This window comes from Kitasatospora sp. NPDC024654, from assembly GCF_055559155.1.
Map to the genome: position 1 here is coordinate 1 of NZ_JBVHLF010000030.1, position 53,399 is coordinate 53,399.

The 53,399-nt window shown below is 73.8% G+C and carries 39 protein-coding genes and 2 pseudogenes; 13 read left to right on the forward strand and 28 right to left on the reverse strand.

From position 1 onward, the window contains the following. Positions 1 to 123: 123 nt before the first annotated feature. Positions 124 to 297: a CsbD family protein gene (locus ACZ38L_RS19185; RefSeq protein WP_465694452.1), complete on the reverse strand. Its 174-nt coding sequence runs from the start codon at positions 295 to 297 to the stop codon at positions 124 to 126. A 292-nt stretch (positions 298 to 589) separates the two neighbouring features. Here ACZ38L_RS19185 and ACZ38L_RS19190 point away from each other — a divergent pair, with 292 nt between their 5' ends. Continuing rightward, positions 590 to 904 carry a hypothetical protein gene (locus ACZ38L_RS19190; protein WP_465694456.1) on the forward strand — a complete coding sequence of 105 codons (315 nt, stop codon included), beginning with the start codon at positions 590 to 592 and terminating at the stop codon, positions 902 to 904. Between the two features lie 107 nt (positions 905 to 1,011). Here the strand turns inward: ACZ38L_RS19190 and ACZ38L_RS19195 are convergent, their stop codons facing one another. Continuing rightward, positions 1,012 to 1,335, reverse strand: coding sequence for a plasmid stabilization protein (locus ACZ38L_RS19195; RefSeq protein WP_465694459.1), 324 nt, complete (start codon positions 1,333 to 1,335; stop codon positions 1,012 to 1,014). Positions 1,336 to 1,547: 212 nt separating this feature from the next. On the opposite strand from ACZ38L_RS19195, the gene ACZ38L_RS19200 reads away from it, so the two are divergent. From ACZ38L_RS19200 to ACZ38L_RS19210, 3 genes are all read left to right on the forward strand, one after another. Then, positions 1,548 to 1,973, forward strand: coding sequence for a VOC family protein (locus ACZ38L_RS19200; protein WP_465694463.1), 426 nt, complete (start codon positions 1,548 to 1,550; stop codon positions 1,971 to 1,973). 121 nt (positions 1,974 to 2,094) lie between these two features. Continuing rightward, positions 2,095 to 3,489, forward strand: a complete 1,395-nt coding sequence (locus tag ACZ38L_RS19205) for a class II fumarate hydratase (RefSeq protein WP_465694466.1) — start codon at positions 2,095 to 2,097, stop codon at positions 3,487 to 3,489. A 136-nt stretch (positions 3,490 to 3,625) separates the two neighbouring features. Continuing rightward, positions 3,626 to 4,414 (forward strand): VOC family protein, encoded by a 789-nt coding sequence (locus ACZ38L_RS19210; protein ID WP_465694469.1) that lies wholly within the window; start codon positions 3,626 to 3,628, stop codon positions 4,412 to 4,414. A gap of 116 nt (positions 4,415 to 4,530) precedes the next feature. Here ACZ38L_RS19210 and ACZ38L_RS19215 read toward each other — a convergent pair whose 3' ends face one another. After that, positions 4,531 to 5,031, reverse strand: a complete 501-nt coding sequence (locus tag ACZ38L_RS19215) for a hypothetical protein (protein ID WP_465694474.1) — start codon at positions 5,029 to 5,031, stop codon at positions 4,531 to 4,533. A gap of 793 nt (positions 5,032 to 5,824) precedes the next feature. Between ACZ38L_RS19215 and ACZ38L_RS19220 the strand changes: the two are divergent. Further along, positions 5,825 to 5,980: pseudogene (locus ACZ38L_RS19220) on the forward strand (amidohydrolase family protein); the annotation flags it as partial. 135 nt (positions 5,981 to 6,115) lie between these two features. Here ACZ38L_RS19220 and ACZ38L_RS19225 read toward each other — a convergent pair. From ACZ38L_RS19225 to ACZ38L_RS19290, 14 genes are all read right to left on the reverse strand, one after another. Then, positions 6,116 to 6,538 (reverse strand): cold-shock protein, encoded by a 423-nt coding sequence (locus ACZ38L_RS19225; RefSeq protein ID WP_465694478.1) that lies wholly within the window; start codon positions 6,536 to 6,538, stop codon positions 6,116 to 6,118. A gap of 91 nt (positions 6,539 to 6,629) precedes the next feature. Further along, positions 6,630 to 7,451, reverse strand: a complete 822-nt coding sequence (locus ACZ38L_RS19230) for an SAM-dependent methyltransferase (protein ID WP_465694482.1) — start codon at positions 7,449 to 7,451, stop codon at positions 6,630 to 6,632. A 117-nt stretch (positions 7,452 to 7,568) separates the two neighbouring features. Continuing rightward, positions 7,569 to 9,401, reverse strand: coding sequence for a glycoside hydrolase family 15 protein (locus ACZ38L_RS19235; RefSeq protein ID WP_465694486.1), 1,833 nt, complete (start codon positions 9,399 to 9,401; stop codon positions 7,569 to 7,571). A gap of 120 nt (positions 9,402 to 9,521) precedes the next feature. Further along, on the reverse strand, positions 9,522 to 11,093 hold the full coding sequence (locus tag ACZ38L_RS19240) for an AMP-binding protein (protein ID WP_465694490.1): 1,572 nt from the start codon (positions 11,091 to 11,093) through the stop codon (positions 9,522 to 9,524). A 21-nt stretch (positions 11,094 to 11,114) separates the two neighbouring features. Next, the gene (locus ACZ38L_RS19245) at positions 11,115 to 12,323 is read right to left on the reverse strand and encodes an acyl-CoA dehydrogenase family protein (protein WP_465694494.1); all 1,209 of its coding nucleotides are present in this window, start codon (positions 12,321 to 12,323) and stop codon (positions 11,115 to 11,117) included. A 60-nt stretch (positions 12,324 to 12,383) separates the two neighbouring features. Beyond that, positions 12,384 to 13,205 carry a 2,3,4,5-tetrahydropyridine-2,6-dicarboxylate N-succinyltransferase gene (locus ACZ38L_RS19250; RefSeq protein WP_465694498.1) on the reverse strand — a complete coding sequence of 274 codons (822 nt, stop codon included), beginning with the start codon at positions 13,203 to 13,205 and terminating at the stop codon, positions 12,384 to 12,386. A gap of 419 nt (positions 13,206 to 13,624) precedes the next feature. Further along, the gene (locus tag ACZ38L_RS19255; protein WP_465694500.1) at positions 13,625 to 14,731 is read right to left on the reverse strand and encodes a class I SAM-dependent methyltransferase; all 1,107 of its coding nucleotides are present in this window, start codon (positions 14,729 to 14,731) and stop codon (positions 13,625 to 13,627) included. Beyond that, complete coding sequence (locus ACZ38L_RS19260; protein WP_465694502.1) at positions 14,728 to 15,909, reverse strand: glycosyltransferase; 1,182 nt, start codon at positions 15,907 to 15,909, stop codon at positions 14,728 to 14,730. The genes ACZ38L_RS19255 and ACZ38L_RS19260 overlap by 4 nt, the downstream gene beginning before the upstream one ends. After that, positions 15,906 to 16,748, reverse strand: coding sequence for an alpha/beta fold hydrolase (locus tag ACZ38L_RS19265; protein ID WP_465694505.1), 843 nt, complete (start codon positions 16,746 to 16,748; stop codon positions 15,906 to 15,908). The genes ACZ38L_RS19260 and ACZ38L_RS19265 overlap by 4 nt, the downstream gene beginning before the upstream one ends. 2 nt (positions 16,749 to 16,750) lie before the next feature. Beyond that, positions 16,751 to 17,005 carry an acyl carrier protein gene (locus ACZ38L_RS19270; protein WP_465694717.1) on the reverse strand — a complete coding sequence of 85 codons (255 nt, stop codon included), beginning with the start codon at positions 17,003 to 17,005 and terminating at the stop codon, positions 16,751 to 16,753. Between the two features lie 68 nt (positions 17,006 to 17,073). Next, positions 17,074 to 21,585 carry a beta-ketoacyl synthase N-terminal-like domain-containing protein gene (locus ACZ38L_RS19275; protein WP_465694721.1) on the reverse strand — a complete coding sequence of 1,504 codons (4,512 nt, stop codon included), beginning with the start codon at positions 21,583 to 21,585 and terminating at the stop codon, positions 17,074 to 17,076. 5 nt (positions 21,586 to 21,590) lie between these two features. Continuing rightward, positions 21,591 to 28,403 carry an SDR family NAD(P)-dependent oxidoreductase gene (locus ACZ38L_RS19280; RefSeq protein WP_465694509.1) on the reverse strand — a complete coding sequence of 2,271 codons (6,813 nt, stop codon included), beginning with the start codon at positions 28,401 to 28,403 and terminating at the stop codon, positions 21,591 to 21,593. 379 nt (positions 28,404 to 28,782) lie between these two features. Continuing rightward, entirely contained in the window at positions 28,783 to 31,620 is a 2,838-nt protein-coding gene (locus ACZ38L_RS19285) for a poly(A) polymerase (RefSeq protein ID WP_465694512.1), read from the reverse strand. After that, on the reverse strand, positions 31,620 to 33,374 hold the full coding sequence (locus tag ACZ38L_RS19290; protein WP_465694515.1) for an RNA ligase family protein: 1,755 nt from the start codon (positions 33,372 to 33,374) through the stop codon (positions 31,620 to 31,622). The genes ACZ38L_RS19285 and ACZ38L_RS19290 overlap by 1 nt, the downstream gene beginning before the upstream one ends. A 234-nt stretch (positions 33,375 to 33,608) precedes the next feature. Here ACZ38L_RS19290 and ACZ38L_RS19295 point away from each other — a divergent pair, with 234 nt between their 5' ends. Beyond that, positions 33,609 to 35,687, forward strand: a complete 2,079-nt coding sequence (locus ACZ38L_RS19295) for a UvrD-helicase domain-containing protein (RefSeq protein WP_465694517.1) — start codon at positions 33,609 to 33,611, stop codon at positions 35,685 to 35,687. 23 nt (positions 35,688 to 35,710) lie between these two features. On the opposite strand, the gene ACZ38L_RS19300 is transcribed toward ACZ38L_RS19295, so the two are convergent. Genes ACZ38L_RS19300 through ACZ38L_RS19310 form a run of 3 tightly spaced genes read right to left on the reverse strand, consistent with a single transcriptional unit; the run spans position 35,711 to position 37,803 of the window. Further along, positions 35,711 to 36,313: a TetR/AcrR family transcriptional regulator gene (locus ACZ38L_RS19300; RefSeq protein WP_465694519.1), complete on the reverse strand. Its 603-nt coding sequence runs from the start codon at positions 36,311 to 36,313 to the stop codon at positions 35,711 to 35,713. An 18-nt stretch (positions 36,314 to 36,331) separates the two neighbouring features. Continuing rightward, positions 36,332 to 37,060: a helix-turn-helix transcriptional regulator gene (locus tag ACZ38L_RS19305; protein ID WP_465694523.1), complete on the reverse strand. Its 729-nt coding sequence runs from the start codon at positions 37,058 to 37,060 to the stop codon at positions 36,332 to 36,334. A gap of 11 nt (positions 37,061 to 37,071) precedes the next feature. Then, a complete protein-coding gene (locus ACZ38L_RS19310; protein WP_465694526.1) occupies positions 37,072 to 37,803 on the reverse strand; it encodes a 4'-phosphopantetheinyl transferase family protein in 732 nt (243 codons plus the stop codon). A 440-nt stretch (positions 37,804 to 38,243) separates the two neighbouring features. On the opposite strand from ACZ38L_RS19310, the gene ACZ38L_RS19315 reads away from it, so the two are divergent. After that, entirely contained in the window at positions 38,244 to 39,470 is a 1,227-nt protein-coding gene (locus ACZ38L_RS19315) for an FAD-dependent oxidoreductase (protein WP_465694530.1), read from the forward strand. Between the two features lie 84 nt (positions 39,471 to 39,554). Here ACZ38L_RS19315 and ACZ38L_RS19320 read toward each other — a convergent pair whose 3' ends face one another. The 4 genes and pseudogenes from ACZ38L_RS19320 to ACZ38L_RS19335 form a co-directional block, all read right to left on the reverse strand. Next, positions 39,555 to 39,809 (reverse strand): acyl carrier protein, encoded by a 255-nt coding sequence (locus ACZ38L_RS19320; protein ID WP_465694534.1) that lies wholly within the window; start codon positions 39,807 to 39,809, stop codon positions 39,555 to 39,557. A 71-nt stretch (positions 39,810 to 39,880) separates the two neighbouring features. After that, positions 39,881 to 40,891: pseudogene (locus ACZ38L_RS19325) on the reverse strand (beta-ketoacyl-ACP synthase III); the annotation flags it as partial. After that, on the reverse strand, positions 40,888 to 41,940 hold the full coding sequence (locus ACZ38L_RS19330; protein WP_396558733.1) for a 3-oxoacyl-ACP synthase III family protein: 1,053 nt from the start codon (positions 41,938 to 41,940) through the stop codon (positions 40,888 to 40,890). The pseudogene ACZ38L_RS19325 and the gene ACZ38L_RS19330, both read right to left, overlap by 4 nt. Positions 41,941 to 41,973: 33 nt before the next feature. After that, a complete protein-coding gene (locus ACZ38L_RS19335; RefSeq protein WP_465694540.1) occupies positions 41,974 to 42,882 on the reverse strand; it encodes an arylamine N-acetyltransferase family protein in 909 nt (302 codons plus the stop codon). A gap of 244 nt (positions 42,883 to 43,126) precedes the next feature. Between ACZ38L_RS19335 and ACZ38L_RS19340 the strand changes: the two genes are divergently transcribed. The 3 genes from ACZ38L_RS19340 to fabG all read left to right on the forward strand — a co-directional run bounded on the left by ACZ38L_RS19340 (position 43,127) and on the right by fabG (position 44,941). Then, positions 43,127 to 43,582: a PaaI family thioesterase gene (locus ACZ38L_RS19340; protein WP_465694543.1), complete on the forward strand. Its 456-nt coding sequence runs from the start codon at positions 43,127 to 43,129 to the stop codon at positions 43,580 to 43,582. Positions 43,583 to 43,598: 16 nt separating this feature from the next. Beyond that, on the forward strand, positions 43,599 to 44,156 hold the full coding sequence (locus ACZ38L_RS19345; protein WP_465694547.1) for a flavin reductase family protein: 558 nt from the start codon (positions 43,599 to 43,601) through the stop codon (positions 44,154 to 44,156). A gap of 80 nt (positions 44,157 to 44,236) precedes the next feature. Further along, positions 44,237 to 44,941, forward strand: a complete 705-nt coding sequence (gene fabG / locus ACZ38L_RS19350; protein WP_465694551.1) for a 3-oxoacyl-ACP reductase FabG — start codon at positions 44,237 to 44,239, stop codon at positions 44,939 to 44,941. Positions 44,942 to 45,022: 81 nt separating this feature from the next. Here the strand turns inward: fabG and ACZ38L_RS19355 are convergent, their stop codons facing one another. From ACZ38L_RS19355 to ACZ38L_RS19370, 4 genes are read right to left on the reverse strand one after another with little or no spacing between them, the layout of a single operon-like run. Further along, the gene (locus ACZ38L_RS19355) at positions 45,023 to 45,451 is read right to left on the reverse strand and encodes a MaoC/PaaZ C-terminal domain-containing protein (RefSeq protein ID WP_465694554.1); all 429 of its coding nucleotides are present in this window, start codon (positions 45,449 to 45,451) and stop codon (positions 45,023 to 45,025) included. Then, positions 45,448 to 45,903: a MaoC family dehydratase N-terminal domain-containing protein gene (locus tag ACZ38L_RS19360; RefSeq protein ID WP_465694558.1), complete on the reverse strand. Its 456-nt coding sequence runs from the start codon at positions 45,901 to 45,903 to the stop codon at positions 45,448 to 45,450. Before ACZ38L_RS19360 ends, ACZ38L_RS19355 begins: the two co-directional genes overlap by 4 nt. Further along, entirely contained in the window at positions 45,900 to 47,312 is a 1,413-nt protein-coding gene (locus ACZ38L_RS19365) for a class I adenylate-forming enzyme family protein (protein ID WP_465694561.1), read from the reverse strand. Before ACZ38L_RS19365 ends, ACZ38L_RS19360 begins: the two co-directional genes overlap by 4 nt. An 18-nt stretch (positions 47,313 to 47,330) precedes the next feature. Further along, entirely contained in the window at positions 47,331 to 48,440 is a 1,110-nt protein-coding gene (locus tag ACZ38L_RS19370) for a 3-dehydroquinate synthase II family protein (RefSeq protein ID WP_465694564.1), read from the reverse strand. 356 nt (positions 48,441 to 48,796) lie between these two features. Between ACZ38L_RS19370 and ACZ38L_RS19375 the strand changes: the two genes are divergently transcribed. From ACZ38L_RS19375 to ACZ38L_RS19385, 3 genes are all read left to right on the forward strand, one after another. Beyond that, entirely contained in the window at positions 48,797 to 50,398 is a 1,602-nt protein-coding gene (locus tag ACZ38L_RS19375) for a class I adenylate-forming enzyme family protein (RefSeq protein WP_465694567.1), read from the forward strand. Then, a complete protein-coding gene (hemA, locus tag ACZ38L_RS19380) occupies positions 50,395 to 51,624 on the forward strand; it encodes a 5-aminolevulinate synthase (RefSeq protein WP_465694570.1) in 1,230 nt (409 codons plus the stop codon). Before ACZ38L_RS19375 ends, hemA begins: the two co-directional genes overlap by 4 nt. A 132-nt stretch (positions 51,625 to 51,756) precedes the next feature. Beyond that, complete coding sequence (locus tag ACZ38L_RS19385; protein ID WP_465694572.1) at positions 51,757 to 53,301, forward strand: long-chain-fatty-acid--CoA ligase; 1,545 nt, start codon at positions 51,757 to 51,759, stop codon at positions 53,299 to 53,301. Positions 53,302 to 53,399: the final 98 nt, after the last annotated feature.

The window sequence follows — 53,399 nt, forward strand, 5'->3', positions numbered from 1 at the left end:
GTTGGGTCTGTTCCTTTCCATCTTTTTGCGGGGGGGGGGGGTGCCTAAACCCCTTGGACCCCGGCCCCGCACCGCCCCGTCCCCCCCCCCCCCCCCCCCCCCCCCCCCCCCCCCGCGGTGACGTCACCGCTTGAACGCGTCCTTGACCTTCTCGCCGGCCTGCTTCACGTTGCCGCTGATCTGCTCGGCCTTGCCCTCCGCGGCCAGGGCGGGATCGCCGATGGCCTCACCGGTCTTCTTCTTCATCTTGCCCTTGGCGTGTTCCGCCACGTTCCGGACCTTGTCCCCGCCGCTCATGGTGTCCTCCTCGTTCCGTCCTGGGGCTCCTTCTCGGGTACGCCCGGCGTCTGCCCAGGATCCGGCGGCGGACACCCGGATCGGTCGTCCCGAAAAGGCGCCGGCGGACTGCGGAGGGGGCAGCCGCCGGACTGGACCGGAGAGGAGCGGCAGAGGTCGTCCTCCCGGCACCCGCCGGGTGGACGAGCGGTTCCGATGCCACCCGGCTCCGATCGGCTACCCCGCCGTAGGGATCGAACGGCTGTACGCGGGAATACGCCAGAGTGACAGCCGTTCCGGAAGGAGAGAAGCGATGCTGCTGCTCGGACTGCTTCTGCTCGCGGCGGCCGGCGCCTTCACGGGCCTGCTCATCGCGGAGAACCTCAACGCCGGCCCCGACTACAGCGTCACGCTGTTCGGGAACCACCTCGCCACCATGAGCAGCTTCGCGATCTTCCTCGCCGGGCTCGCCCTCGCGCTGATCTTCGCCCTCGGCTACCTGCTGGCCACCGGATCGGTCCGCCGCCACGCGCGCCGCCAAGTGGCTGCCGATGCGACCCGAGGCGGTCCCCCCGTCGGACGCGAGCCACGACCGCGGCACCGGCTGATCCACCGTCCCGGCCACTGAGGAGCCCGCTCGCTCCCTGGCCGGGGGCGCGGTGGCTCCGGAATCGGGCCGGCCGGCGGGATCGGCCCGATCGGGACCGGAACGTGGCTGTGGTGCTGCTCCTCCCGCTACCTGCCGAGTGCGCCGGCGAGCTGCCTCTTGTTCATCTTCGAGCGGCCCTTGATGTTGCGCTGCCGTGCCTCGTTGTACAGCTGGTCGTACGTGGGCCCCTGCGCGCCCTGGTGCGAACGCAGGCCACCGCGCCGGCCGGACGAGATGTCGTCCACGGAGGTGCGGCTGGCGGTCCTGGACTCGCCGTGCCGGGCGCGTTCCTTGTTGACCGTGCGGGCGGCGATCTCCTCGGCCCGGTCCTCCTTCGTGCCGCGTTCCAGCAGGCTCTCCTTGATGTGCTCGTACTGGCGTTCCCGCTTGGGGCTGGCCCCTCGTGGCATGGTGGCCACTCCTTCCGAATCGGTCGGTCGGGTGTTCGCGACAGCGCGCCTACCCCGCCGGCCGCCGGGAAACCCCGGCGCCGACCGGGGTCGTGCCCGCGACACCGGGTCCGGCAGGTCGGGCAGGTCCGGGGTGGCGGCCGGTCCGTACGGGACGCTGGAGAGGTCCCGGGCGGACCGGGGCGAGGACTACCCGAGGAGGTCCGGTCGAGATGGCCGATCCCACTGATGCCGTGCCGCTGCCGCAGGTCTGGCCGACCGTGCGGGCCCGTGACGCGCAGGCGCTGATCCGGTTCCTGGTGGACGCGTTCGGGTTCGAACAGACCGTCGTGTACGTGGACGACGGCGTGGTCGTCCACGCGGAGCTGAGCTGGCCGCCCGGAGGCGGCATCATGCTCGGCGCGGCCCGGGGGAGCGACCCCGGACACGGCTGGCCGGTCGCCCCGGGCACCGCCGGGATGTACGCGGTGACCGACCAGCCGGACGCGCTGTGCGCCCGGGCCCGGGCCGCCGGTGCCGAGATCGTCAGCGAGCCGCACGACACCGACTACGGCTCGCGCGACTTCACCGCCCGCGACCTCGAGGGCAACCACTGGTCCTTCGGCAGCTACCGCGGCGCGCCGCGCAAGATCCACTGAGCGCTCCGACCGTTCCGCCCGGTCCGCCGATCACCGTCAACCCGCTGCCGCGGAGATCACCCGGCCCGGTGGAAATACCGCGAGGGCCGGGTGAGCTGTGCTGGGTGGGAGGTGTGGTGCCATGGGCGACGAGCAGGCGTACCGGACGGAACACGACTCGATGGGGGAGGTGCGGGTCCCCGCCACGGCCAAGTGGCAGGCGCAGACGCAGCGCGCGGTGGAGAACTTCCCGGTCTCCGGGCAGCGGCTGAGCCGGGCGCACATCGCCGCGCTGGCCCGGATCAAGGCCGCGGCGGCCAAGGTCAACGCCGAGCTGGGGATCCTGGACGGCCGGGTCGCCGAGGCGGTCGTCGGTGCCGCCGAGGAGGTCGCCGAGGGCCGCTGGGACGACCACTTCCCGTTGGACGTCTTCCAGACCGGATCCGGCACGTCCTCGAACATGAACGCCAACGAGGTGATCGCGACCCTGGCCGGCGAGCGGCTGGGCCGTCCGGTCCATCCGAACGACCAGGTCAACGCCAGCCAGTCGTCCAACGACGTGTTTCCGTCCTCGATCCACATCGCGGCCACCGCGGCGGTCACCGCGGACCTGTTGCCCGCCCTGGAGCATCTCGCGGCGGCGCTGGAGGCCAAGTCGGCGGAGTTCGCGCAGGTGGTCAAGGCCGGCCGGACACACCTGATGGACGCCACGCCGGTCACCCTCGGCCAGGAGTTCGGCGGCTACGCGGCCCAGGTCCGCTACGGCGAGGAACGGCTGCGGGCCACCCTGCCCCGGGTCGCCGAGCTGCCGCTGGGCGGCACGGCGGTCGGCACCGGCATCAACACCCCGCCCGGCTTCTCGGCCGCGGTGATCGCCGAGCTGGCCCGGAGCACCGGCCTGCCGCTGCGCGAGGCCCGCAACCACTTCGAGGCCCAGGGCGCCCGGGACGCGCTGGTCGAGCTCAGCGGTCAGCTGCGGACCGTCGCGGTCGGGCTGACCAAGATCGTCAATGATCTGCGCTGGATGGCCTCCGGCCCGCGCACCGGGCTGGGCGAGATCAACCTGCCCGACCTGCAACCCGGCTCCTCGATCATGCCGGGCAAGGTCAACCCGGTGATACCCGAGGTGGTGGCGATGGTCGCCGCCCAGGTGGTCGGCAACGACGCGACGGTGGCGATGGCCGGGGCGAGCGGCAACTTCGAGCTCAACGTGATGCTGCCGGTGATCGCCCGCAACCTGCTGGAGTCGGTCCAGTTGCTCGGCAACGCCGCCCGGCTGCTGGCCGACCGCACGGTGAGCGGCGTCACCGCCAACGCCGAGCGGGCCCGGGAGTACGCCGAGTCCTCGCCGTCCGTGGTCACCCCGCTCAACCGCTACATCGGCTACGAGGAGGCCGCCAAGGTCGCCAAGCAGTCGCTCGCGGACGGCCGGACGATCCGTCAGGTGGTCCTGGACCGCGGCTACGTGGAGCGCGGCCTGTTGACCGAGGCCCAGCTGGACGAGGCGCTGGACGTGCTGCGGATGACCCGGCCGTAGCGACGCCGCCTCGCCAGCCCGCTCCGGCCCCGCCGCCGCGGCGCCTCCGTCGCTGGTCCGTGCGGTGCGGACGCGGTGCGGGTACGGTCGAGTCGACGGGCACGGCCGGGGCAGGGCAGGCACAGGAGGCGCAGCGATGACCGAGGTAGCACCGGCGGCCGGCGCGGCGGTGCGCTGCGTGCCGGCGGTTCCCAGCTGGGTGAGCCTGATGGCCGGTGACCTCGAAGGCGCCCAGGCCTTCTACGGGCCGCTGCTCGGCTGGTCCTTCGAACGCGGGCCGGACCGCTGGGGCCCGTACGTCCGCGCGGTGGTGGACGGCGTCGCGGTCGCCGGCCTGAGCACCTCCACCGGCCTGCAGCTCCCGGTGGCCTGGACCACCTACTTCGGTACCGAGGACGCCGACGAGGTCGCCGAACGGGTCCGGGCCCGTGGCGGCACGATGGCCATCGGCCCACTCGGCTTCGACGCCGGCCGGCTGGCCATCGCGGCCGATCCGGCCGGTGCGCCGTTCGGCGTCTGGGAGGGCGGGCGCGACCACGGGCACTCCTGGCTGAGCTCGCCGGGCGCGCCGGTCTGGATCGAGCTGCGCACCCGGGACGCCTTCGAGGCGGCCCTCTTCTACGGTGAGGTGTTCGCCTGGGACACCCGGGACCCGAAGGACCTGGAGGTGCGCTGGGAACACGACCGGGTGGTCCTGCGCACCCACGGCCGCAGCGTCGCCGCGCTCGCCACGGCGACCGACCCGGCCGTCCGCCCCAACTGGCAGGTGTTCTTCGCGGTCGCCGACACCGACGCCTCGGTCGACCAGGCCCGGCGGCTCGGCGCCGCGGAGACCGGTCCGATCCTGGACACCCCCTACGGCCGGGTGGCCCACCTCGCCGACCCGCACGGCGGCCGCTTCGCCGTGATCAGTGTCCGCCCGTAGCAGCGGGAGGTCCGGCGAGTGAGGAGCGGACCGGATTCCGTCCGGGCCCCTCTGGGCCGGGCTGTTGGCGTTCCGTCAGGCCCGGGTGCCGGCGAGGCCGGCGGCGCGGATGGGCTTCAGCGGGAGGGGGCGACGACGATGGTGACCGTGAGGTTCGTCGGTTCGGGGATGCATGCCGGGGCCTCGCCGCAACTGGCGCGGGTGGTGGTGAGCCGGCAGGTGCCGGGGACGAGGGCGAGGAAGTCGGCGGTGACCGTGCCGCAGCCCGTGCCGGGGTGGCAGCCGGTGCCGGCCGAGGACGTGGTGCCGGGCGTCCCGAGCGGTCGCAGGTGCGCGGGGTCGGAACTCCGTGGTGGCGTCCAGTAGGTGCTGTGCAGGACGACCTGGACGGTGTCGCCGGTCGGGACGGTGACCGCGGTGCCGGCGTCCTGTTCGGTCACCTGGACCACCGCTCCGCCCGGTCGTGCCGTCAGCGTCACCGCGGCGGCCGGGGCGGGGCCGGAGGAGCAAGCGGCCAGCGCCAGCGCCCCCGTGAAGCCCAGGACGGCGACGGGGGCGAGCAGCCGCGACAGCCGGCGCCGGCGCGGTGGGTCGATGGTGAACCGCTGCGAGGTCATGGCATCTCCTTCGCGGGCCGGCCGACGGGCGTCGGCCGCCGGGTCCGGATGGGACGCGGTGGAGCGTGTGCGGGTTCCGGAACGTCGGTGGAGGCGCGAAGGGCCTCGGGGGCGGCCCACGGTCCGCCCCCGAGGAGTCCCAGCGGAAGTGACGACGGATCGGCTCGCGTTGGGCGCGGTGTCGTCGAGCGGCTGCGTCGACGGCCTCCGGGCCGGGCAGTCTGCGGCTGTTGTGCGGTCGATTCCTGCCGCGCGATCGGCTCGGCCACCGCATCGACCTGTCGCGGGCAGCGGAAAGGCAACGCACGGTGCGTCGGGGAGACCTTCCGAGGCTGCACGGCGGAACGATCCGCAGCTGGTCATCCGGTCCGACGGTCGGTCGGCCAGGTCAACTGTGGGAGCACACAGGCAAGTTGTCGGGAATTCATGGCATGTGGTGCGGTGTGCCGGTTGTCGTGCTGAAGCAGAGCGAGTTGGTGAACACCGGTCAACGGCTCGCGCACCGGAACGACGCTGGTGGCATCCAGAGGGTTCTCGGAAGCACGGAATTTTCGGGGTCGAAGCGGGTGGGATGTGCTGGGAGTCGGGGCCGGGCGCCGGGGTCGGCGGACGGCCCTGTGATCGGCCGGGATGCGGGGGCGCGGCGGTGGAGCCCTCGGTCGGCGCGAGACGGTGGTCCACGCGCCGGGGGCGGGGGCGCCGGAGGAGTGGACTCAGAGGGAGTTCAGAGCCTGCCACTGTTCCGCCCGTCAGGCGGTGGCCGCTGGAGTGGGGGCCAACTTCCCTTCGGGCAATGGGAGTCGGGGGAGATTTGGGCTTCTCCCGGGACCGCGTCATCGACATGGCCACCGTCGAGGCCGCCCGCGCCCTCGGAATCGACGCCGACACCGGCCGGCTCGCCCCCGGCCACCGCGCCGACCTGCTCGTCGTCGACGGGGACCCGCTCCGTGACCTGAGCGCGCTGCGCGCGGTGCGCCTGGTGGTGCGGGAGGACGTCCGTACGGCAACGGCTGGTGAGCCGGGCGGCCGTTCTGCCGGGCGGTGCCGGACGGTCGGCAGAACGGCCGGTGCCGGACGGCCGGTGTCAGCCCTCGGTCCAGCCGTGGTCCGCGCCGAACCGCACCAGCCCGGTCCGGATCCGCAGGATCTGCTCCCCGGTCAGCGACGGCGCCGCCGCCAGCAGGAGCTCGGTGACCTCCCGGGTGAACTCCGCCACGCTGAGCACGTCGCACAGCGCGTCGTCGCCCTCCAGATGGCGGGACTCCGGGTGTCGGGACGATGCCACCGCCGGTTTGCCGTCCGCTCCCTTGGCCAGCCGGACCGCGGACGCCTTCAGCCCGCGATCGCCGTCCTCGACCTCGAACTCGACCGCCAGTCCCGAGCGCAGCTGCACCTCGGGGATCAGCAGGTCGTTCACGTGCAGAAAGACGTCCTCACCACCGTGGTCGGGCGCGATGAAGCCGTAACCCCGCGAACTGTCGAATCGCACCACACGACCAGCAACCATGACAACCCCCAACAGAATCGGGCCCCTTGCCCGAAGAACCTGGCCCGATGGTAGCGGCCCCGGCGGTGGTCGGGGGGCGTGAGGCAGCCGGTCAGGGCTTGCGCGCCACGCCGACCGCGGCCAGGCGCAGCACGGGACTGGCGCTCAGCGGCGGGGTGTCGGCGTCGGGGCGCCACTCGGAGACGGTGACCACACCGGGGTCGACCAGCGCCAGGCCGTCGAGGAACGCGGCGACCTGGCCCATGGTGCGGAACCGGGCCCGGCCGACCCCCTGCCGCAGCACGGCCTCCGCCGCCGCGGCGTCGGCGTCCCCGGCGGCCAGCAGGTGGTGGACGAAGACGTGGCTGCCGGACGGCAGCGCGTCGACCAGCTCGCGGACGATCCGGGCCGGCTCCTCCTCGTCCAGCACGTAGTGCAGGATCCCGCAGAGCAGCAGCCCGACCGGCTGGCCGAAGTCGATGTGGTCACGCAGTCCCTGGTCCGCGAGCAGTGCGGCGGGTTCCCGCAGGTCGCCGGCGACCACCACGGTCTCCCGGTTGTCGGCGAGCAGCGCGCGGGCGTGCGCCAGTACCACCGGGTCGTTGTCGACGTAGACCACCCGGGTGGCCGGGTCGATGGCGTGCGCGATCTGGTGCACGTTGTCCGCGGTGGGCAGGCCCGAGCCGATGTCGACCAGCTGCCGCAGCCCCGCCTCGCCGACCAGGTGGCGCACCACGCGCCGCAGCACGGCCCGCTGCTCCCGCACGCCGAGGTGCACCTCGGGCAGCGTCTGCTCGATCCGCCGGCCGATCTCGCGGTCGGAGGCGTAGTTGTCCTTGCCGTTCAGCAGGTAGTCGTAGACGCGGGCGACGTTCGGCGGCGGGTCCTCGAAAGCCGTGGGCTGCCAGTCGGCGGGCGGCTGCTGCTCGGGCACTGCGCTCTCCCCTCGTCGCGGCTGCCGCGACGGGACGCGTGCCGCCGATCGTCCGCTCCGCGGAATGATGGCCGATCATGATGCGGCACGCAACGCCCGGCCGAGCCCTGGGAGGCCTCAGCCGAGCGCGCGGTCGAGGTTGAACGCGGCGCTGATCAGCGAGAGGTGGGTGAAGGCCTGGGGGAAGTTGCCCAGTTGTTCGCCGGTCGGGCCGATCTCCTCGGCGTAGAGGCCGAGGTGGTTGGCGTAGGTGAGCATCTTCTCGAAGGCCAGCCGGGCCTCCTCGAGGCGTCCGGCCCGGGCGAGCGCCTCGACGTACCAGAAGGAGCAGATCGAGAAGGTGCCCTCGGTGCCGCGGAGGCCGTCCGGGCTGGACGCCGGGTCGTAGCGGTAGACCAGGGAGTCGGAGACCAGGTCCGTGGTGAGCGCGTCCAGGGTGGTGAGCCACTTGGGATCGGTGGGCGAGACGAACTTGGCCATCGGCATCATCAGCACCGAGGCGTCCAGCACGTCGCCGTCCAGACTCTGCACGAACGTCTGCCGCTCGGCCGACCAGCCGCGTCGCATGATCTGCCGGTAGATCGCGTCCCGGCTCTGCCGCCAGCGCGGGAGGTCGGCCGGCAGGCCGCGCCGGGTCGCCATCCGCATCGCCCGTTCCATCGCCACCCAGCACATCAGCCGCGAGTACACGAAGTTCCGGCGGCCCCCGCGGGTCTCCCAGACGCCCTCGTCGGGCTGGTCCCAGTGGTCGCAGAGCCACTCCACCACCGCACTGACCTCGTCCCACCGGTCGCTGCTGATCGGCTGCCCCCACTTGTCGTACAGGTAGACGGAGTCGATCAACGCTCCGTAGATGTCCAGCTGGAGCTGGCCGGTGGCGGCGTTCCCGACCCGGACCGGGGCGGACCCGAGGTAGCCCTCCAGGTGGGACAGCTCCTGCTCGGGCAGCTCGCAGCGCCCGTCGATGCCGTACATGATCTGCAGCGGGCCGGTGGCACCGGGGCTCCCCGTGCCCCGCTCGGAGAGGAAGCCCATGAACGCCTCGGCCTCCGAGGTGAAGCCCAGCCGGAGCATGGCGTAGACGCAGAAGGCCGCGTCGCGGACCCACACGTACCGGTAGTCCCAGTTGCGCTCGCCGCCGATCTGCTCGGGCAGGCTGGTGGTCGGCGCGGCGACGATCGCGCCGCTCGGGATGTAGGTGAGCAGCTTCAGCACCAGCGCGGACCGGTGCACCATCTCGCGCCAGCGCCCGTGGTAGCGCGAGTCGGCCAGCCAGCGGCGCCAGAACCGGACGGTCGCCGCGAACTCGCGCTCCGCCTCGGCCTGCGGGCAGGCCCGGGGGAAGACGCCGTCGGTGATCTGGTCGAGGGCGAACACCACGGACTCGCCCTCCAGGAGCTTGAAGCTCGACCAGACGTCCACGTTGTCGCAGTCGAGCGGCGCCGTCGCGGTCAGGGCCAGCGTCATCGACCGGGACTCGAAGATCGCCTCGCGGCCCCGGAGGTACACCGAGTGCGGCTCGGCCCCGTAGCCGAAGCGTGGTGCCACCCGGGCCCGGAAGGGGAGGCTGCCGCGGACGCAGATCACCCGCCGGATCAGCCGGTGCCGGGCCTCCTCGTGCGACCCGTCGATGATCGGCATGAAGTCCTGGATCTCGGCCACCCCGTCGGCCGCGAAGAACCGGGTGATCAGCACGTTGGTGTCGGGGAAGTAGAACTGCCGGGTGCGGGTCGGAACCTCGGCGGCCAGTTCGAACGAACCGCCCCGCTCGGCGTCGAGGATCGACGCGAACACACTGGGTGCGTCGAAGCGCGGGCAGCAGTACCAGTCGATGGTGCCGTCGGTGCCCACGAGCGCGGCGGTACGAAGATCGCCGATCAGGCCGTGCTCGGAGATCGGCAGGTAGCGGGAGCCGTTCGCCCGCCCGGATCCGGCATTCTCGAACACCACACCGGCCTCCCTGACGCTGAGGTGGGCAGCAAGAGAGCATCGGCCTTCATGCTAAATCGCCGCAGGTGCCGCGTGCCTGTGGATCGGGTCCCGGTACCCCCCGGTACCGGGACCCGGCGGTTACGCTCCGGCACCCTCCCGGAGCCGCTCGGCCTGCCGTCGCAGCAGTTTCTTGTCGGGCTTGCCGGCGTCGGTCAGCGGCAGCGCGTCGAGGAAGCTGACCTGGGACGGCTCGTGGACCGGCCCGCGCCGCTCGCGCACCAGGGCGCGCAGCTCGTCCGCGGTGATCCGGCCGCCCGGTGCCGGGACGACCACGGCGTGTACCCGCTCCACCCGGTTCTCGTCCGGGACGCCGAAGACCGCGCTCTGCCGCACCTCGGGGTGGGAGTTGAGCAGGTCCTCCAGCTCGGAGGTGTACACGTGCCCGCCGCCGGTGTTGATCAGGTCCTTCAGCCGGTCGACGACGTACAGGTAGCCCTCCTCGTCCAGGTACCCGACGTCACCGGAGTGCAGCCAGCCGTCCCGGAGGACCGCGGCGGTCAGCTCGGGCTGCTTCCAGTAGCCCAGCATCAGGCTGTCGGACCGCACGCAGATCTCGCCGTGGCCGCCGGCGGGCAGCTCCCGGCCGGACTCGTCGCGGATCGCCACCTGGTACCCGGGCGCGATCCGGCCGACGGACCGCAACCGTTCCGGGCGGCTCGGATCGTGGTCCTCGGCGTCGAGGACGCTGACGATGCCGGCCTCGTGCTGCCCGTAGAGCTGGACCAGCACTGGTCCGAAGCGCCGGATCGCGTCGGCGAGCCGGGCGGGTGACGCCTGGCAGCCGCCATAGGTGAGGCGACGCAGGCTGCTGGTGTCGGTCCGGTCCGCGTGCGGGTGGTCCATCAGCTGGTACAGCAGCGGTGGCATCAGGAAGACGTCGGTGATGCGTTCGCGCTCGATCGTGCCGAGCACGGCGGCCGGCTCGAAGTCGTCCAGCAGCACCGCGCTGCCGCCGGCCCGCAGGACCTTGTCGGTCAGCTGCCCGGCCGCGTGGGCGATGGTGGTGCACACCAGCAGCCGCGGCGGTTCCTCTTCACGGGGCAGGTCGGGGCCGAAGCGACGGACCTGTCCGTAGCCGACGCAGATGCCCTTGGAGTGGCCGGTGGTGCCGCCGGAGTGGCGGATGGTGCGCACGTCCTGCGGCCGGGCTCGCGAGGCGAACGGATCGGCCGGCTGTTCGGCGGCCAGCGCCAGCAGGTCCGTGCCGACCGTGGCGGGACCGCCGACCGGCGTGGGGCCGAGGACCAGGACGGTCGCGACCGGGACCTGACCGGTGAGCTCCGCGGCCCGGTCGGCGTGCCGGGTGTCGACGATCAGCGCATGGGTCTCGACGTCCCGGACCATGATGGCCTGGGTCTCGGCCGGCAGCTTGTTGTAGAGCTGGTTGACCCGGCAGCCGATCAGGTTGGCGGCGTAGCGGGCGGCGATGGCCTCCGGCAGGTTGCCGCTCAGCAGGGTGACGGTCTGGCCGCGGTCGATGCCCTGGGCTCGCATGGCCCGCGCCAACTGGTGGGTGAGCTCGCGCAGTTCGCCAGCGGTGACCGAACGCCCCTGGTACGTGAGGACGTTCCGCTCGGGATGGGCCGCCAGGGTGTCGAGGATCTGCGCTACCTCGGTCCGGAAGGGCGGGGTGGTCGTGGTGGCGGGCATGGGTGTTTCGGTGCCTCGGTCTCAGTGATGGGCCAGCAGCTGGGCTTCCTCGGTCTGCTGATGCTCAGTCAGCAGCGAGTGAGCCAGGACGCTGTAGAGCGTGTCGTTGGGGCCGTCGGCGATCCGCAGCCCGCGGATGTCGCGCAGTCGCTTCTCCATCGGGGTGTGCCGGGTGTAACCCTCGCTGCCGTGCAGCTGGAGGGCGAGGTCCACGGCACGGTAGGCGGCGTCGGTGGCCAGCGCCTTGGCGGCCGAGCAGGCGGCGACGTCGATGTCGCCCTGGTCGATGCGCTCCAGCAGCGAGAAGCACCAGGCGGTGGCGGCCTCGACCTCGGCCGCGGCGGTGCCCAGCCGGGCTGCGACCGAGGGGATCGCGGCCAGCGGCATCCGGCCCACGCTCCGGCTGCTGGTACGGGCCATCGACTCCTGGATCGCGGCCGCCGCGGCACCGAGGCAGACCAGCGACATCATCAGACGCCAGGCGGAGAAGTGCGAGTCGAAGATCAGGCGGCCGTCGCCGGGCTCGCCGAGCAGGAAGTCCTTGTCCAGCCGGGTGTCGACGAAGTGCAGGTGGCCGAAGCTCCAACCCCGCATGCCCAGCGGGTCGGTGGTCTCGGTGAGCACGCCCTTGGTGTCCATCGGCACCCACACCGCGGAGAGCGGGACGGTGCGCAGGTCGATCACGCCGACGTCCCGCTGGTCGACGAGCTTGCAGAACACGACAAACCCGTAGGCCTCCTCGACCCGGCTGATCAGGCCCTTCGTGCCCGACAGGACGAAGTGGTCGCCGTGGTCGACCAGCAGGGTGCGAAAGCCCCGCAGGTCCGAGCCCGAGTGCGGCTCGCTGGACGCGACACCAACCAACTTCCCTGCCACCACTGCCTGATCGTGGGTCTGCCGGGAGAGCGCCGGCGAGCCGTAGCGCAGCGGCATCGCGGCGTGACCGGTGCTGAAGATCTCGCGCGCGTCGCAGTCCCGCTGGCCCGCGAGGAACATGGCCATGCCCTGGGCCACCCGTCCGGCCGGCCCCCGCCCCTCGGGGGACGCGACATCGATACCGGTCAGCCCGGCCGCCGAGGCCCGGGCGCGCAGCGCCAGCCAGTCGGGCCGGCTGTCGTTCTCGCGGACCGGCGAGGGCAGGTGGGTGTCCAGAAAGGCCGTGAGCCGGGACCGCAGGTCCTCGAGCTCGGGGTGACGGTTCAGAACCGGGTTGATACCGGTGGCAGACATGCGGAGGATTCCTCGAACTTGTCGATGAGAGAGGGGAGTTGTCGCTGGCGGTGGCGAGCGTCAGAGCACGGGCGGCTGGGTGCGCACCGCGTCGTTGAGCTTGGCCTTGTCGTGCCGCTCGCCCTTCTTCAGGTACTTGATCACCAGCAGGCAGGGCAGGCCGAAGGTGCCGCCGGCGAACTCGCGCGGACGGTTGGCCGGGACGGCGACCGTCCACGGTGGGACCTCGCCGCGGCTGAGCTCCTCGCCGGTGGCGGCGTCGATGACCGGAATGGTGTCGGTCAGCAGCGCCCCGGCGCCGAGCAGCGCGCCCTCGCCAACTCGCGCACCGCTGTAGATCATTGAGCGGGCGCCGATGAAGGCGTCGTCCTCGATCACCACCGGCTTGGCCATCGGCGGCTCGATCATGCCGCCGAGCCCGACCCCGCCCGACAGGTGCACGTTCCGGCCGATCTGGGCGCACGAGCCGATGCCGACCCAGGAGTCCACCAGGGTGCCCTCGCCGACGTACGAGCCGATGCCGATGTGGCTGGGCATCACCACGGCGCCCGGCTCCTGGTAGCTGCCCCGCCGGATCACCGCACCCGGCGAGACCTGGACGCCGGAGGTGTCGATCCCGGTCTTCAGCGGGATCTTGTCGGCGCACTCGAACGGGCCGAACCGCGAGTTCTCCGGCTGGGCCTGCTTGTAGAGCAGCAGGATCGCGTTCTTCAGCCACTCGTGGACCACGACCTCGCCGACCACGAGTTCGGCCACCCGCGCGCGGCCGGTGTCCAGTAGGCCGATCGCCGCGTCGACCGCGGCCACCGCCTCGGCGGAGTGCAGCGCGACCTCGTCCCGCCGCTCCCAGAGGTCCTCGATCTCGCTTCGCAAAACCGTCATGTCGGCAGCACGACTGCCCATCGTTCTCCACGCTTCCCAAGTTGGCTGGAAGGCCCTTCCGGTGACGACCGGGGCCTCTGGCCGGACGGCTCGCACGAACTCCCGTGGTGCGGTCTCCGGCTGTGGCGTGCGACGCCCGTCGCCCCCCGAGGACGTCGGCACGCGACAGGCACGACGGGTTATCACCCGGTCACGACCTGCCAGGACACAGCCTTGCATACCTGTGATTCGTAGATCAAACCCGCCTATAGGCGTTGATATAGAGGTTGAAAAGTAAATTTTTGCCGACATCAAAGGTAGACTTATTGGTGGTCGGCCGCCACGACCCGGACGTACCGCCGCGGGTGCGGAGCGCGGGGCGCCACGTGGGCACGTGCCTGTGGCGCCAGCTGAACCGACTGGCCGACCGGCGCGCCGGATCAGGACGGGGAGTCGCGACGGGCGAGCAGGCGGTAGGCGTTGCCGAGCCCGGTTCGGGCGGCGAAGGGGGCGAGCAGGCGGTCGGCCAGGGCGGAGAGGAGGAGCAGGGGAGCGGCGGCGACGAGGAGGGTGGTCCGCAGGGCGCGGCGGAGGCGCCCCGGAGGGCGGGTGGCCAGCCAGGGGGCGTCCTCGCGGGGTGTGACGGCGTCGAGCAGGAGCCAGCAGGCGGCCAACAGGTCGACCGGGTCGTGCGGTTCGGCGTGCTGTTCCAGCAGTACGGTGAAGCCCAGGTCGGCCAGCCGCCGGCGGAGGTTGACGACCGGTGCCAGGTTGAGGTGCTGGGGTTGCAGCCAGGGCAGCCACCAGCGGCCCAGCAGCCGGGCGTAGCGGCACTCGGGGTCCGGGACCTCGATCAGCAGCAGGCCGCCCGGGCGCAGCACCTCGCCGGCGGCGACCAGCTCCCGCCGGGGATCCGTGCTGTGCTCCAGGTAGTGGAACATGCTCACCACGTCGTACCGGCCGGCCAGTTGGGACGCGAGCTCGGGGAACGGGCCGCGGAAGCCGCGGGTCACCCGGCCGTGCCGCTCGGCCAGGTCGACACCCTCGCTGAGATCCAGGCCGTCGAAGGTGGTGTCGGGAAAGACCTCGCGGGCGGTCTCGCAGAAGTGGCCGTGTCCGGTGCCGACGTCCAGCCAGCTGCCCGGCGCGCCGGCGAACGGGAGCACGGACCGGGCGCGGTTGCGGTAGACGCCGGTGCGGGTCCCGAAGGTCCCGCCGAGCCGTTGCTCGCCCAGGCCGTCGTAGAAGTCGCGGTAGTAGAACTCCAGTCCGGTGCCGTTCAGTTGGGGGTTCTGGAAGACGTGTCCGCAGTCCGCGCACTCGTCCAGGACGAACCGCCCGGGCTTGTGCTGCAGCAGGTCCGTGGTCCGCAGCCGTACCCGCAGCCGCGTCGAGCCGCACCACGGGCAGTCGGTGCGGCGCGGCGCGAAGAACCGGTCGGTGCCGCCGGCGAGTTCGGCCTGGTAGCCGGGACGCAGTTCGGCGACCCGTCGGGACCTGGTCGCTGCCCCGGTGCGGGATGCGGCCGCTTCTGGTGTGGTGGTCACGGGTTCCCCCTGTCCGTCGGTCGCAGCTGTTCGAGGTGGCCGGCGGCGGCTGCCGCACCGCCGGCCGCGTGGAAGGAGGCGGCGATCCGCCGGGCGGCGGACCGGTAGCCGGGGTCGTCGAGCACGGCGTCCACCGCCTGCCCGAGCCGGGCCGCGTCGGTGCGGCCGAACCGGACCCGGACGCCCGCGCCGGCGTCGGCCACCTGGCGGGCCACCACCGGCTGGTCGTCGCGGATCGGGGCGACCACCAGCGGGACGCCGTGCCACAGGGCCTCGCAGACCGTGTTGTGGCCGGCGTGGCAGACCACGGCGGCGGTGCGGGCCAGCAGCCGCAGCTGCGGTACGGCGGGCCGCACCAGAATGTCGGGATCGGGCACGGGCTCGCCCAGCACGCCGCCCGGGTCGACGAGCACCGCCTGCAGCCGGCCGGCGCGGGCGCGTAGTGCTTTCTGGCAGACCGTCAGAAACGCCGCTCCCGCGTCGGTGTTGGCCGTGCCCAGGGTGACCAGCAGGGTCGCCCGGTCCGGGTCCAGCCACGCCCACGGGAAGGCCGGGTCCGCCGGACGAGCCGTGATCGACGGGCCGACGAAGCGGATCGGGCCCGCCGGCACGGTGATCGGTCCGGTCAGCTCCGGGGTGCTGAAGGCGAGGACGAGCCGTGGTGAGAAACGCGGGTCGTTCGTCGCCGCCGGGTCGCCGATGCGCCGGCGCAGGTCGGCGAGCAGTCCGGAGACCCAGGCATCCACCAGGGGCATGCCGTCCAGCGCTCCGGTGAACTCCGCCGAGGTGGTCGCCGAGGTGGCCCAGGGCAGGCCGAGGCGCTCGGCGACCAGCGCGCCGGCGACCGCCTGCTGGTCCACCACCAGGACGTCGGGGCGGAAGCGTGCCACCGCCGCCACCACGCCGGGCGCCATCGCCTCGGCGAGCGGGACCAGGAACTCCTCCCAGAGGAACTTCAACGCCGCCGGTCCGCGCAGCTCCGGCGGCCGGTACGGTGCTGCTCCGCGCACGACGGCGCACGGGAAGACCTCGGCGTCGGGACCCGCCAGTCGGCGGATCACCTCGGGGACCCCCGCCCAGGCCGTCGCGTGTCCCCGGGCGGCCAGCTCGGCGGCCACGCCCACGGCCGGGTTCACATGGCCGACCAGCGGCGGGACGACGAAGAGGAAACGGGTCACCGGGCGCTCCGCCATGGTACGAGCGCCGGGTCGGCGACCGGACCGCGCAGCTCGACGCCCTGCTCCCGCAGCCAGGAGAGGGTGAGCTCGCGGACCGTGTCCGGTGCCTCGACCAGGACGGAGTGTTCCTGTCCCGGTACGAAGGCGCTCCGGCAGTCGGGCAACAGGCCGTCCAGCCAGGCGGCCTGATCGGCCAGGTCGGACTCGGTGCCGTACACGGCCAGCACCGGGCAGTGGATCGCGCCCAGCTCGGCCTCGGTGGGCAGTCGGCTGGTGGGGATGTCCCGGGCCAGCGAGGTGCCGGCCAGCAGCCGGCCGGCCGAGCGGGCGAGCCGGGCGGTGTGCGCGCCGCGCTGGGCGGCGACCCAGGCCAGCGTGGACTCCTCGGCCAGCTCGGCCTCGGCCCGGCGCAGGATGCCGTCCAGCTTGCCGGCCCAGGCCGGGGTGGCCGGCTCGGACTCGATCGCCAGGATGCTCAGGGCCCGTTCCGGGTGCCTGGCGGCGAGGCCGAACGCCACCGTGCCGCCGAAGGAGTTGCCCAGCAGGTGCACCGGTGCGGCCACCCCCAACCGGTCCAGCAGGCCCTCCAGGTCGTCGACGAACCGTTCCAGCCGGTAGCCGGTCGGCGGCCGTCCGGTGCGGCCGTGGCCGCGCTGGTCGTACATCACCACCGCCACCCCGGCGGCGGCGAGGGTGGGGGCCAGGGTGAAGTAGTAGCTGGCCAGGCTGTCGGTGAGCAGCCCGTGCAGCAGGACGGCGGTGGCGGCGGGCGGGGCGCCGTCGCGCGGGTCGAGCCGTTGCACGTGGCAGCGCAGGCCGTCGAGGTCCAGGAAGGCCACGGTCAGCTCCGCTCGGCGGTGCGCAGCCGGTCCACCACGTGGTCGACCAGCCGGCCCACCGTCAGGCCGATGATCTCGTCGAGCTCCATACCCGCGAGGAACTCGGCGAAGTTGATCCGGTCGCCCCAACGCTCCTGGAGCCTGCCGGCCAACGTCACCAGGTCGATGCTCTCCAGTTCGAGGTCCTCGGTGAACCGGGTCGCCATGGTGACCTCGGTGTCGTCGAGGCCGTACTCGTCGAGCACCGCGGCCAGCATGCCGGCGATCTCGCTGAGGACCTCCCGCTCGGTGGGCGGGTGCTGGTCCACGGTCTGCTCGGTGATGGTCACTTGGGAGCTGTCCCTTCGTACCTCATGGCGTCGCGGTCGTCGGTCTCGGCGCGGTCCGTGGTGTCCGTGGTCCAGGCCACGATGTAGTCGCGCTCCGGCAGGTCGGGCGGGCTGCCGACGCTGCGGCAGCGCACCCGGTGGCGGCGGGGTCCGGTGGGGCCGGGGACCGCGACCAGCAGGCTGGACGGGTCGGCGGCGATCACCGCGAAGTCGTGCGGGCGGCCCCGGAGCCCGGTGCCCTCGGCCTTGGCCGCCGCCTCCTTCGCCGCCCAGAACCGGGTGAACCAGAGTGGCTCCGAACCACCGTGCGCCGCACGGCAGGCCGCCAGCAGCTCCAGCTCGTCCGGGCCCAGCGCCACCGCCAGGGTCTCGGCGGGACGTTCGATGACCTCCGCGAGGTCGATGCCGACGCCCGGTCCGTGGTCGGGGCCGGACGGGCGGACCAGGGCCACCGCCGCCTCGGCCTGGTGCGCGAGCGTGACGTCCAGCTCCGGGAGGGTCCGGCCGTGCAGCCCGGAGACCCGGGGGCGCCCGGTCGGGTCGTTGCGCACCTCGATCTCGGCGGGGAAGACCGGGCCCTCGCCGTGGGCCCACAGCCACCGCCGGACCGCGTCCTTCACGGCGATCCGCCCCAGCAGCCAGGCCCGGCGCCCACGCGGCGGTTGTCGCTCGTAGCGGGCCCGCTCGGCGGCGCCCAGGTGGTTGCGCATGATCAGGTCGCGGGAGGCGAGGTCCGGCCAGCGCTCGTGCAGCAGGACCCAGCCGCCGGGTTGCGGTGCCGACAGGGTGTTCCGGTCGGCGAAGCGTTCGACCGGCCGGGTGTCGGGGTGGCTGTCGAAGCGGCGGTCCTGCCAGCCGTGCGCCTCCGCCCAGACGACGTCTCCGGAGCGCAGCTGCATGTCGGCTTCGAGGAGGGAGTCGGTGAGGGAGGTGATGCGGATGTGGCAGTTCAGTTCGGTGCCGGGCCCGGGCTGCGGTCCGTGGAAGCGGAGGCGCCGGATGCCGACGGGGAAGACGACGCTGCGCTCGGCCCGGGTGGCCATGATCCAGTAGCCGAGCAGCTGGCCGACGTTGTCCAGCAGCGCGCCGGGGGCGGACGGTGCGGTGATCACGCCCCGGACGTGCGCCTCGCCGAGCGCGGTCAGTTCGGTCAGGCCCTGGAACGCCGGGCCGTGGAACATCCAGCGCTGCGCGTAGAGTTCGGCGGCGGTCAGCCCGGGAGCGTGCTCGCCCGCCGGGTCCACCGGCCAGGGCGCCGGGGGTGCCGGGTGGCGGTCGGTCAACTCGACCACGCCCGAGGCGAATCCGCCGAAGGAGGTGGCCAGACGACCGGGGGCCGCCTCCTTGCCGGTGATCTCCACCTCCAGTGGTGTCGCGGCCGGTACCCACTGTTCGAACCGCAGGTCGTGCACAGCGCCGGCCACCCGCCCGGGCGCGGTGCGCTCGGCGGCGTCCATCAGGTGCCGGATGATCGTGGTGGCCGGGACGACGGGCCAACGATCCACCGGATCGGGCCAGTTGGGCGGCTGCCGGAAGAAGCAGTGGTCGAGCAGGTACGGCATGGTGTCGAGGGAGATCCGCAGCCGGGTCGTGGACGGGCCGAACCGCTCACCCGTGCCGATCAGTTCGACCGCCGTGCGCTCGGTGTCGCGCAGCAGCGCGTCGAGCTCGGCCGCCATCGGGAAGCGATCGGCCAGCGCGGCCAGCGGGGTGGCGGGGAGCGAACCCGACGAGGCCTGCCGGGTGCCGAGTTCGGGTCGGAGCGTGGCGAGCGTGGCGGGATCCAGCGAGACCAGCGGCGAGCCGAGGTCCAACGGCACGGCCCGGTGCGAACGTTCCTCCGGGGGCTGCCGCGGCCTCGCGGGCAGCAGCGCGCCGCCGTCCGGCTCGGCGCCGTCCGCCCACAGCGCCGCGGCGACCCGCCGGAGTTGGGCCAGCCCGTCGCGGTGCGGGGAGTTGGCCGCGACTGCCAGGTGCTCCCGGTCGTGCAGCGTGTCGCCCACCAGCGAGCTCAGCTGCCCGGTGCCCACCTGGACGAACGCCCGGAACCCGGCCGCGTACAGGGCCTCGACCAGTGGCCGGAACCGAACCGGCTCCAGCAGATGGCGCACGAAGAGCGCGCGCACCTCGGCCTTGGTCGCCGGGAACGGTGCGGCGGTCGTCCCGGACCAGACGGGCACGGTCGGCGGGTGCAGCTCGAATCGGTCGGCGGCCTGCCGGATCGGCTCCAGGTAGGGGCCCAACATCGGGGTGTGGAAGCCCGACTGGAACGGCAGCAGCTGGCCCAGCACGCCGCGCGCGCGGAACCGGCGGACCAGTTCCGCGACGGGCCCTTCGGGGCCGCAGACGATGGACTGTTGCGGCGCGTTGTCGTGGGACAGCACGACCTCCGCCATACCGTCGAGCGTCGCCAGCGCGTCGAGCACCTGGTCCGCCGAGGCGCCCAGGGCGGCGAAGGCCAGTCCGGGAACGCGCAGCGCGTCCGGGTCGAAGGCGGCCAGGAAGGCGTCCACGGTGGCGCCGGAGTACAGGCCGGCGGTGATCATGGCGGTCCACTCGCCGACGCTGTGCCCGGCCACGCCGTCCGGTCGCAGCCCGAGCCGGCGCAGCGCCGCGTCGAGCAGCCGCCCGACCGCGACCACGCCGACGCCGTGCCGCCCGATGTCGCCCACCCGGGCGGCGAGGCCGGGACGCGGCAGGCCGAAGTGGTCCGCGACCTCGTCCACCCGAGGAGTGAACTCGCCCTCCAGGCCCGGGAAGAGGAACGCCAGCCGCCCGCCGCCGGTGCCCAGCAGCGGCTCCGGCGCGAACCACACGTCGCCGCGCCCGCGCCAGGCCCGCCCGCGGCCGACCGCGCGGCGGGCCAGCGCCAGCCGCTTGGCGGTCGGATCGACGACCGCCACCCGACAGCGCGCAGCCGGCCCGCCGTGCTCCGGCAGGCCGGCGGCCAGCACCGCGCCGTCGTCGGCCGCCAGCAGCTCGGCCAGCCGACCGGGGGTGTCGGCGGCCAGCCGCAGCACCCGCTCGGGCTCGGCCGCCAGGGCCGTCGCGGTCGGCGGCGCGGGGGAGGGGCCGCTGCCGGTGGGCGCCTGCTCCAGCACCACATGGGCGTTGATGCCGCCGAAACCGAAGGCGTTCACCCCGGCCCGGCGCGGTTCGCCGTCGCGAGTCTCCCAGGGTCGCGCGGTGCCGACGGTGCGGAACCGGGTGCCGGCCAGCGCCGGGTGCGGGTCGTCGCAGTGCAGCGTGGGCAGCAGCACCCCGTGGTGCACCGCCAGCGCCGCCTTGACCAGACCGGCGACGCCGGCGGCCGGCATGGTGTGGCCGATCATCGACTTCACCGAGCCGAGCACCGCCCGTTCCTCTCCGGCCGTCTCCGGGCCGAACACCTCGGCCAGCGTGGCCAGTTCGGCCGCGTCCCCGGCCGGGGTGGCGGTGCCGTGCGCCTCCAGCAGGCCGAGCGCGCCGCGCGCCGTCGGGTCGAGCCCGGCCGCCCGCCAGGCCGCCCGCACCGCCCGGCTCTGGCCGTCCGGGTCGGGGGTGGCCGGACCCGCCGTCCGCCCGTCGCTGGCCACGCCGGTGCCGCGGATCACCGCGTACACCCGGTCGCCGGCCCGCTCGGCGTCGGCGAGCCGCTTGAGCAGCACCACGCCGGTGCCCTCGCCGATCAGCAGGCCGTCGGCGCCCCGATGGAACGGGCGGATCCGCTGGCTCGGCGAGAGCGCCCGCAGCTGCGCGAACACGCTCCACAACGTGACGTCGTGACAGTGGTGCACGCCGCCCGCCAGCACCGCGTCGCAGCGCCCGGTCGCCAGCTCGCCGACCGCCTGGTCCACCGCGACCAGCGAGGACGCGCAGGCGGCGTCCACGGTGTACGCGGGGCCGCGCAGGTCGAGCCGGTTGGCCAGCCGGGAGGCGGCCAGGTTGGGCACCAGGCCGATCGCCGACTCCGGCCGGTCCGGGCCCAGCCGTTCGGCGAACGCGGTCCGCACTCGGCGGAGTTGACTCTCCGTCAGCTCTGGCAGTAGCTCGCCGATGGTGTGCGCCAACTGGTGTGCGCCGCGCACCCGTTGGTCGAGTCTGACCAGGCCGGGCGTCAGATAGCCGCCCCGGCCCAGTACCACTCCGATCCGCTCCCGGCTCGGCAGCCGGTGCGGGCCGCCCGCGTCCGCGATGGCGGCGGACGCGACCTGGAGCGCGATCAGCTGGTCGGGCTCGGTACCGGGGAGCGAGTTCGGCATGATGCCGAACCGGGTCGGCTGCACCTGGGCCAGCCCGTCCACGAAGCCGCCGCGCCGGCAGTAGAGCCGGTCCGGCACGCCCGGTCCGGAGGCGGCCCGCGGGTCGTAGTAGCCCGCGTCCCAGCGCCCCGCGGGCACCTCGGTGATCGCGTCCACCCCGCCGACCAGGTTCCGCCAGTAGCTCGCCAGGTCCGGGGCACCGGGCAGCAGCACCGCCATCCCCACCACGGCCACCGGCGGGAGTTCGGTTCCCGACATCGAGGTCATCGTGGTCACCAGCCGGACGCCGTGTAGACCACGGACCGGGCCTCCCGCTCGCCCCAGGCCAGTTCGCGCAGCAACGCCAGGGTGCCCGCGCCCGGGTCGATCAGCCGCACGCCCCGGCGGGCGTAGTCCTCGGCCAGTTCCGGCGACACCATGCCGCCGTGCACACCGGACGGCGCCCACGGGCCCCAGTGCACGGTCACTGCCCGGTGCCCGGTGCCGGCCGCCCAGCGGGCGCCCAGCTCCTCCAGGGCGTCGTTGGCCGCCGCGTAGTCGGCCTGGCCCCGATTGCCCAGCGCGGCGGCGATGCTGCCGAAGAGCACCGTGAACCGCGGCCCGCCCGGCAGCTCGGTCAGCGCGTCGAGCAGCGCCCGGGCACCGTCCGCCTTGGTGGCGAAGACCCGCCGGAAGGACTCCGGGTCCTTCTCGGCGAACACCCGGTCCTCGATCACGCCCGCCGCGAAGACCACGCCGTCGAGGCGGCCGTGCTCGGCGTACACCTCCTTGACGGCCTGCCGCAGGGCGGCCGGATCGGCCGCGTCCACGGCCCGGTAGCGGGCCGCCGAGCCCAGCGCCGACAGCTCGTCGATGGTCGCCGCGACCTCGCGCCCGGCCAGCAGGCGGGACGCGGCGGCGTCGATCTCCGGCAGCGGTACGCCCCGTCCGGCGAGCACGGCCCGCAGCGCGGACCGGTCGTGGGCGGTGGCCGTCGCCGGGTCCTCGGGGCCGTCCGGCGGCGCGGTCCGGCCGAGCAGCTCCAGCCGGCAGCGGGCGGCCGTCGCGAGGGTCGCCGCGAACCGCGCGGTGATCCCGCGCGCCCCGCCGACCAGCAGCACCACGGCGTCCCGGTCCAGGCCCAGCGCGGCGGCCTCGGCCACCCCGTCGCCGGCCGGCCCGGCGCCCGTGCTGCCCAGCACGCTGAGGCCGGACTCGGTGAGCGCCAGGCCCTGACGGCCGGCCGGGCCGTGCAGCACCACCGGCTCGCGGTCCTCGGCCAGCAGCTCGCCGACCAGGGCGTCGGTGGCCTGCGCCGGGTCATCGACCTCGACCAGGCGTACCGAGGCGTCCGGGTACTCGCGGGCCAGCGTGCGGAACAGTCCGCGCAGCCCGTCCGCCCGGCCGGCGGTGGACGGTGACGTGGTCCGGGCGGCGAGCAGCCAGCGGGGCGTCCGGGCCAGGGCGGCCTGCAGCACCGGCACGCGGCCCGGCAGCACCGGCGTGCCGTGCGCGGCGAGCGGGTCCAGCAGCAGCACACCGTCCAACGGGCCGTCCGCCGAGGAGAGTTCGTGTGTCGCGTCGCGGGCCAGCACGGACGCGCCGTGCTCGGCGAGCCGTGCCGCCAGGGCCGCGGCGACCCCGTGGCCGTCCTCGCCCAGCACGGCGAAACGCTTGCCTGCCAGCGACTCCGGTGTCCCGGCCGGCCTGCTCAGCGGTACGGTCGCGAAGCGCAGTCGCACCGGCTCGTGGCCGACGAGGGCCGGCGCGGCGGGCGCGGGTACGGACTCGGGCTCCGCGGTGGGCCCGGCCGACCCCAGCCGGGGGCTGAGCCAGCCGGCGATGGCGGCGGCGGTGCGGGTGCGGGCGAGCTGCTCCAGCTCCTGGTCGCCCAGCGCGGTGAGGCCGGCGTCGGGGTGGTCGGCGAGCCGGCGGACCAGCCGACCGACGATCTCGGTGCGCTTGATGGAGTCGATGCTGAGGTCGGCTTCGAGGTCGAGGTCGGGCTCGATCATGTCGGCCGGGTAGCCGGTCCGTTCGCTGATCACCTCCACGACGGCGCGCAGCACGTCGTCCTCGCCGAGCGCGGGTGCGGGCGCATCGGCTGTGACCGGCTGATCCGGCCCTGCCGGCAGCACGGCGGGTTCCTGCGGCAGCGCCGCCGCCGGAAGCGGGACGGCCGGGAGCTGGACGGCCGGCACGGCTGCCGGCACGCCAGCCGCGCCGAAGTACGTCAGCAGGACGTCGCGTTGAGCCGCGATCAGCTCCCGGCTGCTGCTGAGGAACTCCGAGACCAGGGCGTCCGTGCTCGCCTGCCGGTCGTCTCGCTGCGGTTCCCGCGTTGTCACCAAGGCCTCCGGCACGGGTCGGGTCGGTGCGAGCGCACCGGGCAGTAGGTCTCCTGCGGCGGTGCGCACCAGCTGTCCGTCCACCGTCCAGCCGGGCCGGCGCGGTGCTCGGGCCCGGCCGGCGTCCACCGCGTCGCGTCCGCGCAGCAGCCGTTCGGTCCGCACCGGCACGCCCGCGACGGCCAGTTCGGCCAGCGCGTCGAGGAAGCCGGGCAGGCCGGCGCGGCGTCGCTCGACGGGGACCGCCCGGTGAGGCCGGTCCCCGAGCACCTCCGACACCAGCCGGGTCAGCACCGACCCGGGGCCGGCCTCGACGAAGACCCGGGCGCCCGCTTCGTACATCGCCTCGATCTGTGCCGTGAACCGCACGGGCGCGCCGATCTGCGCGGCGAGTTCGGCCCGGATCGCCGCCGGGTCCGCCGGGTAGGCGGTGGCCGTCCGGTTCGACCAGACCGGGAACTCCGGCACCCGCACGGGCCGGCTCGCCAGCGCCGCGGCGAACCGCTCGCCCGCGCCCGCCACCAGCGGGCTGTGGAAGGCGCACGCGACCGGCAGCTGCTTCACTCCGTACCCGGCCTCGCGCAGCAGCCGCGTCGCGGCCGCCACCTCCTCGGTCGGGCCGGACACCACCGTCTGCCGCGGTGCGTTGTGGTTCGCCGTCACCACCCGTCCGGCCAACCCGGTCGCCGCCAGCGCCTGTTCGACCTCCTCGGCGGAGGCCGTCACGGCGGCCATCGAACCCGGGTCGGCGCCCTCGCCGACCGCGTCGAGGATGGCCCGCGCCCGCTCGGCGCTGAGCGCCGGCAGGTCCTCCGCCGCCAGCGCTCCCGCCGCGCACAACGCGACCAGCTCGCCGTAGCTGTGGCCGCCCGCGAGCTGAGGCCGCACCCCGGCCAGCGCCAGCAGCTCGTACGCCGCCAGGCCGGTGATACCCAGGGCCGGCTGGGCCACCCTGGTGTCGGTCAGTGCGGCCCGCTGCTCCTCCCGAGCCTCGGGCGTGAAGGCGGCCGGTGGGTACAGCGCGTCGGCGTAGGCCCGGCCCAACCGCAGCTGCCGTCGCACCCCCGGGAACACCGTGAGCAGTTCCGCGAACATGCCCGGGCGCTGGCTGCCCTGCCCGGGGAAGAGGAACGCGACCTCGCCACCGGCTCCTTGCTCCGCCTCCGCCAGGTACAGCCCGGAGGCCGGCGCATGCTCCTCGGCGACCGCCCGGTACAGCAGGTCGGCCAGCTCCGGAACGCTCGACGCCACCACCGCGACCTGGACCGGCCCGCGCCCCGTCTCCGCCCGCCGGGAGGAGGCCAGCGCCAGGTCGCGCAGCCGCCAGGGCGCGCCGTCCGCCTCCGCGAGCCGCAGCAGCTCCGCCACACCGCGCAGTGCCCGAGCCCGGTCCGCGCCGCGGAAGGTGAACAGCTCGGCCGGCCACTCCTCTAGTCCGTGCACCGGTGGCGGGCCGTCGTAACCCTTCAGTACCACGTGGAAGTTGGTTCCGCCGAAACCGAACGCGCTGACTCCGGCGACGCGTTCGGCCGGTGGCGCGGCCCAGGGTTGCGCCCGGGTGTGGAACGCGAACGGGCTCTCGCCCGGCCGCCAGGCCGAGTTGGGCTGTTCCAGGTGCAGGGTCGGCGGCTTGACTCCGGTGTGCAGCGCCAGCGAGGCCTTGATCAGGCCGGCCAGCCCGGCCGCGCACTTGGTGTGCCCGATCTGCGACTTGACCGACCCCAACGCACAACTCCCGGGCGTGGCCCCACCCTCCGCGAACACCGCGCTCAGTGTGGACAGTTCGGTCTGGTCGCCGACCACCGTCCCGGTGCCGTGCGCCTCCACCAGACCCACCTCGGCCGGCCTGACGCCCGCGCCGCGGTAGGCCCGCTCCAGCGCCGCCCGCTGCCCCTCGGGCCGGGGGGCCGTCAGACCCAGCGAACGTCCGTCGCTCGCGCTGCCGATCCCCTGGACCACCGCGTACACCCGGTCGCCGTCGCGTTCCGCGTCCACCAGCCGCTTCAGCACCAGACAGGCCACCCCCTCGCCGAGCGCGATGCCGTCCGCCGACGCGTCGAACGGACGGGATCGGCCGGTGGGGGAGAGCGCGTGCACCGAGGCGAAGAGCAGGTAGTCGTTGATCCCGTTGTGCAGGTCCGCGCCGCCGCACAGGGCCAGGTCGCTGGTACCCGCGACCAACTCCTTGCAGGCCACGTCCAGGGCGGCCAGCGAGGACGCGCACGCGGCGTCCACGGTGAAGTTGGCGCCGCCCAGGTCCAGCCGGTTGGCGATCCGCCCCGAGATGACGTTGGCCAGCATGCCGGGGAAGGAGTCCTCGGTGAGCTTCGGCAGTTGGGCCGCGATCGCCTCCGGCACCTCACCCAGGTAGGCCGGCAGCACCGCGCCCAGCACCCCCGCGTTCGACAGGTCGCTGCCCGCCTCCGCGCCGAACACCACACTGGTGCGGGAACGGTCGAAGGCCCGGCCGCCCTCGCCCCCGCCACCGTCGTACCCCGCGTCCAGCAGCGCCCGGCGCGCCGCCTCCAGGGCCAGCAACTGCACCGGTTCGATGCTGCCCAGCGCGGACGGTGGGATGCCGTAGCCCAGCGGATCGAACGGGATGCGCGGCAGGAAGCCGCCCCACTTGGACGGGGTGGTACCGGGCTCGCCGTCCGCCGAGTGGTACAGCGCCGGGTCCCAGCGCTCGGGCGGCACCTCGGTCACCGCGTCCACCCCGGCCACCACGTTCGCCCAGAACGCGGGCAGGTCGGGGGCCTGCGGGAACATGCCCGCCATGCCGATCACGGCGATCTCCAGCGGCGCCGGTGCCGGCTCCCCGGCCGCGAGGTCGGTGAGGCCCAGCCGCTCCGCGAGCTCCGCGGCCCGCCTGTCCAGGAAGCCGGCCGCGCCGGTGCTCACGGCGGCGTGCAGTTCGGCCAGCGTGGTGGTGGCCGAACGCAGCACGGCGACCTGACCGGCCATGAACATGCCCCGCGCCAACTGCCCCTGCTCGTCCACCGTGGTGAGCTCCCCCGCCACCCGGTCGACGCCCTTGCTGGCGATCCGCAACCGGCCGACGTTCAACCGCTCCAGCTGCTCCCAGACCTCCCGGTCCGGCACGCTCGCGGCCCGCAGCCGTTCCCGGGTGGCCCGGAACTCCGTCGTGAACGGGCTGGGCACGCAGCGGGTGGCGTGCCCGGGGGCGGTCCGCAGCAGTTCCGTGCCGCGTGCCGCGAGCACCTGCCGCTGGAACTGTGGTTGCACCGCGCCGAGCGCCACCGCCTCCTCGGTGAACAGGTAGGCCGTGCCCATCAGCAGGCCCGCCGCCACCCCGCGCTCGGCCAGCGGCGCGGCCATCGCCGCCACCATCGCCGCCGAACGCTCGTCGTGCACGCCGCCCGCGAACAGCACCTCGACCCGCGGCCGGTCGGGTGCCTCGTCGAGGAAGTCCGCCAACACCGCCAACTGCGCCTCCCATAACGGGAAGCCGTACCGCGGACCGACGTGCCCGCCGCACTCAGAGCCCTCGAAGACGAACCTGCGCGCCCCGTCGTCCAGGAACTGCCGCAGCAGGCCGGGGGAGGGCACGTGCAGGAAGGTGCGGATGCCCGCGTCCTCCAACACCCGTGCCTGCGAGGGTCGTCCACCCGCGATCACCGCGTGGCTCGGCCGCGCGGCCAGTACCTCCGCCAACTGGGCACTGCGCACCTCCTCCGGCGCGAAGCCCAACACGCCTACTCCCCAAGGGAGTTCGCCGACAGCGACGGCGGTCCGCGCGAGCAGCTCGCGGGTCTGCTCCGGGCCGGCCAGTGCCAGTGCCACGCATGGCAGCGCGCCCGCCCCGGCCACCGCCGCCGCGAAGCCCGGCTGGTCGCTGACCCTGGTCATCGGCCCTTGTGCCACCGGGAGCCGGGTGCCCAAGGTGTCGCACAGCGGCGCACCGGGGCCGAGCAGCGCCGCCGTCGCGGCGGTCCGGGCGCCGTCCAGCGCAGCCTCGCGCACGGCACGTACCGCCGCTCCGGCAGTTCTCCAACGGTCGGCGAATCTCGCCGCGAGAAAGCCATCCTGACCAACAGTCAGCTCACTGCATCCGGGTTCGCCCAGTCCGCCGCGTCGCAGCACGCGGCGCCCCTTGAGCACGGTGGTCTCGGAGCCGTCCATGCCGCGCACGATGGCGGCGGCCTCCTCCGGTGCGGCGGACTCCGCCAGCAGCGCGAGTTGACTGTCGAGCACCACCCCGGCCGCGCCGCCGGCCACCGCCGCGGCGGCGGTGTGCACCCCGATCCCGCCCGCAGCCCACACGGGTACCGTGATCTCCGGTGCGCTCAGCAGCAGTTGGAGCAGGACGAAGGTGCTGAGCTCACCGACTCGCCCGCCGCTCTCGCCGCCGCGGGCGACGAGCCCGTGGGCGCCGGCGCGGACGGCGGCCAAGGCCTGTTGGAGGTCGGTCACTTCGATCAGCAGTCGGTGTCGCGGGGCGAGTGCCGCGAGGTCCCGGTCGGCGGCGTCGGGGGTCAGCAGCAGGGTGTGCGGCCCCGCGGGGACGCGTAACTCCTCAGGCGTGATGCGGCAGTTCGGGCCCAAGCGGACACCGAACCGGCCGGGGGTGCTCTCGCGGAGTCGGGTCAACTCCTCCCGTGACCCGCGGTCACCGGTCCCGAGATCCAGCACGCCCAACGCACCCGCGCGGCACACGGCCTCGGCCAGCGCGGCGTCCGGTTGCTGGAAGGGGGTGATCCCGATGACGATGTCGACCGGCGGCGAACTGGGCCTCATGAACTCTCCGATACGCATCATGGTGCACGTGGGGGCGGATGACTCGCGGTACGGGGAGGTACTGGGCTACCCTCCGCTGAGGCAGGAGGGCGCCATCGCACGATTGCGCTGTCCGGTGCGACACTGACGCTACTGATCGGTAGTGCCTGCCAGGTTAAGCCCACATTGCGCGTCCATGTCAATCCTCTCGCCAGTGTGGACACGGCGGGTGGGCGGGTGACAAGTCGCGTGTCAGGCAGCCCGGTTGGGGCTGGCCTCGCGGCGAAAGAGGTGGACCGCGACCGTCGGGCCGGCCGGGTACGAGTGGTCAAACCGCCCAGCGGGCGAGCCGACGGTCGTCACGCCGATCGCGGCCCCGCTCCGTCGGGTTCGCACGTTCCTACCGCAGGGTCGGTACGGCGCCGCACTCCACCAGCTCCAGCTCCACACCCGGCAGCCCCCTGTCCCACCGCTCGGCGATCCCGGTCAGCCGGGCCGCGTCCGGTGGGGCCTGACCGAGGCCGATCGCGTACCGGAGCCCCGACGGGCCGGTCTCGAACGGGCGGGGCCAGGCGTGCGCGTCGATCGTCCCGGCCTCCTCCAGGGCGGTGAGCAGGGCCCGCATCCGCCCCCGGACCCGGCCAAGGATCTCCTCCACCTCCCCGGTCCGGTCCGCGGGGACCGTCAGCACCGCCCAGGCGGCGTGCCGGCGGTGCAGGGGCGGCGGCGAGAGCAGCTCGGGCCACGGATCGACACCGGACTCGGCCGCCGCCTCCAGCACCTCCCACGCGCGGTAGAGCTCCTGGGTCAGCAGTGCCAGCCCACCGGCGCCGACCTGCTCGGCGCAGTTGCGCACCGGATGGGACGGCGTGGCGACGATCACCGCCGTCGACCCGGTGCCGGTGCCAGAGCCGGCACCGCTGAGCCCGACCGGTTCCCGCCAGTCCCAGGCGGCCCAGCTGCCGAAGAAGTGCCGGAGCAGCTCGGTGCCCGTCAGCTCGCCGGCCTCGCGCACGGTCCGGGCCGCCAGCACGGACCAGGCCAGCCCCGGCAGCCCGCCGAACGGCGCCGAGTCGAGGCCACGCGCCCTCGCCCACGCCTTCACCTGCCCGGCCAGCCGGGCGAAGGCGGCGTGCCGGTCGCCGACCGCGGCGCGCACCGCGTCCGCGTCGCTGACCGCGCTCAGCGCGATCGCGGCCGGCTCGCCCAGCTCGGCCCGGCGGGCCACCGCCTCGCCGGGGGCGAGCGGTCCGGTGCCGACCAGGACCAGGTCGACGTCCAGCTCGCCGACGCGCAGCCGCAGGCCCGGCACCCGGGCACCGGTCACCTGCCGCAGCCGGGTGGCGTCCGGCAGCGCGGCGGCCACCCGCGCCCGGACCTCCGCCGGATCGACGGCACCCGGCAGCGCCGCCACCAGGTCCAGGTCCGCACCGGCCAGCGCGCAGCCCATCCGCCGGGACCCGACGAGGTGCACGACCCCCTCGCCCAGCGCCTCGGCGATCCGCGCGGTGATCCGCTCGTCCGCGGCCGCGTCCAGCGCGGTGACGGGGTCGTCGGGCAGCCAGCGGACCTCGCCCGTGCCCAGTGTGACGGTGGCCCGCGGCCGCATCGGCTCGTCGCCCCGGCGGGAGAGCAGTACCAGCTCGCCCACCCGGGCCGACCGACCGGCGAGCCGGGCGGCGCACTCGGCGGCGAGCTGCTTCGGCTGCCGGCTCCGGCCCAGCGACAGGTGCGGGGTGAAGCCCTCGGCCCGCCCGTGGCAGCGCGGGAAGCGCTCCTCCAGCGCCCGGTACAGGCCGGCCCACGGCGCCCTGCCGGCGGCGGCCGGGTCGAGCCAGACGGTGGCGTCCGCACGGTGCCGGAAGCTGTGCACCCCCTCCAGCCGCGCGGTGAAGGGCGCCGTTCCGGCAGCCGCGGCGGCGAGCAGCGGCGCCGCCCGCTCGAAGTCGGATTCCGGCACGAAGCCGAAGAGCAGATTGACGTGTGGTGGCCACCGGCGGATCTGCGGATCGTGCTCCCAGCGGATGTCCTGGATCGCCGGCCACAGCTCCGCGGGCGGCAGCCACGCCACGGCGGTACGCGCCGTCGGCGCGGCGTCGAGGACGTCGGCGGGCTCGGCCCCGCCGAAACTCAGCTCCGCTTCCACACCGTAATGGTCCGACACGAACAGCCCGTCCGCGCTGGGCAGCTCACCCCGCAGGACGGCCGCGCTCGCCCGGGGGCCGCCCGCCCGCAGCAGTACCCGGTCCAGCCGGCCGGCCCGCCCGGTCAGGGAGGAGACCGCGGCCAGCGGATTGCCGCCCGGGTCGAAGGTGGGGGTGCGGTCGTCGGGCCCGTGCACCTCGGTCCAGACATCCCGCAGGCCGAGTACGGCGGCCGGCCCGTCCGGGCCGTCGCCGCCGTCGTTGAAGTCGCCCAGCACCACCAGGTCGCCCTCCAGCCCGGCCAACCCCTCGGCGAGCCGGGCCAGTTCGGCCCCTCGCCGGTCCGCGCCGCGCTCCGAGTGGTCGCTGCTCAGGTGGGTGGCGGCCACCACCAGCGGGCCGGCGGCGGTCCGCACGGTGACGGCGGTGACGGCCTTGTGCGGGCCGAGCACGTGGTACCCCGCCTCGCGCACGGGCAACCGGCTGAGCAGCAGCAGCCCGCTGTCCTCGACGTCCCGCGCGGTCGGGGCGGTGCCCAGGGTGTAGCCGGCGCGGACCCAGGGGGAGTCCAGCAGCGCGGTGAGCAGCCCGGGCTCGACCTCCTGCAGCGCGATCACGTCCGGGGCTGCCTCTTCCAGGGCCGCCAGCAGCAGCGGACGGCGCCGGGCGGTGTCGATGCGCTCGCTGTCGTAGCGGTCCCAGAGCGTGTTCCAGGTCAGCACGCGCAGGCGCGTCGTGGTCGGTGCGGCAGCCGGGGGCGCGGCGTCGGTGGGGCGCCATCCGGCTGCCGCCGGGTCCCACGCGTGCGGCGTCCTGGTGGTGAAGAACGGTGCCCGCAGCAGCCGCGGCTCGCCGACCCGGCCGGCCTCCAGCGCGTCGAGGCGGTCCACACCCCCGGCCCGGTCCCACACCAGCTCGCCGTCCGCCTCGACGAACAGCACCCGGTGCCACGGAACGTCGCCGCCCGGGGCGAAGGCGTCCAGCGGTATCCGCTTGGGCGTGGTGCCGCGCTGCTGGACGCCCAGTACGAACCGGGCCGGGTCGAACCGCGGATCCCAGCGCACCCGGTGGTAGATCTCCTCGCTCGTGCGCATCAGACGTCCTCCCCGTCCTCTTCCTGAAGCCCTCCGGCGACGTCGCCGACGATGCCGTCCGACCCGACGTACCAGGTGCGGTGCGCCTGGCCGGGGTAGGGCGGGGTGAAGCGGTGCAGCTGCGCGGCGAGCACCTCCGGCGGCACCGGGTGCGAGCGCCGCGCGTTGCGACGGATCAGCTCGGCCTCCTCGACCAGCACGACCGCGTGCGTGACCAGGGTGTCGCGGCGCTCCGCCACCGCGTGCACCAGCGAACGCTGGTGCTGGTTGAGCGAGGTGGCGTCCCAGACCACGGTCGCGCCGGGGACCAGCGCGGCCTCCAGCCGGTGCAGCCCCTCCCGCAGCACGTCCGCGTTCTCCCGCTGGTCCGCCCGGGAGCCACGCGCGGCCCGCAGGTCGTCGAGGCTGACGTACGCCGCCACGCCGGGCAACCGGCCGGCGAAGCCGCTTTTCCCGCTGCCCGACGGGCCGACCAGGTGGATCAGTCGGGGGAACGCCCCGGACCGCCACCGCCAGCTCGCCGCCACGGCCTCCTCGACGGTGGAGATCCGCCCCCGCGCGTACGCCTCCCGGGCCTCGGCCCAACACCGGTCGGCCGCCTCGGCGTTCAGCCCGGCGAGGGCGTCGCGCAGGCCCGAGCGCAACCACCGCAGCGGCGCCGCACCGAGCAGTCCGGCGTCCTCGGCGTGCAGCGCGGACCACTCGACCCACCCCCGGGCCTCGTCAACTCCGCTGTCCGCAGGGCCGGTCAGGGCCGCCGCGGCGACCGCGTGCAGCACTCCGAGGTCGGCGGCCCGTGCCAGCCGAACCAGCCCGGCCCGGCGCCGCTCGTCGGGGTAGGGGCGTTGCAGGCCCGGATACAACCCGACGAGATCGGCGACCCGCCGGGCCAGTGGCAGACCCAGCGGCTCGATCAGCCGGGGCGCCAGCCGCTCCCGTCGGCCTTCGCGCAGCAGCACGGCCAGCACGCCCGCCAGCCGCGCGTCGCCCGAACGTCCCAGCGCGTCAAGCCGGTTGGCGACATCCGTCACGGCCGCCGCGGCACCGGCCGAAGCCTCCGCCGGCATCCCCACGGCGTCCGCCAGGGCCGCCGGATCGGGAGCGGCGCCCGAACGCACCGCCCACAGCGCGGCGGTCGGGGCCAGTCCGTTCGCCACCACCTCGGTGTGCATCCAGTGGGTGTCGGTCCGCACGTGCCCGGGACGCACCCACTTGGCGATCCGCCGGCCGAACTCCGCCCGGCCGAAACCCTCGACGGTCCGGACGACGTAGCCCTCCTGCCGTTCGGCGTCGAGTCGCAGCGCGCGCAGCGCCCGCTCGTCGAGGACGCCGCGCCACAGCACGCGCGGTGTCGGCACGCCCAGCCGGTGCAGGAAACGAACCGTCCGGTCCCAGTCCAGGCAGCGGTCGTCGTCGTCCCAGACCGAGAACCCGTAGAACCAACTCTCCAGCTCCTGATAGCCGATCGAGTGCCGCGCGAAGAGGTTCTCCCCGCACACCCGCCAGCCCGACGGGATCGCCGCCCCGATCCGCCCCTGCAGGCCCTTGACCCAGGCCCGCGACGGATGGTGGGCGGAGTCCAGCGAACGGGCGTGCAAGCCGTCGGAGTAGAGCGTGGTGTTCTCCCCGTCGAGCTTCTCGGTGACCACGACCTCCCGGCCCCGCAGGCCCGCCAGCCCGTCGACCCGGACGTCGTCCGGCGCCGCCCCCGGCGACCAGGGCAGATGGGGCGTGCGGGGATAGTGCACGCGCATGATCTGATCCGTTCCCTGTGTCGACGCCGTGCCGCGCACACTCTACGAAGCCCGGGCGGACCGGATCCATCGAATAACCGCCGCCCGCCCACCAGCCGGGCCACCGGCGGGAGGGCTGTCGGTGAGCTGCGGACCGTCCTAGGATCAACACGCTCTGTATTCGGATTGGGGGACGGTATGGCGGCAGCGGGATCGTCTTCGGGGGGAGCGCAGGAGGCTCGGCGACAGGAGCGGGTGCTGCGCGAGCAGTGGCGGACGGCCTGGGAGCAGGTGGGCCGCTGGCGGACGGCGGACGAGGAGAGCCACCTGGCGGCGCAGCTGCTCCTGCTGGCTCAGCGGGGCTGGCGGCTGCTGATGGACAGGGGGTGGCCGGTCGGTCGCGCCCGGGACGCGGGCGTGCTGGTGATCGGTCCGGGCGGCGTGTTCGTCGTCGGACTGGCCGGCGGCGATGGTGCCGACCTCACGGGTGTCGGCCGATCGTCGGGTGGCGACTCCGCCACGGACGGCCGGGTCGCCGCGCTGCTCGCGGCGGTCCGCGGCGTCGAGCGTGGCGTGGAGTCACTCGGTCTGTCCCCGGTGGCGGTCCAGCCGGTGCTGGCCGTGGCCGGGGAGCGGGTTGGCGGCTCGGTCGGCCGGGTCCGCCTGCTGGGCAGCCGTGAGCTCGCCGCGGCGCTCTCGGCCGAGCGGCGGCGAGTGGTGCAGCCGATGGTACGTGCCATCGCGGACCACCTCCTCGGCGTGTTGCCCGGTTACGAGTCGGTGGTGGTGGCTGCCCCGGCCGCGCGGCCGACCGACGCTCCGACCACCGGACCTGACGGGCTGTTCGATGTCACCGCGCTGCGTGACGCCGAGCTGGCGGCCGCGCTGCGTGCACCGGTCGAGCGGTGGATGACGTTCCTGCACCCCGATCAGGTGGCCCTGGTGCGGCGGAACTGGTCGGGGCCGGCCCGGATCAGCGGACCCGCGGGCACGGGCAAGACGGTGGTCGGCCTGCACCGGGCCGCGTACCTGGCCCGGCGCACCACGGGCCGGATCCTGTACGTCACCTACGCGAACAACCTGCCGCGGGTGCAGGGCACCTTCCTGCGCGCCATGGCGCCGGCGACCAGTGACCGGGTGGAGTTCCACAGCGTGCACGCCTGGGCCCAGGAGTTCCTCCACGAGCGGGGCGTGCCGGTGAGGCTGAACGGTGACAAGGCCGAGGACGCCTTCAGCCGGGCCTGGCTGAGCACCGGCCGGGCGACGTGCCTGTCCGAGATCGACCCGGCGCCGCGCTACTGGCACGAGGAGATCGACCACGTCATCAAGGGACGTGGTCTGACGAGCTTCGAGAAGTACGCCACGCTGAACCGGCGCGGCCGGCTGGCCACCCTTCGGCGCTCGCACCGCGAGGCGATGTGGGCGCTGTACCAGGAGTACCAGCGCCTCCTCGCCGAGCGTGAGATCCACGACTTCAACGACGTGCTGGCGCTGGCCCTGGCCGAGGCGGCCCGGGAGACGGACCGCCCGCGCTACGCGGCGGTCATCGCCGACGAGGTCCAGGACCTCACCCTGGTGGGGGTGCGCCTGCTGCACGCCCTGGTCGGCGACGCCGCCAACGGCCTGCTGCTCATCGGTGACGGCCAACAGGCCGTCTACCCGGGCGGGTTCCGACTCGGCGACGCCGGAGTGGACGTGCGCGGTGACCGCGGCCAGGTGCTGCGGGTCAACTACCGCAACGCGAGGGAGATCCTCGAGGCGGCCCTGTCCGTGGTCGCCGACGACGCGTTCGATGACCTGGACGGCACCCGGACCCCGGGCGCCCGGGACGTCGAACTCACCTATCACGACGGCCGGGTGATCCGCGTCGGGGCGGCCACCGTCGCGGAGCACGACCAGGCCCTGTTGGACTCGCTGCACCGGCGTGCCGACGCCGTCGCCGGGGAGCCGGCGGCCGGCGGCGAACCCGGGCCGACGGCGGTCTGGGGAGACATGGCGGTGCTGTGCCCCACCCGGCGGGGGATCACCCGCTATCAGCGACTACTGACCAGGGCCGGCATCCCCGTCTGCCTGCTGGACCATTACGACGGTCAACCCGTGGACGCCGTCAAGATCGGCAGCTACCGCCGTGCCAAGGGCCTGGAGTTCAAACACGTCTGGCTGCCGGAACACGACAGCTCGCTGAAGAGCGCCGGCACCGCCGGTCGGACGGGCGCGGGCGGCACGGACGACGAGGTGGGACGAGAGCGTGCGGCCCTGGCACGGAGTCAGCTCTTCGTCGCGATGACGCGGGCCCGCGACACGCTGTGGCTCGGCCGGGTCACCGACGGCTGAGTCCTTCGGCCCCCGGGGCGCGGCTACCGGGCGGGCGCGCCGCCGACCGCCTGGAGTGCTTGCCAGGCGTCGGCGGCGGCCGTTTCGGCGCGCGGTGTCCCGGGGCCGCGCAGCCACTGGGTGATCAGGCCGATGACGGCTCCGGCGGCGCAGCCGGCGCGCAGCTCGACGCCCGGTGCGTCGGCCGCGCCGACCCCGGCCGCGACCAGCTGCCGGGTCACCTGCCCGGCGACCAGCTGGTGCAGTCGGTTGATGAACCGGGCCGAGCCGCAGGGGCCGAGCATCCGCTGGTAGAGCACGGTGTTCGCCTCGACGTGCCGGAAGATGGCGACGAACGTCAGCGGCATCGCCTCCGGCAGTACCACCAGGGGGCACTGCGCGACCAGGTCGACCAGGCCGGCCAGCTCGTTCTCCATCGCGTCCAACAGCAGCTCGTCGCGGTCGCGATAGTGCTGGTAGACGGTCGCGCGATTGATGGTGGCCCGCTCGGCGACGTGGGCGATGGTGATGGAGCCGGGTTCGCGTTCGGCGGCGAGCTCCAGCACGGCGGCCCGCAGCAGGGCGCGGGTCCGCAGCACCCGGGGATCGACGCGTTTGCTTCCGTCGTCTGTCGAGGAGCGTGACATCTGCTCAGCTTACACCGATTAGGCAACAGATGTCGCTGACTGTGGAGTGCCGAACGCCTGGTCCGGGTTGCCGGTCGGGTCGACCAACAGGCCGTACTCGATGGCGCGGACCACCGCGAGCGTCCGGTTCGGGCAGTTCAGTTTGGCCAGGACGTTGCCGACCAGCCGCTTCACGCCGTGCTCGGAGATCTGCAGGCGCCGGGCCGCCTGCTTGTTGCTCAGCCCCTTGGCCACCAGTCCGAGGACCTGGAGCTCGCGCGGCGTCAGCCCGGTGCCGGGCGTCCCCCACGGCTGCGCCTCGGCGGGCGGCGGCCCCGACTGCCGCAGCACCCGGCGGGCCAGCGAGGCCGAAACGTAGAACTTGCCCGCGATGATGTCGGAGATGGCGTCGTCGAAGATCCGGGGGGTCAGCCCGGACCAGTCGACCAGGGCCTGGACGCAGGAGTGGGTGGTCTGCGGCACCCCGACCGGGTCGGAGCTGTCGGTCAGCAACAGCAGCCGGACCTGTCGTGCGCTCAGGGCGTCGGCGGCGGCCAGGTTCTCGGTCGCGGCGAGCTCGGTCGCGGCCGTCACCACCAGGTCGGCGGTGTCGGCGCCGGCACGCATCGCCTCCTCGCCGGTACTGAAGCAGCTCACGGTGGCCACTCCGGGCAGCTGGCGGAGCATCCCTTCGACGCCGTATCTGCTGACCTCGTTCGCCAGGATCAGCGCGAGCCCGAGGCCGATCCCGTTCGATCGGATTGACACTTCGATTCCCCCTATGGAACGTGGTACTTGCGTTGGGCGAGGGCGGGGACGGCGATCGCCGAGAAGTGATCGGTCCCGGCCGGTAGGTCGGTCACCACCCAGTTGTCGAATTCGCATCCGGGAACGGTGTGGAGAACCTTCGCCCTGAGTTGCCCGGGTCGCACGTCGATTTCCCCGAGTGCGGCTTCTATTCCTATTCCGCTGGCCTTCACCACGGCCTCCTTCCGGGTCCAGCACCGGATGAACTCGGCGGCGCGGAATTCCGGCGGGACGCTGTCGAGGTGTCGGCGCTCGTCGGCGCTCAGGATCGCGGGCGAGAGCGAGGACGGGTCCACCGCGCGCTCCCGCTCCAGGTCGACGCCCACCCGGACCGCCTCGGCGGCCGCGGACAGCCAGTAGGGACCGGACCGGGAGAAGCTGAACTCCCAGTCCGTGCGCGGTGCGCGGACGTACGGGCGGCCGTGGCCCGCGCGGCCGCAGCCGACACACGGGTGGCGGTCGAAGCGGAGCGCCGCCGGGGCGCAGCCGAGTGCCTGGCCGAGGAACCGTCTCAGCTCGGCGTGCGCGGCGGCGAACCGCGCGGCGCGGACCGGATCGCGGAAGGCCGCGAACCGGCCGCGCTCCTCGGTCGAGAGAATGTCCAGGTCGCCCGGTGCGAGCCGGCCGGTTGACCGTCCGGCTCGCACCAGCACCCCGTCCGGGATCGCGTTCGGCGCGACCGCGTCAAAAGCCTCTGAAGTCAACGTGTCCATGCTGACGAAGTACCTCCCCCGTTTGCGCGGTTCGCCCCCTCCTCACCCGCGCCGCGGCCCGGCTCGGAATCCACCGGCCGCGTTTGCCATGCAACACGGCCCCGCTGTACTTCCGCTGTACACGGTGGATCATGAAAGCCGGCCGGACCGGCCTTCCGCCGGGGGAGGCGGCGGGGCGGGGTGGCCGAGTGGGGTACCCGAAAGGGGCCTCGTCCCGCCGCCGGAAGGCCCCCTCGCGCGGACTCCCGACCCGCCCCCGGCCGCCGGAGGATGTTGACGACTCTGCCGACGCCCGTACGGAGGAGACGAGCCGAGGGGCGAGTGGATCCCCGTCCGGTGGACGCAGACCGCCACCGCCGGCCGCACGCCGGCGTTCACAGAAGGGCCGAGCAGGTATGACCTCCCGACGGCAACACCCTCCGGTCGCCCGAGTGACCACGGACGATCCCCGGCCGACCGTCCGCGCAACGGACGTCTGCGTGGTCGGCGGCGGTGCCACCGCGCTGTACACCGCGCTGCTCTCCGCCCGCGCCGGCCACTCGGTCGTCCTGGTCTCGCCGCAGGCCGGGTTCCAGGAGGCCGGAGCGGGCATCTCGCCGCTGGTGGCCCCGCCGACCCTCGGCCTGCTCGCCGCTGAGGGGATCGACGAGGAGCTCGTCGCGGCCGGCCAGCGGGTCCTCGGCGTGGACGACCACGGCACGGCCGGGATGCTCTCCAGCTGGCGTTACGCGGACCACCCCGGGATCGCCCGGCCGTACGGCCTGACCGTGCCGACCGGCACCGTCATCCAGGCGCTGCTCGCCAGGCTGCGCGGCGAGCCGCGCGCCACCGTGCTGACCGGTGAGACCGTGGCCGGGGTCGAGCAGGACGCGCGGAGCGTGCTGCTCACCTTCGAGCGGCCCGCCGAACAGGAGGGTGCCGCGCCGACGCGCCGGTGGATCAGGGCCCGGTACGCCGTCGCCGCCGACGGCCGGCAGTCCGCGCTGCGCGAGCTGGTCGGTGTCCGGCTGGACGTCTCGCCCTTCGACCGGCCGGCCTGGCTGTTGGTCGGTCCGGCCGTTCCGGGCCGCGAACCGGTGCTGCTGGTGCGGCACCAGGCGCCGCGCGCGCTGTTCACCATTCCCACCCCCGGCCCGTCGATCGCCATCGTGTGGTCACCCGACCGGGAGCAGGAGGAGCGGCTGGAGCGGGGCGGGCCGGCCGAGCTGGCCGACCAGCTGAAGGACGTCGATCCCGAGCTGTCCGGGTGGCTGGGCGAGATCGCCGGCCGTACCTCGCCGGTGATGCGGTTGGGCTTCTCGCTCTGGCGGGCGTCTTCGTGGCGGGTCGGCCGGGTGCTGCTGGTCGGCGAGGTGGTGCACGGCCTGCACACCCTCGGCGGCCAGGGGCTCAACCAGTCGCTGCAGGGTGCCGCCTCGGCGGCCAGGGCGATCGCCGACGTGTTCGCCTCCGGCGACCCGGGCCGGATCGAGGAGTACGAGCGGGTGCGCCGCCCGCACGTCGAGCGGTTGCAGGGCCTGCAGTGGAAGCTGCAGGCCCTCGGCTACGACAGCACGCCCCCGGTGCGGGGCGCGCACGAGGACTTCATCGACGTGATGACCGCCCTGCCGCCGGAGCTGGCCGCCCAGCTCGGCCGCACCGGCGAGCAGCCGGCCTGACGGTCGGGCCGCACGGACGGACGGAGGGTCCCCCTGACCGGGGGACCCTCCGTCCGGTTCGGCCACGGTGGCGGCCGGTCGGCCTCAGTCCGGGAGCTCGCCGCTGTCCAGGTAGGCGACCGTGCGGCCGACCGTGCTGAGCCGGTCGAAGACGTCGTTCGGGACATCGACGCCGAAGCGTCGCTGGACCAGGACGAACACCGACACGATGGACAGCGAGTCGAGCTGGAGGTCCTCGACGAACGAGGCCTCCGGGGTCACCTGGTCGGCCGGGACCTCGGCGACCTCGTCCAGGATCTCCGTGAGGACCTGCAGGGTGTCGCTCTGAACGGTGCTCATGATCGATCTCCTTGAGGGGTGTTGACGGACGGTGGGGCGGTGGCCGGGACGGGTGGCCCGACCGGCTTCAGCGGCAGCCGGACCACCTGGCCCGCCCAGACCAGGCCGGTGCCGAAGGCCAGCAGCAGGGCGAGCCCGCCGGGCCGGGCGGCGCCGGCGGCGAGCAGCTGCTGCATGGCCAGCGGGATGGAGACGGCGGAGGTGTTGCCGTGCGTCTCGATGCTGTGGGCCACCGCGACGTGGCCGGGCAGCTTCAGCTCGCTGACGAGCTGGTCGGTGATCCGGTCGTTGGCCTGGTGCGGGATGAACGAGTCGAGGTCGTCGACGGTCACCCCGGCCCGGTCGAGCGCCTGCTGGGCGACCGGGCCGAGCTGGTAGGCGGCCCACCGGAACACCTCGCGGCCGACCATGGTGATCCGCGGCCAGGGGGTGCCCGGGGTGTCGCGCAGCGCGGCCCAGGAGGCCGTCTGCCGGATGGTGTCCTTCTGGGAGCCGTCCGAGCCCCAGGTGACCGGGCCGATACCGGGCCGCTCGCTCGGCCCCACCACGACCGCGCCGGCGCCGTCGCCGAACAGGAAGGCGGTGCTCTTGTCCTGCTGGTCGGTCAGGTCCGAGAGCCGTTCCACGGCGATCAACAGCACGTACCGGGCGGTGCCCGCGGCCACCATGTCGGAGGCCAGCGACAGGCCGTAGCAGAAACCGGCACAGCCGGCCGCGATGTCGAAGGCCCCGGGCGCGTCGGCACCGATCCGCTCCGCGACCGCGGCCGCCAGCGAGGGAAGTTGGCGCAGGTGCGTGACGGTGGAGACGATCACGCACCCGATCTGGCCGGCGGCGATCCCGGCGTTCTCCAGCGCCCGTTCGGCGGCGGTGACGGCCATGAACTCCACCGTCTCCGTCGGGGCGGCCCAGTGCCGCAACCGGATGCCGGAGCGGCTGCGGATCCACTCGTCCGAGGAGTCGATCCGCTGACAGATCATCTCGTTGGTGACGGCTCGCGACGGCAGGTAGCAGCCCAGCCCGAGCAGGCCGGCCGGTGCTCCCCGGAGCGTCGAAGTCCGTTCTGCGGAAGATCGGTTCACGACGCCGCCAGCGCGGGCTCGAAGTCCTCCGGGCCACACCAGCGGACCAGCGCGGAGCCCATGCTGAAGCCCGATCCGAACGCGGTGAGCAGCACCTGGTCGCCGGGCGAGAGCCGGCCGAGGTCCTCTGCCTCGCGCAGCACGAGGGGCACGCTGGCGCCCGAAGTGTTTCCGTACTTCTGGATGTTGACGACCGTGCGGTCCATCGGCACGCCGAGCTCGCGCATGATGCCCCGCAGGATGTACAGGTTCGCCTGGTGCAGCGCGAACAGGTCGATGTCGTCGGCGCTCCGCCCGGCGGCGGCCAGCACCTCCCGGATGAACCCGGGCACCCGGCCGACCGCGAAGTCGTGCACGGCCTTGCCGTTGAGGGCACCGAAGTTGTCGCCGAAGGCGCTGCGCAGCGGCGTGCCGTCGCGGCGCGTGCGCTGCTCGCGGGCCACCCAGACCGACTCGTAGCCGGACGGGTCGCTGCGCAGCAGCGTGGTGCCGATCCCGCGGCCCGGCAGACACCGTTCCAGCAGGTAGCAGGCCGCGCCGTCGCCGAAGATCACCGCCGGGGCCGGGTCCTTCCAGTCCATGGTCCGGGTGCTGACGTCCGCCAGCACCACGGCGACCCGGCGGAACTGGCCGGTGGCGACGTACTTGGCACCCACGTCGAGCGCGAACACGCCCCCGGGGCAGGCGCCACTGTTGACGTCGAAGCCGGTCGCGCCGGTCGCGCCGGACTTCCGGATGACGAGCATCGCGGTGGGCGGCGTCATGTTGTCGGGCGTGTAGGTGCCGCACACGACCAGGTCGACGTCGGCCGGGGTGATCCCGGCGCGCTCGCAGGCCTCCAGCAGTGCCGCGGCGGCGAGATCGGAGGTCCACTCGCCCTCGGCGGCCATCCGGCGGTTCTCCACGCCGATGTTCGCCCGGATCCAGTCGTCCCGGGTGAGCAGGATCTCCTCCAGGTCGGCGTTGCTGACCACCTTCTCCGGAAGGTGGCGGCCGATCGCCCGGATGCCCACACCCCAGGGCCGCGGCTCGGTGTCGAAGTTCTCCATAGCGGGTCTACCACTCACTTTCACGAGGTGGGGTCAGATGAGCTTCCGCCGGGTCTCGCGACGGTTCGCCCTGGCCTTCTCCCAGGCCGCGACCGCCCCCGCCAGCAGATGCGAATGGCCGTGCAGCACCTGCGCCAGGGCCCGTTCGGCGTCGGTGGCGTCGGCGAGGAACTCCAGCTCCAGCCGGCCGTCGCGGGCGCGCAGGAAGTTGTCGCCCATCACCACGAGCTTGCCGTCGGGCACCCCGCGCGAGCAGAGCACCGTCCCGGCCAGCGGCGAGTCCTCGATCCCCAGGTGGAAGTCGATGATCCAGGCGTAGTCGGCGACCTCCAGGTGCTGGTCGGCGAAGCGGTACACCGGCGACCAGATCCCGTCGGCGCCCGCGCGCAGCAGCGTTCGGTAGCCGTCCTCCTCGATCACCCGGAACTGCCAACCGCCTTGCCGCTGCGGCTCGTCGGCGATCCGCAGCGGCTCCAGCGGGGAGAGCATCAGGAAGCCGACGTCGACCAGCCAGCTCTCGTCCTGCGCCTCGACGACGATCACCAGGTGATCCCAGTGCGGCCACCAGTCGCCGCCGACCCGCCACATCTGGCCGGCCACCAGCTTCACCTCGAAGCCGAGGCTGCGCAGGAACTCGCCGAACAGTGGCGTGGCCTCCAGGCAGGTCCCACCGCGCCGCCGACGGACCACCCGGTCGAACGCCTCCGCGCGGTCCAGCGTCGGCAGGCCGCCGTCCAGCGAGTCCAACATCTCGTACGGGACCGCGAGCAGATGGGCCGAGGTGAGCGCCCGCAGGCACTCGACGGTCGGCTCCAGCGGTCCGGAGTACCCCAGGCGGTGCAGGTAGTCCGGCCACCCGAGTGCCCCGGAACCGGGCGTCTCGGAACCGGGCGCTCCGGAAGCGGGGGACCCGGGGCCGGGAGACGCGGACGAACTGGACACGGCGGATTCCAAGGGATGCTCCGATGGCTGTGGGAACGGAGGTCGCGGTCTCGCCCGACCCTGCCGTCATGAAGTCTCGGTGAGCGTATGGCGGGGGATAAGACCCGACTGCCCTGACCGAAGGTGCAGCCCGATGACCTCGCTCCGGTGGTGAGGTTCGGCTACCTGGATCAGGTCTTGGCGGCCCGGGCGGAGCGGGCGAAAGTACCCAGGGTATTCAGCCGCGACCCTGGAGAGGCGACCGATGGAGAGCAACGCCCTGGAGGCGGAGGGGGCCGGATCGGCCCCGGGCCCGGTGCACCGCAGCATCCTGACGGTGCCGCCCGCACTGGTCGACCAGCAGCTGATCGCCCGGATGGGCATCGAGATCACCTCGTGGGACCCGGACCGGATGGTCGGCACCATGCCCGTCGCGGGCAACCGGCAGCCCTTCGGCTGGCTGCACGGCGGCGCCAACGCCGTCCTCGCCGAGACCCTCGGGTCACTGGCGGCCGGGCTGTACGTGGCGCCCCGCGGCGCGGTCGCGGGACTCGAACTGTCCTGCACGCACCACCGGTCCGCCCGCAGCGGCATCGTGACCGGGATCTGCACCCCGCTGCACCGGGGCGACCAGGTGGCCACCTACCAGGTCGAGATCACCGACAGCCGCGGCCGGCCCACCTGCACCGCCCGGCTGACCTGCCTGGTCAGCAAGCGCTGAACCGAAAGGCGGATCCATGTCCACGCACACAGCCCAGCGGCCGGGCGCCCCGGCCGGCGCCGGCCACCAGCTGGGGCCGGCGCCGGGGCCGACGGAGTTCCGCCGGGCGATGGGCCTGCTGCCCACCGGCGTCGCCGTGGTCACGGTCGGCAGCGGCGAGCAGGCCGAGGCGGTGACGGTCGGTTCGCTCACCTCGATCTCGCTGGATCCGATGCTCGTCCTGGTGAGCCTCGGCAGCACCGGGCGGCTGGTCGCCGCCATCGACCGGGCCGGCGGCTTCGCCGTGAACGTCCTGACCGTGGACCAGACCGAGCTGGCCGGCGACTTCGCGGCCCGCGACCGTCCGCGCGGCCGGGCCGCCGAGGACCGGCTGGGAGGAGTGGTCGGCGCCGGCGGACACCTGCTGCTGCCCGACGCGGTGCTCTCGCTGGAGTGCCGCACCGAGCACCGCTACCCGGGCGGCGACCACGTCCTGTTCCTCGGCCGGGTCGACACGCTGCACGCGCCCGAGCCGGCCCGGCGACCGCTCGTGCACCACCGCGGCGCCTACACCGGGCCGGCCGAGCGGTGCTGAGCCGGCCCGGCCCGTTCCGAGCGTTCCGCACGCCGTTCGAAGCACCCCGATGAAGCCCTGACGAAGAAGGAGCAGAAGCCATGACACGTTCCGTGCTGGTGACCGGTGGCAACCGCGGCATCGGCCTGGCCGTGGCCCGCCGGTTCGCCGCGAACGGGGACCGGGTGGCCGTCACCCACCGGGGTTCCGGCGCTCCCGAGGGCCTGTTCGGAGTCATCTGCGATGTGACGGACCCCGCCTCGGTGGCCCGGGCCTTCGCCGAGGCCGAGGCGGCGCACGGGCCGGTCGAGGTGGTGGTGGCCAACGCCGGCATCACCGAGGACGGGCTGCTGATGCGGATGGACGACGAGCAGTTCCGGCGGGTGCTCGACACCAACCTCGGGGGCGCGTTCCGGACCAGCCGGCAGGCGGCCACGGAGATGGTGCGGATGCGGCGCGGGCGGATGATCCTGATGTCCTCGGTGGCCGGGCTGAACGGGTCGGCCGGCCAGGCCAACTACGCGGCCAGCAAGGCCGGCATGGTGGGCCTGGCACGTTCCCTGGCCCGTGAGTTCGGGCCGCGCGGGATCACCGTCAACGTGGTCGCCCCCGGCCTGGTCGAGACCGACATGAGCGAGCAGCTCAGCGAGCAGCGGCGGAGCAGGATCCTCTCCGAGGTGCCGCTCGGCCGCGCCGGTCGGTCGGAGGAGGTCGCCGAGGCGGTGTTCTGGCTGGCCTCGGCGGAGGCGGCCTACGTCACCGGTGCGGTCATTCCGGTGGACGGCGGCCTCGGCATGGGGCACTGAAACCGGGCGGTGAGGCCGGGCGCGGCCAGCCGGCCGGCGGTTGATTCCGTCGGCCGCCCGGCCGCGCCGGTGCCGAACTCGTCAGGGGGCCTTCGGGAGGCGCACCAGCGCGTCTCCCCGCACGGTGAGCGGGCCGTCGACGATCCGCACGGCCAGACCCAGTCGCGCCCGGCGTTCGGTGCCGTCGTCCTCGAGGGCCCGTACCACGGCGGTGCAGCGCAGCCGTGCGTGCACCGGGGTGGCCGCCGAGAAGCGGACCCGGAAGGAGAGCAGGTCCTGGACCGGCACCAACTCGGTGAGCAGCCGCCCGAGCAGACCCATCGACAGCATGCCGTGCGCGATCACGTCGTCCAGGCCGGCCGCGCGGGCCACGTCGCTGTCGACGTGGATCGGGTTGTGGTCGCCCGAGGCGCCGGCGAACAGCGCGAGCAGGGCCCGGGTGACCGTCTGCTCGGGCAACTCCGGTAGCTCGTCCCCGACTTCGGCCCCGGCCAGGCTGAACTCGGTCATCCCGCCTCCTCCGGTGCGACGCGGCGGACCGCGATCACCTGGTGCAGATCGGCCACCGGCTCGCCCGCGGCGTCGGTGACCGCGGTGTCACGCACGATGAACTCCAGTGCGCCGCCCTGCCGTTGGTACAGATCGGTGATCACCGAGGCGAAGGTGAGCCGCTCGCCCGCGTGCGCCGTGCGGTGGTAGACGAAGCCCTGCTCCACGTGCAGCACGCGCGCGAGGTCGACGCCCATCTCGGTCAACAGATCGGCCGGGTCCTCCAGTTCGAGGCCGAACAGGAAGGTGGGCGGAACCGGCAGGTCCGGGTGTCCGGCCGCCCGGGCGGCGGCCGGATCCGTGAACACCTGGTCCACCGTGCCCAGCACCTGGTGGAAGAACCGCAGCCGACCGCGCTCCACGTCCACCGTGAAGGGTTCCGGCCGGGCGCCCCGGAAGCCACGGTCGATCACCGGACCGTCACCTGCCGGCCGCGTTCGGCGGCGGAGTGCAGCAACTCCCGGTTGCGCACCAGCTTCCCGTTGGAGGTGCGCGGCAGCGCGGTCCGGAAGTGGAACGCCTTGGGGATCTTGTACGGGCTCAGCCGTTCCTTGCACCACGCCAGCAACTCCGCCCTGGGTAGATCCCGTTGGACCACCAGGTGGGCCTCGATGGCCTCACCGTAGACGACCACCACCTCGGAGATCGCGGCGTGCTCCGCGAGCACCGCCTCCACCTCGGTCAGGTCGACCTTGAGCCCGCCGATCGCCACCATGGTGTCCGCCCGGCCGGTGATCTCCAGCACGCCGGTGCCGGCCCGGACCGTGCAGCGGTCCCGGGTGTTCAACCAGCCGTCCACGTACCGGTCGCCGAGATCGGCGTGCAGGTACGGGTTCTCGGGCAGCCGCACCCGCAGCGTCCCGTCCACCACGGCGGTCCGCATCCCGGGCGCGGGCAGGCCCACGGCGGGCGGCGCTTCTCGACCGGTCAGGTCGGTGGCGATGATGCCGGCCTCGGTCATGCCGTACGCCTGGCCGATCCGCACGCCGTACTGCTCGCGGAAACGGTCGTAGACCTCGCCGGGCAGGGGCTCGCCGCCGGAGACCGCGAGCCGCAGGTCCGGCAGGGCGGGCAGGGCCGGGATCCGGCTCAGCAGGTGGAAGTGGGCCGGGACGCCGAACACCGCGTTGACCCGCCGCCCGGTCAGCACCCGCCGCAGCTCGTGCGGCCGCAGGCTGCCCGCGAAGTGCAGCACCGCGCCGGCCGACAGCGCGTGCAGCACCCCGCCGAGCAGACCGAAGGAGTGCGCCAACGAGCTGAGCAACAGGACGTGTTCGCCGCGTCCCGGCATCTCGGGCAACTGCCCGAAGCGGTCCACCTCGGCGCGCAACGAGTCGCCGGTGCGCCCGATCACCTTGGGCAGGCCGGTGGAACCGGAGGAGAACTGGATCAGCCGGTGGGCGCCCTGCGCGGGCCGGCCCAGCGGGCGGCGCTCCACCACGACCTCGCACTCGGCCCGGAACGGCGTGAAGACCTGGGCCGCGGTACCGGAGGTGAGGTGGAACTGCGGCTCGCACAGCTCCAGCAGCCGAACGGTTTCGGCGGCGGTGAGCCGCGGGTCGAGCAGCATCACCTGGGCGCCGGAGGTCCACAGCGCGAACAGCGACCAGAGCAGGGTGAAGCTCGGCAACACCTGGACCGCCACCGTGCTGCCCGCGGTGACGCCGTGCGCCCGCAGGATCCCGCGGGCCCGGTCCACCTCGGCCTGCAGGGTCCGGTGGCTCACCACGGTCTCACCATGGGTGGCCCAGGCCGCGTCCTGGCGGGCGGCGCCCGCCAGGAGCGTGCCGAACCACGTCTCGAAGTCCGTGCCGTCGGTCATCACACGTCCCCTCGTGGCTCACTTCTCGATGCAGAACTCGCCCACCGGCCAGCCGACATGGCGCTTGTCGGTGGCGAGGTAGCCGAGCAGCTGGTCACCGGGCTTCAGCTCGGTGCAGTTGAGGACGGTCGCGCCGGGGCCGAGCACCCGCACGTGCCAGTCGTCCTGCAGGGTCAGGCTGACCTCGGTGCCGTTCTCCGCCTTCGCCCGGACGGTCAGCAGCGGGCGGGACTCCAGTTTCACCCGGCCGACCACGATCCGTCGGGTCCGGCCGTCGGCCGTCACACCCAGCACGGTGCTGCCGGCCTTCAGCTCGCTGAGGTAGTTGGTGCGGTTGTCCGCGCCGAGGACGTAGGAGTGCAGGGCGCCGGCGTTGACCCGGAACGGGCGGGTCGGCATGTACGGCAGTGGGTGGGTCTCGCTGACGCACAGCACGAAGCCGTGGGCGTACGAGCCGACCAGGATGCCCTCGTCCTGCGCGAAGTGCGTGCAGGTGTCGACGCAGACCCGGTCGCCCAGGCCGTTGTGCTCGATGGACTCCACCGTGAGGGTGGTCAGTTCGAGGTCCGGCGTGCTGGAGCCGAGCAGCGTGGTGAGGCCGAAGACGTCGTTGGCGTCCCGGGGCGCCAGCAGCAGGCCGTCCGAGCCCTTCTCCAGGACGTCGACGATGATGCCGGCCTCCTCCAGGTCGGCCGCCTCGCAGATCAGCCGTCCGGAGCTCCGGTCGGCCGCCGCGATCACGATCTCCAGCGGGATCTTGGTGGGGTCGCGGAACCTCACCACGGTGTGTGCCAGCGTCTGGGCGGCGGCGCAGGCGACCATGAGGGTGGCGTCGTCGATCACCTCGACGAAGGCGCCGGTGGCCTTCCCGGCGGTCAGCTTCAGCCGGTCCAGCTCGGCGACGGTCGCGACCCGGGTGAGCACGACGTCGGCGACCTCGTCGGCCTCCGGTGCGAGGGCCGTGCCGGGCTCGGCCAGCAGGACCTTCTGAACCGTCGGCGGCAGCGTGGCGAGCGTGTCCAGCCGGTCGTCGAGGACGCCGGCCAGCCGTGCGTGGATCGCGGCGTCGACGACTGCCTCGCGCTGCTCCGCAGCGGTGGAACGGAGATCAACCCAGGCGAATTTCAACGAGATCATCCCTACTGCGCGGGTACGGCGGAGTCCGCCAACGGAGGTGAGCCGGTGCCCGGGCGTCCGGCGGTACCCGGCGCCTCGGGGCTTCGAACTCTGCCAGCGGGCACCGGTCCGGGACAGGCTCGATAGGGCTGCTCGACCGGACCCCGGCCGACGAGGTGCCACCCTGGCCGACCGGCTACCCCCAACCCGCCGCCGGCCCGCCCGAGCCGTCGCGCGCTGCTCAGCCGCCCCGATCAGGCAGCCCGTCCGAATCTTTCCGCCACCCGGCGACGCCGGGAAGCTGTCCTGGCGCCGCACCGACCGCGGTGCCGAAGCGCACGTCGTCGCGCGCTGAATCGGAGGTCACCATGGCTGCTGCGGATGGCTGGTGGACAGGGCACCACGGCTACGCCGCCCGGATCATGTCCGCGCTGGCCGCCGACCCGGACCGTACCGCCCTGCACTGGCACGGGCGGACCGTTCCGGCGGCCGAGCTGGCCCGCGCCGTCACCGGAGCCGCGCACGCCCTGCGTCGGCTGGGTGTCGGGCCCGGCCGCGTGGTCGGTGTCCTGGTCGCGCCGAACAGTCCGGACATGCTCGTGGTGCGCTACGCGGCCCACCTGCTGGGCGGTGCGGTCTGTTACCTGCGCTCCACCAACCCCGGCTCGACCACGCGGCCGCTGGCCGCCGACGCCCAGCTGCGCATCCTGCTGGACACCTCCGCCGCCGTGCTGTTCACCGACCCGCGGCACCTCGATCGCGCACGGCTGCTGGCCGACCGGGCGCGCGGCCGGATCGCGGTCACCGGCTTCGGGGTGGGCGTCGGCGAGGCCGCCCCGGCGCCCCCGGCCGAGCCCGACGGCGCCGAGCCGGCCGCCGCCTGGCAGCCGGAGGCGCTCGCGCTGATCACGTTCACCAGCGGCAGCACCGGTCGGCCCAAGGGCATCAGCCTGCCGGCCCGGGCCTGGGAGAGCGCGGTACGGGCCACCGAGGCGTCGGTCGCCGAGGGCGCGGAGGCCAGGCTGCTGGTCGCCACCCCGCTCAGTCACACCGTCGGTCCGATGGCCGACGCGGTGCTCGCCGCCGGCGGTGCCGTCTTCCTGCACGAGCGACTGGAACCGGCCGCCCTGCTGCGGGCCGTCGCCGAGCACCGGATCACCCGGACCTTCCTGGCCACCGCCCACCTCTACCAGGTGCTCGACCAGAACCGCGCCGAGCCCGCCGACCTGTCCTCGCTGCGCCAGCTCGTCTACAGCGGCAGCGCGGCGGCGCCGGCCCGCCTCGCCGAGGCGAACGCGGTCTTCGGCGCGGTCCTGGTGCAGGGGTACGGCACCAGCGAGAGCGGCCGGATCACCCTGCTCGACCCGGGTGACCACCAGGACCCGACGCTGCTGGACACCGTCGGCCGCCCGTTCCCCGAGGTCGAGGTCACCGTCCGCGACCAGGACACCGGGCAACGGCTGCCGGTCGGCGCGGTGGGCGAGGTCTGGGTGCGCTCCCCGCACCTGATGTCCGGCTACTGGGCGGACCCGGCGCTCAGCGCGCTGGTGCTGCGCGACGGCTGGTACCGCACCGGCGACATCGGCCGGTTCGACCAGCGCGGCTACCTGCACCTGCTGGACCGGGTCGCCGACGTGGTGAAGACCGGCGGCGTCAAGGTCTACCCGGCCGTCGTCGAGCGCGAGCTCCTGGCGATGCCGGAGGTGGCGCAGGCTGTCGTGTACGGGGTGCGCGACCTGGACAACAACGAGCACCTGCACGCGGCGATCGTGCCGCAGCCCGGTGCGCGGGTCACCGCCGAGGGCGTCCGGGTGCGGGTGGGTGCGGCGCTGTCCGCCCTGCACGTGCCCGAAGAGGTCCTGCTGCTCTCCGAGTTGCCGTTGAACGCCTCGGGCAAGCCCGACAAGCCGCGGCTGCGGTCCCGCGAGACCGCGCCGACTCCTTACACAGAGAGCGAGTTGACTCGATGAACAAGCACCTGGACTTCTTCGCGCGCGAGTTGGGGGAGCTCGGCACCCAGCGGCGGGATTTCCTGGAGATCGGCCGGCGGGCCGGCCGGTTCCCCAGCGCGGTCGCGCGACCGGAACCGGGCGGTGGCGACCTGGAGATCAGCGTCTGGTGCAGCAACGACTACCTGGGCATGGGCCAGCACCCGCTCGTCCTGGAGGCGACCAGGAACGCCGTGGACGCGTTCGGCGCCGGGTCCGGCGGCTCCCGCAACATCGCCGGTACCAACCACTACCACGTGCTGCTGGAGCGCGAACTCGCGGCGCTGCACGGCAAGGACGCGGCGTTGGTCTTCTCCTCCGGCTACACCGCCAACGACGGTTCGCTGACCGTGCTGGCCGGCCGGGCGCCCGGCACCCTGGTCTTCTCGGACGAGCTCAACCACGCCTCGATCATCGACGGGCTGCGCCACTCCGGGGCCGAGAAGCGGATCTTCCGGCACAGTGACGTGGCGCACCTGGCGGAGCTGCTGGCCGCCGCCGATCCCGAGCGACCCAAGCTGATCGTCCTGGAGTCGGTGTACTCGATGTCCGGCGACGTCGCGCCGCTCGCCGAGATCGCCGAGCTCGCCCGGCGGTACGAGGCGACCACCTTCGTCGACGAGGTGCACGCGGTCGGGATGTACGGCCCGCAGGGTGCCGGCATCGCGGCCCGCGCCGGCATCGCCGACGAGTTCACCGTCGTGATGGGCACGTTGGCCAAGGGGTTCGGCACCGCCGGCGGCTACATCGCCGGCCCGGCCGTGCTGGTCGAGGCGGTGCGGAGCTTCTCCCGCGGCTTCATCTTCACCACCTCCATCCCGCCGGCCACCGCCGCCGGCGCCCTGGCGGCCGTCCAGCACCTGCGTTCCTCGGACCAGGAGCGCACCCGACTGGCGACCAACGCCCGGCTGCTGCACCGGCTGCTCAGGGAGCGGGACATCCCGTTCCTGTCGGACGGATCCCACATCGTCTCCCTCTTCGTCGGTGACGACGCTCGTTGCCGGCAGGCGTCCGCCCTGCTGCTGGAGCGCCACGGGATCTACGTCCAGCCGATCAACGCGCCGAGCGTGCGGGCCGGCGAGGAGATCCTGCGGGTCGCCCCCTCCGCCACCCACACCACCGGCGACGTCGAGAAGTTCGCCGAGGCGATCGAGGGCGTCTGGCAGGACCTCGGCATCCCGCGCGCCGGGCAGCGGTCCACCCTCTGAGCTCCCTGTGCGGACGAAGTGCCAAGCGTCGGCGCCGGCCGGACGGGTTCCGCGGTCGGTCGGCGTCGACGGTTCTCCAGGGCCGGTGGTGAACCGCCGCCGGCCGGACGACGATCCATGAGCGGAGTGCTGATGTCTCTCTCGGTGGCGGCGGTCCTCGCGGAGTCCGCGGCCCGGTGCCCGGACCACCCGGCGATCGTGCTCGACGAGGAAAACCTGACATACCGACAACTCTGGTACCAGGCACGCAAGTACGCGGCCGTACTGGCCGACCACGGGGTCGGCCCCGGCGACCGGGTCGCGCTGCTGCTGCCCAACTCGGCGGAGTTCCCGATGGCGTACTACGGCGCCCTGGCGATCGGCGCGGTCGTGGTGCCGGTGCACGCGCTGCTCAGGGCGGAGGAGATCGCCTACGTGCTGCGCGACTCCGGCGCCAGGGCGCTGGTCTGTGCCGGGTCGCTGCTGGCGGAGGGCGGCAAGGGCGCCGAGGCGGCCGAGGTGCCGGTGCTCACCGTCCGTACCGCCGTCGCCGACGAGCGGCGGGGATCGGCACGGTTGGACGCGCTCGCCGAGCGGGCCGACCCGATCGGCCACTACCTGCCGCGCGAGCCCGGCGACCTGGCCGTGGTCCTCTACACCTCCGGCACCACCGGGCACCCCAAGGGCGCCATGCTCACCCACCTCAACGTCACCATGAACATCGCGGTGACGATGCTCTCGCCGTTCGACTTCACGGCTGACGACGTGCTGCTGGCCGTCCTGCCGCTGTTCCACACCTTCGGCCAGATCTGCGGCATGGGTGCCTGCTTCCGGGCCGGCGCCACCATGGTGCTGACGGCCGGCTTCGACCCGGCGCGGGCGCTCGACCTCATGGTGACCCGCGGCTGCACGGTGTTCATGGGAGTGCCGTCGATGTACGCGGCCCTGCTCGACGCCGCGGCCGGGGACCCGCGGCGACCCGCCCTGGACCGGGCCTTCTCCGGCGGCGCCGCCCTGCCGGTGCGGATCCTTGAGGAGTTCCAGCAGGTCTTCGGCTGCACCGTCTACGAGGGCTACGGCCTCACCGAGGCCTCGCCGGTGGTCGCCTACAACCAGCGCGCCTGGCCCACCCGCCCCGGCACGGTCGGCAAGCCGGTCTGGGGCGTCGACGTGGAGATCGCCAGACCCGAGCTGGAGGGCCGGATCGAACTGCTGCCCGCCGGGGAGGTCGGGGAGATCGTGGTGCGCGGCCACAACGTGATGGCCGGTTACCTCAACCGCCCCGAGGCCACCGCCGAGGTGCTGGTGGACGGCTGGCTGCGCTCCGGCGACCTCGGGACCAAGGACCCGGACGGCTATCTCACCGTCGTCGACCGCAAGAAGGACATGGTGCTGCGCAACGGGTACAACGTGTACCCCCGCGAGGTCGAGGAGGTGCTGATGCGCCACCCGGCCATCGCCCAGGTGGCCGTCATCGGCCTGCCGCACTCCGTCCACGGCGAGGAGGTCTGTGCGGTGGTGGTGGCCCGGCCCGGCGCCCGCCCCGGGATCACCCTGCGGGCGGAGATCGTGGCCTGGAGCAAGGAGCGGCTGGCCGCCTACAAGTACCCGCGCCGGGTGGAGTTCACCGACGCGCTGCCGCTCGGCCCCAGCGGCAAGGTGCTCAAGCGCGAACTGGTGACCTGGTACGGCGGGTGAGCCGGCGGGGGAGGGGGGGGGGGGGGGGGGGGGGGGGGGGGGGGGGGAGGAAGGGGGGGAGGGGGGGGGGGGGGGGAGGGGGGGGGGAGAGACGGCGA

Excerpts from the sequence above, each read along its gene's own strand:
- ACZ38L_RS19185 (WP_465694452.1), bottom strand. The coding sequence starts at position 297 with ATGAGCGGCGGGGACAAGGTCCGGAACGTGGCGGAACACGCCAAGGGC.
- ACZ38L_RS19190 (WP_465694456.1), top strand. The coding sequence starts at position 590 with ATGCTGCTGCTCGGACTGCTTCTGCTCGCGGCGGCCGGCGCCTTCACG.
- ACZ38L_RS19195 (WP_465694459.1), bottom strand. The coding sequence starts at position 1,335 with ATGCCACGAGGGGCCAGCCCCAAGCGGGAACGCCAGTACGAGCACATC.
- ACZ38L_RS19200 (WP_465694463.1), top strand. The coding sequence starts at position 1,548 with ATGGCCGATCCCACTGATGCCGTGCCGCTGCCGCAGGTCTGGCCGACC.
- ACZ38L_RS19205 (WP_465694466.1), top strand. The coding sequence starts at position 2,095 with ATGGGCGACGAGCAGGCGTACCGGACGGAACACGACTCGATGGGGGAG.
- ACZ38L_RS19210 (WP_465694469.1), top strand. The coding sequence starts at position 3,626 with ATGACCGAGGTAGCACCGGCGGCCGGCGCGGCGGTGCGCTGCGTGCCG.
- ACZ38L_RS19215 (WP_465694474.1), bottom strand. The coding sequence starts at position 5,031 with ATGACCTCGCAGCGGTTCACCATCGACCCACCGCGCCGGCGCCGGCTG.
- ACZ38L_RS19225 (WP_465694478.1), bottom strand. The coding sequence starts at position 6,538 with ATGGTTGCTGGTCGTGTGGTGCGATTCGACAGTTCGCGGGGTTACGGC.
- ACZ38L_RS19240 (WP_465694490.1), bottom strand. The coding sequence starts at position 11,093 with ATGCCCGCCACCACGACCACCCCGCCCTTCCGGACCGAGGTAGCGCAG.
- ACZ38L_RS19245 (WP_465694494.1), bottom strand. The coding sequence starts at position 12,323 with ATGTCTGCCACCGGTATCAACCCGGTTCTGAACCGTCACCCCGAGCTC.
- ACZ38L_RS19250 (WP_465694498.1), bottom strand. The coding sequence starts at position 13,205 with ATGACGGTTTTGCGAAGCGAGATCGAGGACCTCTGGGAGCGGCGGGAC.
- ACZ38L_RS19270 (WP_465694717.1), bottom strand. The coding sequence starts at position 17,005 with ATGCTGGCCGCGGTGCTCGACGAGTACGGCCTCGACGACACCGAGGTC.
- ACZ38L_RS19275 (WP_465694721.1), bottom strand. The coding sequence starts at position 21,585 with ATGACCTCGATGTCGGGAACCGAACTCCCGCCGGTGGCCGTGGTGGGG.
- ACZ38L_RS19280 (WP_465694509.1), bottom strand. The coding sequence starts at position 28,403 with ATGAGGCCCAGTTCGCCGCCGGTCGACATCGTCATCGGGATCACCCCC.
- ACZ38L_RS19285 (WP_465694512.1), bottom strand. The coding sequence starts at position 31,620 with ATGCGCACGAGCGAGGAGATCTACCACCGGGTGCGCTGGGATCCGCGG.
- ACZ38L_RS19290 (WP_465694515.1), bottom strand. The coding sequence starts at position 33,374 with ATGCGCGTGCACTATCCCCGCACGCCCCATCTGCCCTGGTCGCCGGGG.
- ACZ38L_RS19300 (WP_465694519.1), bottom strand. The coding sequence starts at position 36,313 with ATGTCACGCTCCTCGACAGACGACGGAAGCAAACGCGTCGATCCCCGG.
- ACZ38L_RS19320 (WP_465694534.1), bottom strand. The coding sequence starts at position 39,809 with ATGAGCACCGTTCAGAGCGACACCCTGCAGGTCCTCACGGAGATCCTG.
- ACZ38L_RS19330 (WP_396558733.1), bottom strand. The coding sequence starts at position 41,940 with ATGGAGAACTTCGACACCGAGCCGCGGCCCTGGGGTGTGGGCATCCGG.
- ACZ38L_RS19340 (WP_465694543.1), top strand. The coding sequence starts at position 43,127 with ATGGAGAGCAACGCCCTGGAGGCGGAGGGGGCCGGATCGGCCCCGGGC.
- ACZ38L_RS19345 (WP_465694547.1), top strand. The coding sequence starts at position 43,599 with ATGTCCACGCACACAGCCCAGCGGCCGGGCGCCCCGGCCGGCGCCGGC.
- fabG (WP_465694551.1), top strand. The coding sequence starts at position 44,237 with ATGACACGTTCCGTGCTGGTGACCGGTGGCAACCGCGGCATCGGCCTG.
- ACZ38L_RS19355 (WP_465694554.1), bottom strand. The coding sequence starts at position 45,451 with ATGACCGAGTTCAGCCTGGCCGGGGCCGAAGTCGGGGACGAGCTACCG.
- ACZ38L_RS19365 (WP_465694561.1), bottom strand. The coding sequence starts at position 47,312 with ATGACCGACGGCACGGACTTCGAGACGTGGTTCGGCACGCTCCTGGCG.
- ACZ38L_RS19375 (WP_465694567.1), top strand. The coding sequence starts at position 48,797 with ATGGCTGCTGCGGATGGCTGGTGGACAGGGCACCACGGCTACGCCGCC.
- hemA (WP_465694570.1), top strand. The coding sequence starts at position 50,395 with ATGAACAAGCACCTGGACTTCTTCGCGCGCGAGTTGGGGGAGCTCGGC.
- ACZ38L_RS19385 (WP_465694572.1), top strand. The coding sequence starts at position 51,757 with ATGTCTCTCTCGGTGGCGGCGGTCCTCGCGGAGTCCGCGGCCCGGTGC.